We start from the raw sequence: 57,080 nt of genomic DNA, 5'->3' as shown, positions 1-57,080 counted from the left end.
GCTGGTAGCTGTAACCAGGCTGCAGGAAATACGGCGCCTGTCCGGCAGTGTCTTCAAACATCCGAATGAGTAGGTGACCGGGCACCTCGATGTGAGGCTTCGCCGGTCCAGTCAAGAAGTTGTAAATTTTACCCCAAAAATGACGCGACCGCGCCCAGGTTTCCCTGGCTGAGGCAGTTGCCCGAAACAGGAAAACGTAAACTTCGCTGGCGGTCATGCCTGCAAAGGCCAGCCGCTCAATCCAGGCGCCCCGCTCCGCTCGATCGCTTCCCTTGACAAGGTGCCGGTCCACAGAAGCCACGGAGCCGAGCTTGGGCGCCAGCGCACCAAAAGCTTCAAAAGCTTCCGGGCTTTGTACGGACAGATCGGTTCCATCCAATCCGCAGATAGCGGGATATTGGGAAAAATCCGGGTGCACTCTCAGTCATCCACCACCGCAAACAGGCTGGGCACAGCCGGGCATGGGGCCAGATCGTTCTTGATCACATCCGACAGGCGGGTCTGGTGCAGAAACACATATACATGCGCGCTCAGACCTTCCCACAGGCGGTTGGTCAGCGATTGCGCGCGGCTGCCGGACAAGGCGCCGGAAGCCCCTGCCCCCTTGTGCATGGCATCGACAGTTTCGTCGACCGCCGACAGCACATCCACCACCCGCACCTCGGACGGAGGCATGGCAAGGCGGTAGCCGCCGCCAGGCCCACGCACCGACTCGACCAGCCCCGCGCGGCGCAGCTTGACAAACAGCTGCTCCAGATAGGGCAGCGAGATATCCTGGCGCTTGGAAATGTCGCCCAGCGGCACCAGATCGCCCTGCGGCTGCAGCGCGATATCCGCCAGCGCAACCATCGCATAGCGCCCTTTGGTGGAAAGCTTCATAATTTATCCCTCGAAACCAGGGCGCGAGTGCGAAAACATTGACCTTCCCTCCGACTGTGCGTATCTCAGCCTGACGGTGTATGGCGAGGCCAGAGCCCGTGATTAGAACTGTTCTAAGATGCCTGACCGAACCCGTCAAGTATTCTGCCGGCAGACCCGACAACGAGAGTAGGATTTTAACCGCCCATGCCCGAGGTCATCTTTCCTGGACCCGAAGGCCGCCTCGAAGGCCGCTATCACCCGCAAAAAGAAAAAGACGCCCCGATCGCCATCGTGCTGCACCCGCATCCGCAGTTCGGCGGCACCATGAACAACAAGGTGGTCTACAACCTCCACTACGCGTTCTACAACATGGGCTTCACGGTTCTGCGGTTCAATTTCCGCGGCGTCGGCCGCAGCCAGGGCGAATACGACCAGGGCGTCGGCGAGCTGTCCGATGCCGCCTCGGCGCTGGATTACCTGCAGTCGATGAACTCCAACTCCAAGCATTGCTGGGTTGCGGGCTTCTCCTTCGGCGCCTGGATCGGCATGCAGCTCTTGATGCGCCGCCCGGAGATCACCGGTTTCATCTCGGTTGCGCCGCCGGCCAACATGTATGATTTCTCCTTCCTGGCGCCCTGCCCGTCCTCGGGCTTGATCATCAACGGCACCGCCGACCGCGTAGCGCCGCCCGCGGACACCGCCAGCCTGGTCAGCAAGCTGCATGAGCAGAAGGGCATCACCATCACCCACACCGAGGTGGAGGGGGCTGACCACTTCTTCCAGGAACCGCATATGGACACGATGATCAGCACCGTGACCGATTATGTGAAACGCCGCCTGACGGAGAACACCCGCTGATGAGCGGGACCATCGAAACGCTGGCCCAAAAACTGGCGGTCGATACTCTCAAGGTGCAGGACGCCTGCGGTGAAGAGCGGTTCTATGTGGAGGTCGGCCAGGTGCTTGGCGCGGCCTCCCAGTCGCTTGAAGAGGCGTTTCTGACAGAAATCCGCGTGCGCCTGGCCGAACGCAAGGCGCGCGAGTTTCTCAACAAGAAAGTGGCCGAACTGCAGGCGCAGCTCGGCGCCAAAGGTGAGGCGTGAGCGCCCGTCTGGAGGCGCAGTTCGCCTTTCTGCTGGAAGCCGACAAACTCCGCCGGGTTGAACGCCAGAACCTGATCCTCGATTGCAGCCGCTGCGAAAATTCGGCCGAGCACAGCTGGCACCTGGCGCTTTATGCGCTGGTTCTGGCCCCCTTCGCCGCGCCTGGCGTGGATGTGTTCCGCGCCATCCGGATGCTGCTGCTGCACGATCTGGTCGAGATCGACGCAGGCGACCATCCAATTACCGGTGAAGTCGACTGGGACGCGGTGGCACAGGCGGAACAGGCTGCTGCCCAGCGGCTGTTCGGGCTGCTGCCAGCGGATCAAGGCACCGAGTTCCTGTCCTTGTGGCACGAGTTCGAAGCCGCCGAGAGCCCCGAAGCGCAGTTTGCCAAGCGGGTGGACCACTGCCAGCCGATCTTTCAGACGCTATATGGGGCCCGGCCGCTGGACTGGCATATCGATGTGGTCCGGCAGAACCTGTTCGGCGGCCGTGCAGCTGCGCTGGAACAGCACCTGCCGGAAGCCTTCCACCACGCGCTGTCGCTGCTGGGCGAGGACACCGGCTATGACTGCAGCCGCCTGACCGCCCGCCTGCCCTTCCTCAATGAGGCCGACAAGCTGAAGCTGGTCACCCGCGCCTCCAAGCTCGGCGACGGCTCGCGGCATGAAAACTCGGCCGAGCACAGCTGGCATATCATGCTTTATGCCTGGGTGCTGTCAGAACACAGCGCCGGGACAGTCGAGGTCGACCGCGTTCTGCAAATGCTGCTGCTGCATGACCTGGTGGAGATCGACGCTGGCGATGCACCGATCCACGGGGTGGTTGACCCCGCAGCCCTTGCCGCCCTGGCTGCCGAGGAACTTGCTGCCGCCGACCGCCTTTTCGGCTTGCTGCCTTCGGATCACGGCACGCCCATGCGGACAATCTGGGAAGAGTTCGAGGCCGCGGAAAGCCCGGACGCCGTATTTGCCAAGTCCATCGACCGTGTGCAGCCGGTGCTGTTGAACCTGCTGAACGGCGGCGGCAGCTGGGTCGATTATGACGTGAGCCTGCCGCAGCTCGACGCCCGCGTCGGCGGCAAGGTCAGCCGCGGCGCGCCAGAGGTATGGACCTATGTCCGGGCGCAGGTCGAAACCTGGTTCCGCGAGGCCGGGCGCCTGTAAAGGCCAGTGCAGCCCCGCCGGCGGGGTTGCATATCACTCCAGAAACGGTTGAAACGGCTGGGTTTCCGCGCCTTCGGGCGTCAGCATCAGAAACTCGCCGGGTTTCAGCTCGCACCATGCTTCTCCAGTGTCCTCAAGCGGCTCTGATACCACCGCCCAGCCCTTCATGCTCCGGCTCCAGCGGTAGTAGACGGACGGCGCAATGCTGTCTGAAGAATAGCGCGCCGCATAGAGCGTCCTGCCATCCGACATCGCCACCGACAGCCGCATGTGCGGCGTGGTTCCCCGCGATCGCGACAAGCCCTCCATCCGCGTCACCGCACGTTCCAGCGCCCCTTTGGGGTCCGCGTCCAGATCCTCCCGCAGCGCCAGCAGAAACAGCACCTCGCTGTCGGTGGCACCTCTGCGGTGCTCATACAGCTCGTCCGGGATGCACATGTCCGCGTGGCGGCGGAACTTCTCGAACCCGCCGACCTGGCCGTTGTGCATGAAGCTCCACTTGCCGGCGGTAAAGGGGTGGCAGTTGTTGCGGCTGGTGGCGGAACCGGTGGAGGCCCGCACATGGGCCAGGAACAGCCGGGATTGCACCTGATGCACCAGCGCCCGCAGGTTGCAGTCCGACCAGGCCGGATAAACATCGCGGTAAAGCCCCGGCTCAGGCCGCTGGCCGTACCAGGCAATGCCGAACCCGTCGCCATTAGTGGCGGTCTTGCATTCCACTGCCTTCTGGCTTTGCGCAATCAGCGAATGCGCCGGAGTTGATATGATGTCTTCCAGGAAGACGTCGGCACCCGTGTAGGCAGCCCAGCGGCACATGTGGCAGTCCCCATCCAGCATTCGGGAATCAGATCAGCGTTTCCGCCAGACCCAGATTATCGGGACAGGTTCCTAAGAATTCCTGCACCTTCAGTCCAGCGTATCCGCGCAAAGTGGCCTGTTCATTCCCGCATCCAGGCGAAATGCGGCAGGCGGTGACGCATCAGGACTTCCGCCGCCGCACCGGATGCGGTACCGGGGAAGCAGGCAAAGGCCCGCGAGGCCGGACAAAACGTGCGAACGGAGGCAGCGATGCCGGTACATTACGTCTACCTGATCATTGCGGTGGCAGCGGAAACCATCGGCACCACGGCCTTGCAGGCCAGCCAGCAGTTTTCCCGGCTTGGGCCGTCGCTGATTGTGCTGGTCGCCTATGCCTTCTCCTTCTACATGATGGGGCTCACGCTCAAATTCATGCCGGTGGGCATTGTCTACGCCATCTGGTCCGGCCTCGGCATTCTGCTGATCGCTGTGATCGCCTTTATCGTCTTTGGTCAAAAGCTGGACCTGCCTGCCGTCATCGGCATGGTTTTAATCATGTCTGGCATTGTCATCATTCACCTGTTCTCCAAGTCTTCGGGCCACTGATCCGTATTTGCAGGGCTCTCCAGCGGTTTTTCTCTGGCCTTTGTTCGGGGTTCGGGCTATGCGCGGCCCAACTTCCTTACAAAGGCGAACGTCATGGATATGCGCAACATTGCGATCATTGCTCACGTTGACCACGGCAAGACCACCCTGGTTGACGAGCTGCTGAAACAGTCCGGCGCCTTCCGCGAAAACCAGGCTGTGGCGGAACGCGCCATGGACAGCAACGATCTGGAGCGCGAGCGCGGCATCACTATTTTTGCCAAACCGACCTCGGTGGAATGGCACGGCACCCGCATCAACATCGTCGACACCCCCGGCCACGCCGATTTCGGCGGCGAGGTGGAGCGGATCCTGTCGATGGTCGACGGCGTGGTGCTGCTGGTGGACGCGGCCGAAGGCCCGATGCCGCAGACCAAGTTCGTGACCTCCAAGGCGCTGGCCCTGGGCCTGCGCCCGATCGTGGTTCTGAACAAGGTCGACAAGCCGGACGCCGAACCCGACCGCGCGCTGGACGAATGCTTTGACCTCTTTGCCTCGCTCGACGCCACTGAGGACCAGCTGGACTTCCCGCATCTTTACGCTTCCGGCCGCTCCGGCTGGGCCGATGCCGATCTGGACGGCCCGCGCAAGGATCTGCACGCGCTGTTCAACCTGATCGTGAACCACGTTCCGGAACCCAAGCAGATCAAGCAGCAGGACGACGATTTCCGGATGCTGGCAACCACGCTGGGCAGCGACCCGTTTGTCGGCCGCATCCTGACCGGGCGCGTCGAATCCGGCAAGCTCAAGGTTGGCGCCACCGTGCAGGCGATCTCCCGCATCGGCCAGAAAATCGAGCAGTTCCGCGTCACCAAGATCCAGGCGTTCCGCGGCCTGGCCCAGCAGGACATCGAAGAAGCCCAGGCAGGCGACATCGTCTCCATCGCCGGCATGTCCAAGGCAACCGTGGCCGACACCATCTGCGCGCTGGCCGTGGATGAGCCGCTGGACGCGCAGCCGATCGACCCGCCGACCATCACCGTGACCTTCGGCATCAACGACAGCCCTCTCGCGGGGCGCGACGGCAAGAAGGTGCAATCCCGCGTCATCCGCGACCGCCTGATGAAAGAGGCCGAAAGCAACGTCGCCATCAAGATCCAGGACACCCCCGGCGGCGAAGCGTTCGAGGTTTCCGGCCGCGGCGAACTGCAGATGGGCGTTCTGATCGAGAACATGCGCCGCGAAGGCTTCGAGCTGTCGATCTCCCGCCCGCAGGTGATCATGAAGGAAGTCGACGGCGTCCGCATGGAGCCGATCGAAGAAGCCACCATCGACGTCGATGACGAATACTCCGGCGCGGTGATCGAGAAGCTGACCGGCGCCCGCAAGGGTGAGCTGGTCGAGATGAAGCCCGCAGGCGCAGGCAAGACCCGCATCATTGCCCACGTCCCCTCTCGCGGGCTGATCGGCTATCACGGCGAGTTCCTGACCGACACACGCGGCACCGGCGTGCTGAACCGCGTGTTCCACGGCTGGGCGCCGCACAAGGGCGCAATCCCGGGCCGCCGCGCCGGCGTGCTGATCTCGATGGAGAACGGCCAGTCGGTTGCTTACGCGCTGTGGAACCTCGAAGAGCGCGGCAAGATGATGATCGGCGCCCAGGCCGACGTCTACACCGGCATGATCATCGGCGAGCATTCGCGCGACAACGACCTGGAAGTGAACCCGCTGAAGGGCAAGAAGCTCACCAACGTGCGCGCCTCCGGCACAGATGACGCGGTGCGGCTGACCACCCCGATGTCGCTGTCGCTGGAAGAGGCGATTGCCTATATCAACGACGACGAGCTGGTTGAAGTGACGCCGAACAACGTGCGCCTGCGCAAGCGCTACCTGGACCCGCATGAGCGCAAGCGGATGTCCAAGGCCGCAAGCTGATCCAGATCCCAAAGGCCGCCGCTTTGGCGGCCTTTTCCGTTTCCGCCGCCGCGTGTTAGCCTGCCCGAAACGCGGAGGGCTCAAATGCGGAAACTTCAAGTTCAGGGCGTGCACCACATCACGCTGACTGGCGCCGGCAGGCAGACGTCGATTGACTTTTGGGAGGGGGTGCTGGGCATGCCCTTCATCTTCGACCAGCCCAATCTCGACAACCCGGACGAAGGCCACCTGTATTTCGACCCCGGCGACGGGCGCCTGATCACAGTCTTTACAGATGAAACCCGCACGGCAGACCCCGGCCGCACCCCCACAGAGCCCGGCTGCGTGCACCACCTTGCGTTCAATGTCAGCAAGGCGGCATTTTCACAGGCGGTGACGCGCCTGGACGAACGCGGCATCAGCCATTCCGGCCCCAAGGACCGCGGCTTCATGGATTCGATCTATTTCAAGGATCCGATGGGCCTTCTGATCGAGCTTGCCTGCTACCGGTTCGAACCGCCCGCTTTTTGCAGCCATGCCGACGTCATGATCGAGGCGCACAGGATCCGCGTCGACCGCGGCGACTACAACATTCAGGAGGAACACCTGGCCGACGCCATCGAAGCCCTGGTGGCACGCCGCCAGTCCAGCCTGTCGGAAGACCGTTCCGCCAAAGACCCCTACTGAAAAGGGCGCAGCAGCGCCGCGCCCCTTTCATCTTTCCGTCAAATACTCAAACGGCGGACCGCTTGCCCGGCGCGCAGGCCCCTACTCGCTGGTCTCGACCACCATCAGCTCGCGCTCGGAAGCGCCGCGCGCGTGGTCCAGCGCTTCCTGGTATTCCGGGCTGTGATAGCAATCCACCGCCGCTTCAACGCTCGGGAACCTGGCCACAACATTGCGCGGCCGCTCCTTGCCTTCCAGCTGCACGAACCGGCCGCCGCGGGCAATGAACTCCCCGCCATGCTTGGCAATGGCCGGGCCTGCCAGTTCGGCATATTTGCCATAGGCGTCGGCGTCAGTAACGGTCACATGTGCAATCCAAAGTGCGGGCATCGGAGCCTCCCAGTTTCATGATCTTTCCAGCAGCTTAGGCAGATTGCCGGAAAGACCAAGTGTTTTTGACCAAATAGTCAGCCAGCCAGCAGTGCCTCCGCGGCCTTGATGGCCTCCTCGGCGCCGGTGAAGTCCTTGCCGCCGCCCTGGGCCATGTCCGGACGGCCGCCGCCGCCCTTGCCGCCCACGGCCGGAACCGCGGCCTTCAGCACATCGACAGCTGAGATGTCGCCGGTCAGATCGTCGGTGACACCGGCCGCCACGGCCACCTTGCCGTCTTCCTCGGCGATCAGCAGGATCACACCGGAGCCTATGTTCTGCTTGTGCTTGTCGATCAGCCCGCGCAGGTCCTTGCCGGACACGCCCTGCAGCGCCTGGGCTAGGAACTTCTTGCCATTGACGTCCTTAGCCTCGGCTCCGCCGCCGGAACCGCCGCCCATGGCGACCTGCTGCTTGAGGTTGGAAATCTCGTTCTGCAGCGCCTTGCGCTCGTCCATCATCGCCTTGAGACGCTCCAGGACATCCGCAGGCTTCGCTTTCAAAGCCGCTGCGACCTCAGCCATGCGGCCTGCTTCACGCTCCAGATGCTCAACCGCCGCCGCACCGGTCAGCGCCTCGATCCGGCGCACGCCGGCAGAGGACGCGCTGTCGCCCAGGATGACGAAGGTGCCGATGTCGCCGGTCTGCTTCACATGGGTGCCGCCGCACAGCTCGATCGAGTAGGTGTCACCATCGTGGCCCTTGCCGGTCGGCGCACGGCCCATGGAGACAACCCGAACCTCTTCGCCGTATTTCTCGCCGAACAGCGCCTGGGCACCCAGTTCGCGCGCGTCATCGGGGGTCATGATCCGGGTGGAGACCGGCGTGTTCTGGCGGATGAAATCATTCACTTCGGCGCCGACGCTGGCCAGTTCATCCGCACTCATCGCCTTGTTGTGGCTGAAGTCGAAACGCAGGCGGTCCGCAGCATTGAGCGAGCCCTTCTGCGCCACATGTTCCCCCAGCGCGTTGCGCAGCGCCTCGTGCAGCAGGTGGGTGGCCGAGTGGTTGGCGCGGATCTTGCTGCGGCGTGCGTGATCCACTTCCATCGCAGCGCCCTTGCCAACGGCAATCTCGCCCTCGGTCACTTCGGCGATGTGCAGGAACAGGCCCTCCACCTTCTTGGTATCGGTGATGCGGGCCGCGCCGCCCTCAACAGTCAGCACACCGGTGTCGCCAACCTGGCCGCCGCTTTCGCCGTAGAACGGCGTCTGGTTCAGGATGACCTGCACCGTGTCGCCCTTGGCCGCGGACTGCAGCTGTGCACCGTCCTTGACGATGGCCACGATCTGCCCCTCGGCCTTTTCGGTCTCATAGCCCAGGAAATCAGTGGTGCCGGCAGCGTCCACGATGTCGAAGTAGACTTTCACATCCGCCGCTTCGCCCAGGCCAATACCGCCCGCGCGGGATTTCTCTTTCTGCTCCTTCATCGCAGCGTCGAAACCGTCGGTGTCGACCTCGATCTCCTTGGCGCGCAGGGCGTCCTGGGTCAGGTCGAGCGGGAAGCCGTAGGTGTCATACAGCTTGAACGCGGTTTCACCCGGCAGCACGTCGCCCTTGCCCAAATCGGAAGAGGCTTCGTCCAGCAGCTTCAGGCCGCGGTCCAGGGTCTTGAGGAAGCGGGTTTCTTCCTGTTCAAAGGTTTCTTCGATCAATGCCTGGCCCTGGCCGAGCTCCGGATAAGCCGCGCCCATTTTCTGGACCAGCGACGGCACCAGCTTGTGCATCACCGGATCGGTGGCACCCAGCAGGGAGGCGTGGCGCATCGCGCGGCGCATGATCCGGCGCAGCACGTAGCCGCGGCCTTCGTTCGAAGGCAGAACGCCTTCTGCGATCAGGAAGGAGCAGGAGCGCAGGTGATCGGCGATCACCCGGTGATGCACGTTCTGGTCGCCGAACGGATCGGTGTTCGTGGCATTCGCCGAGGCTTCGATCAGCGACTTGAATAGGTCGGTTTCATAGTTGTCGTGGGTGCCCTGCAGCAGCGCCGCAATCCGCTCCAGCCCCATGCCGGTGTCGATGGACTGCATGTCCAAGTCAACCATGGTGCCGTCCGCGAACTTCTCGTTCTGCATGAAAACGAGGTTCCAGATTTCGATGAACCGGTCACCGTCTTCTTCCGGCGAGCCCGGAGGGCCGCCCCAGATGTGGTCGCCGTGGTCATAGAAGATCTCGGTGCAGGGGCCGCAGGGGCCGGTGTCGCCCATCTGCCAGAAGTTGTCGGAGGTCGCGATACGGATGATCCGCTCCTCCGGCACGCCCATCTTCTTCCAGATGTCAAAGGCTTCGTCATCGGTGTGATAGACCGTGGTGTACAGCCGGTCCTTCGGAATGTCGAATTCCTTGGTGATCAGCTCCCAGGCAAAGGGGATCGCCTCTTCCTTGAAGTAGTCGCCAAAGGAGAAGTTGCCGAGCATCTCGAAGAAAGTGTGGTGGCGCGCGGTGTAACCGACGTTGTCGAGGTCGTTGTGCTTGCCGCCGGCGCGGACGCATTTCTGCGAGGTGGTCGCGCGCTTGTAGTCGCGGGTTTCCACCCCGGTGAAGCAGTTCTTGAACTGAACCATCCCGGAGTTGGTGAACATCAGGGTCGGGTCGTTGCGCGGCACCAGCGGGCTGGAATCGACGACTTCATGCCCCTGTTTGGCAAAGTAGTTCAGAAAGGTTGAGCGGATATCGTTGAGCGTCGGCATGTGCGGGATCTCTTGCGGGCTTAAAACAAGCGTTCCGGGCAGGTTTACCCCCCTGCCTGCGCGCTGTCCACAGCGGGAAGCGGCGCGGCCCCACGAAAAAGGGCGCAGCCAGCGCTGCGCCCCCGCATAATCAGGTTTTGATCAGATTTTCCAGCGCTTACGCCTCAAGGATGTCATCCGCATCGTCCAGATCCGGGCGCTCGAACTCGAGCCCGTGCGACGCGCGGATCTTGTCCTCGATGTCAAAGGCGATGGCCGGGTTTTCCTTCAGGAAGGTCTTGGCGTTCTCCCGCCCCTGCCCGATCCGCTCATCCCCGTAGGAGAACCAGGCGCCGGACTTGTTGACGACACCGGCCGCCACGCCCAGGTCCAGCAGTTCGCCCATCTTGGAGATGCCTTCGCCGTACATGATGTCGAATTCCACCTGCTTGAACGGCGGCGCCACCTTGTTCTTCACCACCTTGACGCGGGTTGCGTTGCCGACCACCTCGTCCCGGTCCTTGATCGAGCCGATGCGGCGGATGTCCAGCCGGACAGAGGAGTAGAATTTCAGCGCGTTGCCGCCGGTGGTGGTTTCGGGGGAGCCGAACATCACGCCGATCTTCATGCGGATCTGGTTGATGAAGATCACCATGCATTTGGAGCGGCTGATCGAGCCGGTCAGCTTGCGCATTGCCTGGCTCATCAGGCGGGCCTGCACGCCGACGTTGCTGTCGCCCATGTCGCCCTCAAGCTCCGACTTCGGGGTCAGTGCCGCCACCGAGTCGACGATCACCATGTTGACCGCGCCGGAGCGCACCAGCGTGTCGGTGATTTCCAGCGCCTGTTCGCCGGTGTCGGGCTGCGAGATCAGCAGCTCATCCAGGTCGACGCCCAGCTTGGCCGCATACTGCGGGTCCAGCGCATGTTCCGCGTCGACAAAGGCGCAGACGCCGCCCTTTTTCTGCTGTTCTGCAATGCAGTGCAGGGTCAGCGTGGTCTTGCCCGAGCTTTCCGGGCCGTAGATTTCGATGATCCGGCCCATCGGCAGGCCGCCGATCCCCAGCGCGATGTCCAGGCCAAGAGAGCCGGTCGAGCTCGCCTCGATCTCCTGCATGGCATTGCCATCGCCGAGCTTCATGATCGAGCCCTTGCCGAACTGCCGCTCAATCTGGGCAAGCGCGCTGTCCAGCGCCTTTTGCTTGTCACCGCTTACTTTATTTTTCATGGTCAAAAGATCCGCCATAGTCCCTTGTCCTTTTCTATGTGTCACACACCGGGGCGCGCGGCAATCACTGCTTTGTTCACCTCTTGTTCCTTATGAGATCAAAAAGAGAACATTGCAACAAAATTCTGGTGTACCCACTTCGGGACCTGGGTGTTAAAGATTGGTTTATGGTAAATCGGCAGCAAGATTTTTTACCGGGCAGTTAACGGAATGATGATATTTTTCAAGGAACGGCTGGCGCTTCTCTCCGTTCCCAAAACCGGCACCACCGCGTTTCAGGCAGCCTTGCGCAACCACGCCGATCTGGTGATTTCCGACCCGCCGGAACTGAAGCACGCGCCGCTCTACCGCTACAACCGCTGGATCCGGCCGATGTTTGAAAAGGTTTGCGGCGCGGAATTGGAGGTCGCAGCCGTGATGCGCGAACCCATCAGCTGGCTGGGCAGCTGGTACCGGTACCGTCAGCGTCCCGCACTGGACGGCAAGCCCAACTCCACCAAGGACGTCAGCTTCGACGATTTCCTGCACGCCTATTGCAAGGGCAAACCGCCCGCCTTCGCCAATGTCGGCAGCCAGGCAAAATTCCTGGAAGCGCAGCCCAATGGCTGCAAGGTGAGCCATCTGTTCCGCTATGAGGATCAGCAGGCGCTGAAGCAATTCCTGGAACGGCGCCTCGAGACAGAGATCCGCCTGGAACTCAAGAACGTCAGCCCCCAGGCGGATCTGTCGCTGAGCCCCGGGGCGGAGGCCCATGTCCGGCGCAAGCGCGCGGCAGAATTCGAGCTCTACAACTCGATCCCTATCCGCTGAACCACAAAAGCCGCCGGGCCCGGCGGCTTTCTTTTTCAACGTCCTCAGCAGGCGCTAGTGCAACTGCGCATGCACCGTCTCGGTCAACTGGTTGAGCGAGAACGGTTTCGGCAGGAACACCGAGTTCGGCACATCCGGGTCAGCCTCTCCAAAGGCGCCTTCGGCATATCCGGAGACAAAGACCACGCGGGTGTCCGGGCGCTCCTTCAGCGCTTCACGCACCCAGCTGGGCCCGTCCATGCCCGGCATCACCACGTCGGTCACGAAGACGTCCACCGTCAGCCCCGGATCCTCCAGCGTGCGCAGCGCATCTTCGGCGGATTCGGCCTCCAGCACGGTATAGCCGCGCATCCTGAGCGCGCGGGAGGCAAAGGCGCGCACCGGCGCCTCGTCCTCAACCAGCAGCACGACGCCTTCGCCATGCTGCGCGGCGACCGCCTTTTCCACGGCCTCTGCCGGCTTTTCAGCGGCAAGCTGATCCGCCTGCTGCTTGTGAACCGGGAAAAACAGGGTGAACTGGGTGCCATGCCCCTGCACGGAATCAACAAAGATATAGCCGCCGGTCTGCTTGATGATGCCATAGGCGGTGGACAGGCCCAGGCCGGTCCCCTCGCCTGTGCGCTTGGTGGTGTAAAAGGGTTCGAACACCTTCTGCAGCTTGTCCGGCGCAATGCCGACACCCTCATCCGAAACCTTCACGGTCACCCAGTCGCCTGCAGGCACCGTCGCGCGGTTCCGCTCCAACGGCTTGTCGAGCGAGATAACCTCGGTCTCGACCCGGATCTCACCGCCCTGCGGCATCGCATCGCGCGCGTTCACCACCAGGTTCATCAGCACCTGCTCCAGCTGCCGCTTGTCGGCGCGGATCGACTTCATCACCGGATCGTGGCTGAGGGTCAGGGTGACCTTTTCGCCAACCAGGCGGTTCAGCAGATGGGTCAGGTCCGACAGCGTGTCCCGCACATCCAGGGTTTCCGGCTGCAGTGTCTGCTTGCGGGAAAACGCCAGCAGCTGGCTCACGAGGGACGCCGCCCGGTTGGCGTTTTCATGGATCTGGATCAGATCGCCATAATCCTGATCGCCCTGGTCATGGCGCAGGAGCAGCAGGTCGCAATGGCCCGAAATCGCTGTCAGCAGGTTGTTGAAGTCATGCGCGACGCCGCCTGCCAGCTGACCGATTGCCTGCATCTTCTGGCTTTGCACGAACTGCGCTTCCAATGTCTTCAGCTCTGTCGCGTCGTTCAGCACCGCGATCAGCACCGGCGTGCCTTCTTCGACAACGCGCGTCAGGGTAACCTGGACAAAGACCTCCTTGTCGGCCCTCGACAGCCGCAGGAATTCGGATTTGTTGGGTGCCAGCCCGTCCGCGGTGTCGCGCAACCAGTCCGACATCGGGCGGCCAAGGCCCTCCATCAGCTGGCCGAGCTTCAGGCTGGCGCAGCTTTTGACCCCGAGCAGACGCAGGGCCATGCGGTTGCTGCTCAGGATCTCCCCGGTCGGGGCGACCTTGAGGAACGGCACAGGCAGCGCTTCGAACCCGGCCTGGGATGACGCAAAGCCTGCCTCATCCACCTCCATCAGGAAAAGCTCGCTGCGGCCCTGGGTGCGGTTCTTCTCGCTGACCAGGACCTGCACCGGCCCCTTCTTGGTGCTGAGCGTGTTGATCTGCCCGGGCACCACCGGCAGCGCCGGGAACAGCCTGTCGGTGGACTTTACCCGCTCGCCGATCAGGCTGCGGGCGGCCTCGTTCATGAACAGGACGGCACCGGTGCGGCCCACGGTGATCATCGGAACCGGCAGCGCATCCGCGCCCCGGCCATTGCCGCCCCGGTCCAGAATGTCCTCCACCCGCCACAGGAAGCTGCCGCCGCTCATCTGATGCACCGCCAGCCGCACATGGCCGCGGCGGGTTACGATGTCCTCACGCGCTGCTCCGTCCACCCGGGCACGGCTTTGCAGCCGGAAGAGCACCGCCGACGGATTGGCCAGAATGGACCGCAGCGTGCTTGCCAGGGTGTCGCGGCTGGCATCCTGGAAACGCTTCACAGCGGCGCCGTTGCAGGCGTGGATCATGCCGTCATCATCGGTGACAAAGCTCGGCGTCGCGTCTTTTTCGATAAAACCAGTCAGCAGATCGGCGGCCATCGCGCGCGCATTCAGACGCATCCGGGCCTGCACCACCATCAGCACCGCAACCGCGGTCAGCGTCAGCCCGACCAGTATGAAGCCGCGGCCCATCCAGTCCGGCAGCGGCAGCAGCCACGGGCCGGACATCAGCGCCAACGACAGCAGCAGGGTTGCCGCAAGCTTGGTGTGTTCGGGTGCATAAACGCGCAGTTCCGGGACGGAAGTGTCTTGGCGACCGGACATTACGGCTCCATGGTCTGTACTGATTGCCGCCATAACGCGGCGGTTTAGGTTAAAACCACGTTAAGAAACAAAGGTCTTTCAGCGGAAACCCTATCAACGGGTATTTGCGCGCGTCAACACGGCAACAAAGAACCCATCGGTGCCATCCTGCACCTGCCAGCCCCTCTGCTCGGCCAGCGTCCAGTCCGGGTTCTCGCTGATAAACCTTTGAACCTGCCCGCTGTTCTCGCCATCGAGCATTGAGCAGGTTGCATAGGCCAGCACGCCATCAGCAGCGGTCAGCGCCGCGGCCTTGCGCAGAATTTCCGCCTGAATCCGTTGCAAATCGGCCAGCCCATCAGGTGTAAGGCGCCATTTACCTTCCGGCGCGCGCCGCCAGGAGCCGGACCCGGAACAAGGCACATCGCACAGAACCAGATCGAACGGCCCCTTACGGGCCAGATCCGGCGTGGATAGCAGTGTGGCATCCGCCCCTGCCCGCGCCGCACGTTCCGGCAAGTCCTTCATCCGCTTGGGATCGGCGTCATGGGCAAAACATTGGATCTTGGCCCGGGCCGCCATGGCAAGCGTCTTGCCGCCGCCGCCTGCGCAATAATCCAGAACCGTCATGCCGTCCTGCAGCGGCAGCCGCTCCGTCACCGCCTGGCTTGCCGCGTCCTGAAGCTCCACCAGACCGTCCTGATAGGCCCGCGCATTGCGCAGCTTCCGCGCGCCGTCTGTCACCTCCAGTGCGGTGGACGCAGCCGGATGCGGCCGGGCGGCAATGCCCTCGGCGGCCAGTGCTTCCTGTGCCTTTTCAACAGTTACCCGCGCGGTGTTCACCCGCAGATGCACCGGCGCCCGGCTGCGCAGGGCCAGCGCCGCTGCCTCAGCCTGGTCTCCCAGGCTGGCGCTGAACTCCGGCCAAAGCCAATCGGGAATATCCAGCGCTTCCGGCCCTGAGGGCGCGGGCGGCGGCACCCGTTCAGCATCAATCAGCGGTGCAGGCGCATGGCCTTGGCCTGTAAAGACCTCATCGGGGTCCTGCCCCGCCTCGCGCAGCGCGCCCAGAATCAGGCCGCGGCCGCTGCGGCTGCCGCCAAGCGCGGCGTGCGAGCGCAGGCAGCGCACCGCGTCGAACACATGGTCGCGCACTGCCGCGCGGTCCTTGGACCCGGCAAAGCGGCTGCGGCGCCCCCAGGAGGTCAGTGCCTTTTCCGCGGGTTCCCCCGCCAGCACCTGATCCAGGATTTCGATGGCCGCCTGCAGGCGGGCGGCGGGGGTCATGCCCCTGCCCCGGTGTCACAAGCGGCCATCATGGTCTCAGCCCACCCGGTAGTTCGGCGCTTCGCGGGTGATCTGCACGTCGTGGACGTGGCTTTCCTTCAACCCGGCGCCGGTGATGCGGACAAAGTTGCAGTTCTTGCGCATCTCATCAACGGTCGCACAGCCGGTATAGCCCATCGCCGCGCGCAGGCCGCCCACCAGCTGGTGGATCACCGCAGAGGCACCGCCCTTGTAGGGCACCTGGCCCTCGATCCCTTCCGGCACCAGCTTGTCGCTGGCGGCATCTTTCTGGAAGTAGCGGTCGGCAGAGCCGCGCGCCATCGCGCCCATGGAGCCCATGCCGCGGTAGGATTTGAAGGAGCGGCCCTGATAGAGGATCACCTCGCCCGGGCTTTCGTCGGTGCCGGCAATCATCGAGCCGACCATGGCGCAGGACGCGCCTGCCGCGATCGCCTTGGCGAAATCGCCGGAGAACTTGATGCCGCCATCGGCAATCACCGGAATGTCGCCTGCAGCGCCGGCACAATCCATGATCGCGGTCAGCTGCGGCACGCCCACGCCCGCCACCATCCGGGTGGTGCAGATCGAGCCCGGGCCGATGCCAACCTTGACCGCATCCGCGCCGGCGTCGATCAGCGCCAGCGTGGCTTCGGCGGTTGCCACGTTGCCGGCAATCACCTGCACTTTGCTGGACAGCGCCTTGACCCGTTTCACCGCGTCGATCACGCCTGCGGAATGGCCGTGCGCAGTGTCCACCACCACGATGTCCACACCCGCATCGATCAGCGCTTCGGAGCGCTCAAAGCCGCTGTCGCCCACCGAGCTGGCAGCCGCAACGCGCAGGCGCCCCAGCTCGTCCTTACAGGCGGTGGGGTTCAGAACCGCCTGTTCGGTGTCCTTGAGGGTCAGCAGGCCGGTCAGCTTGCCGTTCTTGTCGGACACCAGCAGCTTCTCGATCCGGCGCGCCTTCATCAGCGACTTGGCCTCTTCCAGATCGGCAGGCTCCTGCAGCATCGCCAGATTGTCCGAGGTCATCATCACCGAAACCGGGGTGCTGGCATCGGTGGCAAAGCGCATGTCGCGGTTGGTGACGATGCCAACAACGCGGCCAGAGCCATCAACCACCGGGAAGCCGGTGACGCGGTAGCGTTCCTGCAGCGCCTGGGCGTCCGCCAGGGTCTGGTCCGGGGTCAGGGTGATGGGGTTGTACACGATGCCGGAGACGAAACGCTTGACCCGGCGCACTTCGCGGGCCTGCTCTTCGACATTCAGGTTCTTGTGGATCACACCCATGCCGCCGGCCTGCGCCATCGCGATCGCCATCCGCGACTCGGTCACCGTATCCATCGCCGAGCTCAGCAGCGGGATATTGAGGGCGATCGATTTGGTCACCCGTGTGCGCGTATCCGCGGTGTTGGGCAGAACGCTCGACGCGCCTGGCACCAGAAGAACATCATCAAAGGTGAGAGCCTCACGAATCTGCATTGGTCGTCCTCATGCATAACCCCGTTTGGCGGTGACCCTATGGCACAGAACCTTGCGGGTGGAAAGAGGCCCGGGGCAAGAATTCCTGCAGCGCAGCAATTCTTTGGCGGGCGGCTGATCTGGGTCAATGCGCGCGGCGCTGCCGCGGCTATCAGTAAAGCTGCAGAAATGATTCAGGATTTTGCCATGCCCGGCCCCTTGGAAAACATCACCATCCTGGACCTGACCCATGTTCTGGCAGGCCCCTATTGCTCGATGATCCTGTCAGACCTCGGCGCCAGGGTGATCAAGGTGGAACGGCCCGGGACCGGCGACGACACCCGCGCCTTCCCGCCCTTCAAGAACGGCAGCAGCGCCTATTTTGCGACCATCAACCACGGCAAGCAAAGCATTGCGCTGGATCTGAAGGCGCCGGAGGACCGCGAAATCTTCGAACGCCTTCTGGGCCAGGCAGACGTGCTCCTGGAAAACTACCGGCCCGGCGTGATGCAGCGGCTTGGCTACGGCTGGGAAGACCTGCACGCCCGGTTCCCGCGGCTGATCTACGGCGCGGTCTCGGGCTTTGGCCACACCGGCCCCGACGCCCTGAAACCGGCCTATGACATGGTGGTTCAGGCCCGCGGCGGCGTCATGTCGATCACCGGCGAAAAGAACCGCGAACCGGTGCGGGTCGGCGCCTCCATCGGCGACATCGTTGCGGGCATGTTCCTTGGCCACGGCATTCTCACCGCGCTTCTGGAGGTGCAGAAAACCGGCCAGGGGCGCTTCATCGACGTTGCCATGCTGGACAGCCAGCTGGCCCTGCTCGAACACGCCATCGCCATCACGTCTGTCACCGGCGAAGCGCCGCAGCCCTCCGGCGCGCGGCACCCGTCGATCACCCCGTTTGAGACCTTCCATGCTTCGGACGGGCTGTTCGTGATCGCGGCCGGCAACGACGCGCTGTTTGCCCGGCTCTGCGATGCCCTGCAGCTGCCGCTCGCCGCGGACCCGCGCTTTGCCACCAATCCTGCGCGCTGCGAAAACGCGCGTCTATTGAAGCGGCTGATCGAAGCTGTGACACTGGATCAGCCCAAGGCCCACTGGATCGCCTTGCTGAGCGAGGCCGGCGTTCCCACCGGCCCGATCCAGACCGTGGATCAGGTGCTGCGCGACCCGCAGATCCTGGCCCGCAACATGGTGGTCGATGTGCTGGACAAGGACGGCCGCCCGGAAAACCTGTCCGCCGGCAACCCGATCAAGATGAGCGGCCTGCCTGACCCGGACACCCGCCGCCCTGCCCCGCAGCTCGACGGCAACCGGGCGGAGATTCTGGCGTGGCTTGAGGAAGTTGAGGCGAAGGCCGGCCACTGACTGCAGGCGCGGCAAAAAACAGCATTCCAAAGTCATCAAATTTCAGAAAATGGCGCCGGCAGACGGGAAAATGCCGCCCATTGCCTTTCGCTTGCCGCAAAAGCCCATATGCTCCGCCTAAATTGCGGAATGAGAAGGCCACAGGCATGACTGACGAACCCCTCGTTGTGTTTACCCCCTCCGGCAAGCGCGGGCGTTTCCCCGTGGGCACGCCGATCCTGACCGCCGCCCGGCAGCTCGGGGTCGACCTCGACTCGGTCTGCGGCGGCCGCGGCATCTGCTCCAAGTGCCAGATCACACCCTCTTACGGCGAATTCCCCAAACACGGCGTGACCGTGGCCGAGGGTGCGCTGAGCGAGTGGAACAAGGTTGAGCAGCGCTACAAGGACAAGCGCGGTCTGATCGACGGCCGCCGCCTGGGCTGCCAGGCCACCGTGCAGGGCGACATCGTGATCGACGTGCCGCCGGAAAGCCAGGTCCACCGCCAGGTGGTGCGCAAGCGCGCCGAGGCCCGCGACATCACCATGAACCCCTCCACCCGGCTGTTCTATATCGAGGTGGAAGAGCCCGACATGCACAAGCCCACCGGCGACATGGAGCGGCTGATCGAAGCGCTGGACCAGCAGTGGAACCTGAAGGGCGTCAAGACCGACCTGCATATCCTGCATATGCTGCAGCCTGCGCTGCGCAAGGGCGGCTGGAAAATCACCGCCGCCGTGCACTTGGGCGATGCGAACCACCCGCCCAAGATCATGCACATCTGGCCCGGCTATTATGAAGGCTCGGTCTACGGCCTTGCGGTCGACCTCGGCTCCACCACCATTGCTGCGCATCTTTGCGATCTGCAAACCGGCGAAGTTGTTGCCTCCTCCGGCATCATGAACCCTCAGATCCGGTTTGGCGAAGACCTGATGAGCCGGGTGTCCTATTCGATGATGAACAAGGGCGGCGACCAGGAGATGACCCGCGCGGTGCGCGAAGGCATGAACGCGCTGTTCACCCAGATCGCGGCTGAGGCGGAAATCGACAAGGCGCTGATCGTGGATGCGGTCTTTGTCTGCAACCCGGTGATGCACCACCTTTTCCTGGGCATCGATCCCTTTGAACTGGGCCAGGCCCCGTTTGCGCTGGCGACCTCCAACGCGCTGGCGCTGCGCGCGGTGGAACTGGACCTGAACATCCACCCGGCTGCCCGCGTCTACCTGCTGCCCTGCATCGCCGGCCACGTCGGCGCCGATGCCGCCGCAGTGGCGTTGTCGGAAGCCCCTGACAAGTCCGAAGACCTGGTGCTGGTTGTCGACGTTGGCACCAACGCCGAGATCCTGCTGGGCAACAAAGAGAAGGTGCTGGCCTGCTCCTCCCCCACCGGCCCGGCCTTCGAGGGCGCCCAGATCTCCAGCGGCCAGCGCGCCGCGCCCGGCGCCATCGAACGCGTCGAGATCGACCCGGAAACCAAGGAACCGCGCTTCCGGGTGATCGGTTCCGACGTCTGGTCGAACGAGGACGGATTTTCCGAATCCATCGCCACCACCGGCATCACCGGCATCTGCGGCTCCGGCATCATCGAGGCGATTGCCGAAATGCGCCTGGCAGGTGTGCTGGACGCTTCGGGCCTGATCGGATCCGCCGAGCAGACGGGCTCCGCGCGCTGCATCGCGGACGGGCGCACCAACGCCTATATGCTGTGGGACGGATCCGCCGAGGGCGGCCCGACCATCACCGTCACCAATCCGGACATCCGCGCCATCCAGATGGCCAAGGCCGCGCTCTATTCCGGTGCGCGCCTGCTGATGGACAAGTTCGGCGTGGAGAAGGTCGACCGCGTGGTGCTGGCCGGCGCCTTCGGCGCGCATATCTCGGCCAAACACGCGATGGTGCTGGGCATGATCCCCGACTGCGTGCTGGACAAAGTTACCTCTGCCGGCAACGCCGCAGGCACCGGCGCCCGCATTGCGCTCCTGAACACCGAGGCGCGCGGCGAGATCGAGGAAACCGTCCGCCGGATCGAGAAGATCGAAACCGCCGTGGAGCCCCGCTTCCAGGAGCATTTCGTCAATGCCTCGGCGATCCCGAACTCAGCCGAGCCCTTCCCGATCCTGGAAACCGTGGTGACCCTGCCGCAGGTGAACTTCAACACCGGCGGCGGTGACGGCGAAGGCGCTGGCGGCGGCCGCCGCCGCCGCCGCCGCGGCTGATCCGGGAACGGCAAGAATTTCGCGGCGGCACCCTTGACCTTGGCGCCGCCGCGGCATAATCCTGCCCTCACAAGCGGGTATGGTGAAATGGTATCATGCGAGCTTCCCAAGCTTAAGGCGCGGGTTCGATTCCCGCTACCCGCTCCAACCTCCCATATTTTCAAGCACTTGCTGCGCACTTTCATGGCCTCGCCGCCTCGACGCTGTGGCCGCGCGCCTGCTTCCTGTTTGTGGTAGACTGACCCGGCAGGCCCGCATCTTAAGGGCTGCCAGTTTGGGAGGGTACCAGTATGACACGTCACTATTTTGCCGCCGCAATCCTATGCGCTTTCAGCGCCGGAACCGCGACTGCAGGCACAACCTGGGAACAGGGCGGCACCGGAACCGGCGTCGCAAGCAATTCAGCCACGGAAATCGCCGACGGCCACATGGTGATTCAAACCAGCAGCTCCTACGAGAATGTTGAGATGGAAGACGCGGAGCACCCGATGAACGGCGCCGCGGGGCCATGTTTTGGCGCCGTTGAGGCCGCGCCCGGCGGAGTGAACGGCGGCGGTATCTGCGCCTTCACCGACAAAGCGGGAGAGAGGGTGGTGCTGCACTGGCACGCCGAAGGCATGGATGCCTCCGGCGCCCTGACCGGCAGCTGGAAACTGTCCGGCGGAACAGGCCCCTGGTCGGGCGCCGAGGGGGGCGGAACCTTCTCCTCCCTGACCGATCCAGAAACCGGAAAATTCGTCAATACCATCACCAGCAGCGTAACACTGCCCTGATGCGCGCCGCGGGGCGGTCACGCCCCGCCGCTTCTTCCGGCTCCGTCAGTCCTTGGTTGCGCGAACGAATTCCACCAAAGCGCGGGTGGAGCCGTCCTTGCCCGCAGCATTTTTCTCCCCGGACAGCAGCGGCCCCAGCGTGTTCGCCAGCTCCTTGCCAAGCTCCACGCCCCATTGATCGAAGGAATTGATGCCCAGGATCACGCCCTCGACAAACACCCGGTGCTCATACAGAGCAATGATCTGCCCCAGCACGTAGGGAGTAAGCTTCGGGTAGATCAGCGTTGTGGAGGGCCGGTTGCCGGAAAACACACGGTGCCGCGCCTGCCGCTCAAGTTCCGCCCCTTCATAGCCCTTGGCCCGCATCAGCGCGCAGGCTTCCTCCAGGCTGCGGCCGCGCATCAGCGCCTCGGACTGGGCCAGGCAATTGGCCACCAGCAGCCTGTGATGATGCGCCAGCTCAGGCTCATGACCCTTGGCCGCCACCAGAAACTCGGCCGGAATGACCGATGTTCCCTGATGAAGCAGCTGATAGAACGCATGCTGGCCATTGGTCCCGGGCTCGCCCCAGACCACCGGGCCGGACGGATACGTCAAAGGCGATCCGTCCATAGCCACCGACTTTCCGTTCGACTCCATCTCCAACTGCTGCAGATAGGCCGGCAGCCGCCGAAGCCGCTGGTCATAGGGCAGCACCGCGCGGGTCGGATAGCCGCAAACCTGATTGTGCCAGATGCCGGTCAGCGCCAGCATCGCCGGCATGTTCTGCTGCCAGGGGGCGCTGCGGAAATGCTCATCCATCGACTTGCCGCCCGTCAGGAAAGCACGGAAGTTCTCGGGCCCCACGGCCAGCATCACGCTGAGCCCGATCGGCCCCCAGACCGAATAGCGGCCGCCGACCCAGTCCTCAAAGCCAAACACGTGCTTTCGCGGAATTCCGAATGCCGCGGTCTCTTTCTCCGAGGTGGACAGCGCCAGGAACTGCCGGGCCGGATCACCGCCGCCGTCCTCCACCCAGCGCCGCGCGGTCTCGGCGTTGGTCATGGTCTCGACCGTGGTGAAGGTCTTGGAGGCCACAATCACCAAAGTTGTCTTGGGATCAATCCGTTGCAGGATGTCATGAATGTGGGCGCCATCCACGTTGGAGACAAAATGGCAGCGCGGACCGTCATGATAGGGCGCCAGCGCCAGCGTGGCCATCACCGGACCCAGGTCGGACCCGCCAATGCCGATGTTGACCACATCGGTAAAACGGCCCCCCGGCCCCTGCATCGCGCCGGAGCGGACACGGGCGGCGAATTTCTCCATCCGTTCCAGTGTCTTGCGCAGCGGTGCGCGGATGTCCCCGCCATCGACCAGCAGTTCCGGCCCGTCCGGGTCGCGCAGGGCTGTGTGCAGCACCGCGCGCTGCTCAGTTTCATTAATGGGCTTGCCCTGGAACATCGCCGCCCGCTTGCCGGCCGCATCCCGCGCCTCGCACAGATCAGTCAGCGCCGCGCGCACCCCGGCCGTGATCCGGGTCTTGGAATAATCAAACAGAAGCGTTTCGAACCGTACGCTGAAATCTTCAGCGCGGTCCGGGTCATTCTGAAACAGATCAACAATGTCATCGCTGCAAATTTCAGAATGCAGCGTCCTCAATGCAGTGAACATTTCTACCTTTCCAGAATTCAAGGCGCCCAATGGACAGACACTTCGGACAGAACGGCCTGTACCGGGGCGTCTTCAGGCGGCAGCGACATCGCTTTTTCCAGCGCCTTGCGCTTGGCATCGCCGAATATCACCAGATGCTTGGCAATCGCAGCGTCCAGCACCCGCGCCGTCAGGCTGATCCGCGCCTCGGGCTGGCTGTCCGGCCGCATCACCGCCAGCGGCGGCGCATCCGGCGCCAGCGCCGCCTCGATCCCGTCCGCGCCGGGGAACAGCGAGGCCGTGTGCATGTCTTCCCCCATGCCCAGCAGCAGCACCGACAGCGGCAGTTCCGGAACCACCAGGCTTTCCAACTCAGCCAGCACCTCCTCCGGCTCCCGCTCCGGCACATGAAACGGCAAGAACTGCGCAGACGCCGCCCGGTTCTGCAACAGCCGGCTGCGGATCATCGCCGCGTTGGAGCGGGCGTGCTCCTGCGGCACCCAGCGCTCATCCGTCGCCATGACATGCACCCGGTCCCATTCGATATCAGCGGCGCACAGGTCATCGAAAACCAGCCCCGGCGTTGTCCCGCCTGCGACCGCAAACGACACCGTTTCCTGATGCAGCAGATTGGTCTTCAGATCCCCGGCGATCTCATTCGCGACTTCGATCGCCAGCATGTCCTGATCAGGGTACTCATTGAATTTCATGGGTTGATCCCCCTCCATTCCCGCCCGTCGCGGCGCATCAGCAAATCGGCATCCTCCGGACCGGCGGTACCGCTAACATAGGGTTTAGGCACATCGCCGCGGGATTTCCACCCCTCAATCAAAGGATCGGTCCAGGCCCAGGCGGCCTCCACCTCGTCGCCTCGCATAAACAACGTCTGGTTGCCGCGCACAACATCCATGATCAGCCGTTCGTATGCGTCCGGCGGATCACCGCCCTCCGGCCCCAGCGCCTCAGCAAAGCTCATGTCCAAGGGCACGTCGATCAGCCGCATCCCGCCCTGCCCCGGCTCCTTGATGGTCACGCTTAGGGTAATGCCCTCATTGGGTTGCAGGCGGATCTTCAGGTGGTTGGCATGGCGCCCGGCCTCGGCCCCGAAAATCGAATGCGGCGCGTCCTTGAACATCACGTTGATCACTGAGGACCGGTTCACCAGCCGCTTGCCGGTGCGCAGGTAGAACGGCGTGCCCGCCCACCGCCAGTTGCTGATATGCGCCTTCAGCGCCACATAGCTTTCAGTGGTGCTGCGCGGGTTGCCGACCAGTCCGCGGTAGGACGGATGCGGCGCGTCCGGGTCCAGGTTGGCCTGGTACTGGCCGCGCACGATGTGATGCGGCTCCACCGGATCCAGCGCGCGGATCACCTTCAGCTTCTCGTCGCGCACCGCATCCGGGTCGAACTTGGCCGGCGGCTCCATCGCAATCAGGCACAGCAGCTGCATCAGGTGGTTCTGCATCATGTCGCGCATCGCACCGGCGCGCTCGTAATACTCCTCGCGCCCCTCCACACCGACGGTTTCTGCCACGGTGATCTGGATGTGATCGACATACTGGCTGTTCCACAACGGCTCAAACAGCATGTTGCCGAACCGGACCGCCATCAGGTTCTGCACCGTCTCCTTGCCCAGGTAATGATCGATGCGGTAGATCTGGCCTTCGTCAAAATGGCTTGCCAGGGTCCGGTTCAGCTCCCGCGCGGACGCCAGATCGCGGCCAAAGGGTTTTTCCACCACGATCCGCGCATCCGCATTGGCCAGCCCGTGCCGGTGCAGCCGCTCTGCCAGCGGCCCGAACAGGCCGGGACCGACTGAAAGGTAGAACATGCGGATCGGAACATCCTCCGCGGGGCGCAGCTGGCGGCTCAGCTCCGGCCAGCCATCCTCGCCCAGGGCATCCAGCGCAACATAGCTCACCCGCTCCAGAAACGCCTCCAGCGCACCGCCGCCGCAGGCCTTGGGTCCCGCATGCGCGCGCAGGGCCTCCGCCACGACAGTGCGGTAATCGTCGCTGGTCAGGCTGGTGCGCGCGGCGCCGATGATCCGCTCTTCTCCGGTCAGCTGGCCGGCGCAATGACGGCGGAACAGCGCAGGCAGAATCTTGCGCTGCGCCAGATCGCCCGTGCCGCCGAAAATCACCAGGTCAAACGGGTCGACCGGTATCACACGCGAAACCATTCTTGTTCTTCCTGTCTTCGCCGGTGCAGGCGCGGCACACTGCCGCTCACATCCCTGTCATGTGCCCGCCCGGCTGCTTTCATTTCCTGCCCAGTATAAGGTAGCTTCCGGCGAAAGGCACTGCCCCAAAGGACATCTGCATGAAAGACCTGCAAAAATCTGCCGCGAACCTAGGCAAGTTTCAAGACGCCTTTGTGACGGCAGACGGTCAGCAGCGCGCCTCGGTGCCGCTCAGCCGACCGGAGACCCTTTGGTTCAATACCGGCACCCTGTGCAATATTGAATGCAGCAATTGCTACATTCTGAGTTCCCCCACCAATGACGCGCTGGTCTATCTGAGCGAAGGTGAAGTGAAGGACTACTTGGCCCAGATTGCAAAACGCAACTGGCCGGTCCGGGAAATCGGCTTCACCGGCGGCGAGCCCTTTATGAACCCGGAGATGATCCCTATGGCCCGCGCCGCGCTGGAGCGGGGGTTTGAGGTGCTGATCCTGACCAACGCCATGCGCCCGATGATGCGCAAGTCGGTCAAGGCGGGTCTGCTGTCCTTGCGGCAGGAATTCGGGGACAAGCTGACCCTGCGGATCTCGGTCGACCATCACAGCGCTGCTCTGCACGACAAGGAGCGCGGCGAGGGCAGCTTTGCCAAGACCATCGAAGGCATGGAATGGCTGCGCGGCAACGGCTTCCGCATGGCCGTCGCAGGCCGCACCGTCTGGGGCGAGAGCGAAGCCCAGGCCCGCGCGGGGTATGCTGCACTGTTCGACAAACATAGTTTTGCCATCGACGCGCAGAACCCGGGCCAGACCGTGCTGTTCCCGGAAATGGACGAAAGTGTGGAAGTACCTGAGATAACAACCGCTTGCTGGGGCATCCTGAACAAATCCCCGGACAGCGTGATGTGCGCGTCCTCCCGCATGGTTGTGAAACGAAAAGGCGCAGCCACCCCCGCCGTGCTGGCCTGCACCCTGCTGCCCTATGCGCCCGAGTTCGAAATGGGCGCAACCCTGGCCGACGCGGAGCGCCCGGTGCAGCTGAACCACCCCCATTGCGCCAAATTCTGCGTTCTGGGCGGCGCCAGCTGTTCGGCATAAGCGTTGACCCGGAACCAAAGCGGCTTTGACCTGATCCCGGCAGAATGGCACCATGGGACATATTCTCTGTCCGGTGTTGTCCAATGCGTTTCCTGTTTGCTTTGCTTCTCTGCTTCCTTCCCCTCTCCGCCGCCGCGCAGAACCGGATGGCGCTGGTCATCGGCAACAACAGCTATTCCGACGTCCCCGTTTTGGCCAAAGCCCGCGCGGATGCGCAATCCATTGGCACAAAACTGAATGAGCTGGGCTTCGCCGTCACCACAGCGCTTGATCAGGACCGCCGCGGCCTGAACCGGAAAATCTCCGAATTCACCGCCCGGCTGGAACCCGGCGACGCGGCTTTTGTCTTCTTTGCCGGGCACGGGGTGGAAATCGACGGCGAGAACTACCTGCTGCCCACCGACATCGCCGCCCCCAGTGCCGGCGGCAGCGATTTTGTGAAGTCCGAGTCGATCGCTTTGTCGGATCTTCTGGACCGTGTCCGCAAAACAGGCGCGCGTTCCGCCGTGGTGATCATCGACGCCTGCCGCAACAACCCGTTTAAGCTGGTCGAAGGCCGCAGCATCGGCACCACCCGCGGCCTTGGACGGATCGCTGCCCCGCAGGGAACCTTCGTGATTTTCTCCGCCGGCGCAGGCCAGTTGGCACTGGACCGGCTGAACGAGGACGACACCGCAGAGAACTCCGTCTTCACCCGCGCGCTGCTGCCGCTGCTGTCCGAACCGGGGCTGGAGCTGCGCACGCTGGTTGCCGGACTGCGGCGCGAGGTGCGTGATCTGGCCCTGACTGTGCAGCACAGCCAAGTGCCTGCATATTATGATGAAATGCTGGGCGAGTTCTATTTCACCCAAGCCCCCGTGCCGGCAGCGCCTGCAAAACCAGCCGCCGCCGCAATGCAGTCAGACTTTGAGATTGCCCGCTCCATCGGAACCCCTCAGGCCCTCGACAGCTTTCTGGCACGCTACTCCGGACGGCAGGATGAATACACCTACACGGTGGCGCTGCAGCTGAGGCAAGGCCTGGGAACGCCCCAAGCTCAGCCGGAGGCGCCTGCCCAGCAAGCGCCGGAAGCCCCTGAGGTTCCGGTCATTCCGGACTCAAGGCAGGTCATGCGCGAAACACAGGCGGCGCTGAACGATATCGGCTGCCAGGCTGGCCGCCCGGACGGGATTGCCGGGCCACGCACCCGCAGCGCCTTTGCGGCTTACCTTGCGGCGGCGGACAGCACCCTCGGCGCCGATGATCTGGGCACCGCCCACGCGCTGGAGGAACTGCGCCAAAAATCCGGAAAAGTCTGCAAGACTGCTCCCAAACCCGTCTCCGCCCCGGCTCCGGCGGCCTCAGCGGAAGCGGCACCTGTTTCACTAGCGGGCGCCTGGAAGTTCAAGGCAACCTGCGCCCTGGTCGTGAAGGTCACTGGGAACGTCCACTATACCCATGCAGGCGGCAACAAATACCACGGGCGGCTCAACGATTCACTGGGCCAGAATGCCAATACCGAGGTTTACCTGAACGGCCAGCAGCTCAGCGGCACGGATTATTTTCCAGGCATCACCGTCACCTGGCGCGGCCGCCTGGCCGCAGACGGGCGCAGCTTCACCGCCAGCGGCTCCACCGGCTGCGCGGTCTATGCCTGGCGCTGATCCCGCTCAGTGGATCTGGAACTCTCCGACCACGTTGCGCCACTCGCCGGGGCCGATCATCTTGCGGTGATTGAACCGCACCGAATGCAGCGGCCCCTCGATCTCGCGCTGCCAGAATTCAATGAACTCGAACAGCCGCGGATGGTCCGGCGCCAGGTCGTACTGCTGCCAGACGAACGTATTCAAAACATGGATATGATCCGGCATGTGATAGGTGAATTCCGCCGTGGTCAGCCCGTATCCCCTGAGCATCAGCTCGGTTTCGCTGATCTCCATCTCTAGCCTCCAATTCTTACCCCCTCCTCTTGATGCTAGGGTGCAATTGGTTAATTTCCTCAAAAACAGTGCGTTACCGATGCGTGAACGGCTGGTTTCCGGCATTTGGGGGCTGTGTGCTTGCGCCCCATATACGGTCTCTGATAGGGTGCGAACACAATATATAGACCCAGAAGAAAGAGCGGGCAGCCAACGTGAGCGATACGCCGGAAACTCCTGAAAACATGGACGAAAACCTGCCGGAACGCCCGGCCTATGACGGGCCGACCGTTTCCATCGAAACCGAGATGCGCAACTCGTATCTCGACTATGCGATGTCGGTCATCGTCAGCCGTGCAATTCCGGACCTGCGGGACGGTCTGAAACCGGTTCACCGCCGCATTCTCTATGCGATGCACGAATCCGGCAACACCCATGACAAGGCCTACCGCAAGTCGGCCCGCCCGGTCGGCGACGTGATGGGTAAATACCACCCGCATGGCGACTCCGCGATTTATGACGCGCTGGTGCGGATGGCGCAGGACTTCTCGATGTCGCTGCCGCTCTTGGACGGCCAGGGCAACTTCGGCTCGATGGACGGCGACAACCCGGCGGCCATGCGCTACACCGAGGTCCGCATGGACAAGCCCGCCGCGGCGATCCTGGCGGATATCGAGAAAGAGACCGTCGATTTCCAGGACAACTACGACGGCAAGGACCGCGAGCCGACCGTGCTCCCGGCCCGCTTCCCGAATATGCTGGTCAACGGTGCAGGCGGTATTGCGGTCGGCATGGCCACCAACATCCCGCCGCACAACCTGGGCGAAGTCGTCGATGCGACGCTGGCGCTGATCGAGGACCCGGACCTGACCAGCGAGCAACTGATCGACTACATCCCCGGCCCCGACTTCCCGACCGGCGGCGTGATGCTGGGCCGCTCCGGCGCCCGCAAGGCCTATCTCGAGGGCCGCGGCAGCGTGATCATCCGCTCGAAAACCCGCGTCGAGGAGATCCGCAAGGACCGCTATGCCATTGTCGTGGATGAGATTCCCTATCAGGTGAACAAGGCCGCGATGATCGAGAAGATCGCCGAGCAGGTCCGCGAAAAGCGGATCGAGGGCGTCGCCCACGTGCAGGACGAATCCGACCGCAACGGCGTGCGGGTGGTGGTCGAGCTGAAACGCGACGCCACCCCCGAGGTGGTGCTGAACCAGCTGTTCCGCTTCACCCCGATGCAGACCTCCTTCGGCTGCAACATGCTGGCGCTGAACGGCGGCCGGCCTGAGCAGCTGACGCTGCGCAAGTTCCTGACCTCATTCATCGACTTCCGCGAAGACGTGGTCGCCCGCCGCACAGCTTACGAGCTGCGCAAGGCCCGCGAGCGCAGCCACATCCTGTGCGGTCTGGCCGTTGCTGTCTCCAACGTCGATGAAATCGTCGCCACCATCCGCTCATCTGCCGACGCAGCTGAGGCGCGCGAGAAGCTGATGACCCGCCGCTGGCCGGCCGCCGACATCGCGGACTACATCCGCCTGATCGACGACCCGACCCACACCATGAACGACGACGGGACCTATAACCTGTCGGAGACGCAGGCCCGCGCCATCCTGGAGCTGCGCCTGCAGCGCCTGACCCAGATCGGCGTGAAAGAGGTCACCGACGAGCTGGAAGAACTGGCCCGCAAGATCAAGGAATACCTGGAAATCCTGTCCTCGCGCGAGCGCATCATGGGCATCATCAGCGATGAGCTGCGCGAAGTGCGCGACAACTTCGCCGTGCCGCGCCGCACCGAGATCGTCGATTGGTCCGGAGACATGGAGGACGAGGACCTGATCGAGCGCGAGGACATGGTGGTGACCGTGACCTCCGGCGGCTACATCAAGCGCACGCCGCTGGCCGACTTCCGCGCCCAGAAGCGCGGCGGCAAGGGCGTTTCGGGCATGCAGACCAAGGAAGAGGATGTGATCACCACCCTCTTCGTGGCCAACACCCATACGCAGCTGTTGTTCTTCACCACCGACGGCATGGTCTACAAGCTCAAGACCTGGCGCCTGCCACAGGGCGGCCGCACCTCCAAGGGCAAGGCAATCGTCAATATTCTGCCGATCCCCACAGGCGTTTCCATCGCCGCCATCATGCCGGTCGATGTGCCCGACGAGGAATGGGAGAACCTGCAGGTGGTCTTTGCGACCTCCGGTGGCGACGTGCGCCGCAACCGTCTGTCGGACTTCACCAACGTCCGCCGCAACGGCAAGATCGCGATGAAACTGCCGGAGGACGGCTCCGTCAAGCTGGTGAATGTGCGCATCTGCTCGGAAGACGACGACGTGATGCTGTTCACCAACTCCGGCCGCGCCATCCGCTTCCGCTCCACCGACGTTCGCGTGTTCAACTCGCGCGAATCCACCGGTGTCCGCGGCATCAAGCTGACCGGCGAGGACAGCGTCGTCTCGATGTCGGTGATCCGCCACTCCAAGTACACGCCGGAGCAGCGCACCGCCTACCTCAAGATGCGCCGCGCGATGGCCGGTCTGACCGACGATTCTGAGACCTCGGACGAGGATGCGCCCGAGGATCCGAACTTCTCCACCGAGCTCTATGCGGAGATGTCGGCCGCCGAGAACCTGATCCTGACCATCACCACCGGCGGTTCGGGCAAGCTGTCGTCCTCGCACGATTATCCGGTGCGCGGCCGCGGCGGCATGGGTGTCACCGCGATGGACAAGGCGATGCGCGGCGGTGAGATCGTGGCCTCCTTCCCGGTTGAGCTGGACGACCAGATCATGCTGGCGACCTCCAAGGGCCAGTCGATCCGGGTGCCGGTTGACGGCATCTCTTTCCGCTCGCGCTCGGCCGGCGGCGTTCGGGTGTTCAACACCGGCAAGGGAGAGGAAGTGGTCTCCGTCGCCTGGATTGCCGAGAACGGCGAGGACGAGGACGGCGGCGAGGAATAAGCCCCATCCCGTTGGAAACATTGAACGCCGTCCCGTTGCCGGGGCGGCGTTCGCTTTGTTAACGGCCCCCTAACGGATGTTAGGTAATCTTACTGCAAGTTCTGATTTCTCATGAAGGGAATACCCCAATGAACTTGTACCACTGCTCCATCGATCTGCATCACGAGGCCAAGGCGCTGACCTTTGCCAGCGCGGTCGATCAATGGATGGGTTATTTGCACGAACGCGGCGTGGTCCAGGGCTGGCGCCTGCTGCGGCGCAAGCTGGACATGGCCAGCGACACCTGCCGCGACTTCCTGCTGGAAATCGAATTCAGGGACATGACCCAGCTGGATCAGGCTTTCCGCGTCCTCGGCGAACACGACGAGGAGGTCGAAAAGCTCTACACCCATGTCACGGCACTGATCGCCAAGGCCGACATCGGCCTCTACCGACCCTTCCCGGACCCCGAACGGGCCGAGAGGATGGCGCTGATTTGACGGGCTGGCGCCTCAGATCAGGGTGGGTCCCAGCACAAAGCTGGCAAAGATGAGGTAGGCTACGGCTGTATGCATCAGATTACTCTCTTAACTCCCCCCCAGGAGCTTCAGAGAATACGCTTAAATTAGGGCATTTCCGGGGCAGCGGATTTTCCGCTGCCGCCAGAGGGTGTTAGCCGTGGCCCGGTGCCGACTCAGAGGTCGTAGAGCAGGCTGAACTTCTCTTCGAGATAGGCCAGCAGCGGTGCGTGGCCGGGCTCCATGCCGGACGCATGCACGATGGTATCGCGCGGGCTGCGCAAGCCGCCGTGCTGCTGCAGGTTATCCTTCAGCCAGGCGGTTGCGCCGCTGGTGTCGCCCTGTGCCAATTCTGCATCCAGCCCCGGAACATCCCGGCGCAGCGCCTGATAAAGGCAGCCGGCATAGACATTGCCCAGGGAGTAGGTCGGGAAATAGCCGAACAGGCCCACCGACCAATGCACATCCTGCAGGCAGCCGTTGGACGGCTTGTCCACGGCATAGCCGAAGTCCGCTTCGAACCGGTCGTTCCAGGCCGCTTCCAGATCCTTCACCGCCAGATCGCCGCTCATCAGCGCGCGCTCCAGGCCGAACCGCATCATGATATGGAGGTTGTATTGCAGCTCATCCGCTTCCGTCCGGATATAGCCCTTATGCACCGTGTTTACTGCAGCATAGAACGCATCCGCATCGGCAACACCGAAATCGCCAAAGGTGGTCTTCATCTCCTCAAACAGCCAGCCGGTAAAGGCGCGGCTGCGGCCGATCTGGTTCTCATAGATCCGGCTCTGGCTTTCATGCACGCCCATCGACACGCCGCTGCCCAGCGGGGTCAGCAGGTAATCGCGGCTAATGTTCTGCTCGTAAGCGGCGTGGCCGACCTCGTGAATGGTAGAGTAGAAGCAGTTGAACGGGTCGCTCTCGCTGGTCCGGGTGGTGATCCGCACGTCCAGGCCAGCGCCGGAGCAGAACGGATGCACCGCCTTGTCCACCCGGCCGTGCCCCATGTCATAGCCGAACTGATTGGCGAGCTTGCGGGTGAGCTGCATTTGCGCGGCTTCGTCAAATGTGCCTTCCAGCCCCTTCGGCGCGGGTTTTTCCAGGACCTTCGCCCGCAGCTCCACCAGGCCGGGGCGCATGGCATCGAAGATTTCCGCGATCCCTGCCCCGGTCATGCCGTGCTCGTAATCCTCGACCATGGCGTCATAGACGTCACCGCCCACGGCCAGCGCCTGGCCTTCCTGGCGCTTCAGGGACACAACTTCCTCCAGCACCGGCAGGAAGGCCGCCACATCCTCATCCGCCCGCGCGGCGGCCCATTTGCCCTGCGCCTCGGATGTCACCTGGGCAATCTTCTTTGCCAAATCAGCGGGCACCTTGACAGTACGCTCATAGCTGCGGCGGATTTCACGCAGCTGGGCTTCACCCGCCTCATCCTGCGCCTCGGCCTGCTCCAGCCACTCCGCCACCCGCGGGTCGCAGCGGCGGGCGTGCAGCACCGCCTCGATCGCGGCCATTTCCTCACCCCGCTGCGGCGCGGCCCCGCGCGGCATCATGGTTTCCTGATCCCAGCCCAGACGGCCCGCAATCTGCCCCAGCGCCTGGGTTTCGCGCTGGAAGGCCATCAGTTCGTCAAATGCGCTCATGGGTCAGTGATCCTTGATCGAGGTTGCAATGGGATAGGCCGCCAGGAACCGGGCGCGCAGGATCAGCACCCAGACACCAATCGCCACCAGCTGGTGAGTGATCGCAGCGTGGAGCGGCGCGGCGTAAACCACGGTGATGATCCCCAGCAGCACCTGCACGGAGAGCGCCGCAAAAACGGCGTTAAAGGCAAAGCGGGTGCGCGCATGGGCAGAGCTGCGCCCGCGCAGCCAGGCCACCACGCCGAAGGCGAACAGCAGGTAACCCGCAACCCGGTGGATGAACTGCACCAGCCCCGGGTTTTCAAAGAAGTTCTTCCAGACCGGCTCGAGCATGAAGGGGTTGGGCGGGATCACCTGCCCGCCCATCAGCGGCCAGTCGGTGTAGGAGCGGCCCGCATCAATACCTGCAACCAGCGCGCCAAGCAGGATCTGCAGAAAGGCAAAATGCATCAGGCCGGTGGACAGGCTGAACAGCTTCGCCTCCTTGGCCCGGCGCGCCTGCATCAGCTCGCGCTCCTCGCGGCCCAGCATAAGCACATACCAGGCAATCAGGCCGAGGATCACAAACGCCAGACCGAGATGCACCGCCAGGCGGTAGGAGGCGACAGCGGTTATGCCTTCGCCCTGGGTGACACCGGACGCCACCATCCACCAGCCGATGGCGCCTTGCACGCCGCCCAGAATGCCAGGCAGGGCCAGACGGCCAGTCCAGCCGACGGGGACCTTGCGTGCCACGAGGAAGACCAGGAAGCCAAACGCCCAGATCAGGCCGATGGCACGGCCCAGCTGTCGGTGGCCCCATTCCCACCAGTAGATTTCTTTGAAATCAGACAGCTCCATCCACTGGTTCTGGATCCGCCACTGGTCGATCTGCTTGTATTTGTCGAACTCTGCCTGCCATTCAGTCTCGGACATCGGCGGGATCGCCCCGGTCACGGGGCGCCATTCTGTGATCGACAAGCCGGAGTCCGTGAGGCGGGTCAGCCCCCCCACAACGATCATCGCAACCACCAGCGCAAACAGAACCATCAGCCAGGCGCGGATCGCCTTGCGGGCGCCGCCGCGGCCGCGGTCGATCAAACCCGGCTGCACCGCGGGCGCGTCCTTCTTCTCGCCTTCGACCTCTTCGAAAATGCTGCGCTTGCTCATGCTTGCCTCTTTGTCTGTGCTGCCAAGCTAGGGGCGGTTTCGGAATTGGTCCAGAGCGGCTTATTCGCCGCCCCGCTCTTTCCAGCGGACCATCTGCCGCATGATCCCGTGCAGCATCTGCACGTCGGAGCGGGTCATCCGCATCCGGGACCAGAGGTTGCGCAAGTTGGTCTTCATGCCGTCGGCCTTTTCCGGCGGGTAGAAGAAACCGGCCTCGTCCAGCCGCTCCTCGTAGTGCTCCACCAGCTTCTCCACCTCGACGCCGGTTGCCCAGTCGCCCTTGCGGCCCAGATCGGTGGTTTCATGCACCACTTCGCCGGACTGGCGCATCCACTCATAGCCAGTCAGCAGCACGCACTGGCCAAGGTTCAGCGATGCGTAAAGCGGGTTCACCGGCACCGAGATGATCGCGTTTGCCTTGGCAATATCCTCGTTTTCCAGCCCGGCGCGCTCAGGCCCGAACATCACTGCGACCTTCTCACCCGCCGCGATCTTCTCTGCCGCGATCTGCATCGCGCGCTCGGGGCTGTAGACCGGCTTGGTGAGGCCGCGCTGGCGGGCGGTGGTGGCGAACACATAGGTGCAGTCGCCCAGCGCCTCCGGAACGTCTGCGCACAGCTGCGCTTCGTCCAGCAGCCGTCCGGCGCCCGAGGACATCGCCACCGCCTTGGGGTTCGGCCAGCCGTCACGCGGCGCCACGATGCGCATCCGGTCCAGGCCGAAGTTCCACATCGCCCGCGCCGCGGCGCCGATATTCTCGCCCATCTGCGGGCGGACAAGGACAAAGGCGGGCTGGGGCGTATCGGTGGGCATCGTGTTCTCCGGCAAAATCGGCACTGCTGTACTGCCCGCGCGGCTGCGGGGCAAGGTCCAGCGCGGGTTTGGGCTGCAAATACCGGGGCTTCACCGCCGCAAATCCTTGCGTCCTGCCGGAAATCGGCTAAACACCGTCAAACCGCCTGAACAATGGAGCACCGCCATGGGAAGCCCTGCTGACGCACCCGAGCAGCCGCAGATCTACCTGATCTCCCCGCCGAGTTTCGAGCTGGGCAAATTCCCCGGTCAGCTGGCGCGGGTGCTGGATGAGGTGGACGTTGCCTGCGTGCGTCTGGACCTTGCAAGCCGCGATCAGGATACCCTGAGCCGCGCGGGCGATGCGCTGCGCGAAGTGACGATGGCGCGCGACGTGGCTCTGGTGATCTCTGACCATCAGATCCTGGCGGAGCGGCTGGGCCTGGACGGCGTGCATCTGACCGATGCGTCGAAATCCATCCGCACCGCGCGCAAGGCGCTGGGGCCGGACGCGATTGTCGGCTGTTTCTGCGGCGCCTCGCAGCATGACGGCATGGTGGCCGGCGAAGCAGGCGCGGACTACGTGAGCTTTGGTCCGGTAGGCACCTCCGGCCTGGGCGACGGCGCGCAAGCGGAGGCGGACCTGTTCGAATGGTGGTCGAAGATGATCGAGGTGCCGGTGGTGGCCGAAGGCGGCCTCACTGAGGATCTGGTACGCGGCATCGCGCCCTATACCGACTTCTTTGGCATCGGCGATGAGATCTGGCACACCGAAGACCCGCTGGCCAGCCTCAAGGTGCTGATGCGGGCAATGCACTGACCCGCTGGGGCGTTTACAGAAACACCCGCTCCACAAACCAGTAGCCGCCGATCATCGCGATGGTGACAGAGGCCGGGATCGCCACCCGGCCGCGGTATTTCGGATGCCGCCCGAACCACAGGCGCACGCCAAGGTAAGCAGCGGCAATCACCGCCAGCTGGCCCAGTTCCACCCCCACGTTGAAGCCAATGAGCGCTGGCAGGAACTGGCTGGCCGGCAATCCGAACTCCCCCAGCACCGTCGCAAAGCCCAGACCGTGCAGCAGGCCGAAACCGAAGATGACAAACGTCCGCCAGCTGTGCAGTTTGCGGGCAAAGATGTTCTCGACCGCGACAAAGACAATCGACAGGGCGATCATCGGCTCGACGATGGCGGGGTTCACATTGACCATGCCCAGCGCGCCCAGCGCGAGGGTGATGGTATGGGCCACCGTAAACACGCTCACCTGCAACAGCAGCGGTTTTACCCGCGGGCTGAGAAAGAACAGCCCCAGCACAAACAGGATGTGATCCAGCCCCTTTGGCAGGATATGGGTGAACCCGACGGGGAGGTACTCCATGAAGGCCTCGACCGGCATCTTGGCTGCGCCGCCCTGGAGCGGGATGGGGGGTGAGGTCTCGCCGCCTTGCAGATAGCCGGTATAGGGCTCCTCCACTCCGTTCTGCCGCAGCACCACGCCGCCGGAGCCCGCAGGCCAGATGATGCGCAAGCTCCCGGTTCCGGGCGGGATCTCACCTGTGAGTTCAAGGAAGGAGGCCCGCGGCAGGCTTGCATCCCCCACTTCGGGAATGGTGATCCGCGTGACGCTCAGCGGGACCGGGCCTGCGGCCTGCACCGCAAACGTCTCCAGCCATTCCTCCGCAAAAAGCCGCACCATCGGCTCCAGCTCGTCTGCGCCCAGCGCGCGCAGCTCATCATAATCCGCCGCCTGCGCGGTCTGGTTGGTGTCCGACAGCCCGTCCAGATTGATCCCGGCAACAAAGGCTTCGATGTTCAGGCGCAGTTCGACGGTGATCTGCCGGTCTGTGATGGTGAAATCGGCGATGGCCGGAGTGACCTCATGCGCGCGGGCTGGCGCGGCCGCTATTGCAACCATGCTGAACAGCAGCGCAAATAGTGTCCGCAGCCAAGTCATACCACGCCTGACAGCCAAGGACCCGTTCATGCAATACCGCCTGTTCTGCTCAATACTCTGTGCCGGGCTGACCAGTGGGGCCGCGCCGGTGTTATCCCACGAGTTTTGGATTGAGCCGGAGAAATATCAAGTGGATTCCGGGGAAACTGTGGTGGCGAAGCTGCGCAACGGGCAGGAGTTCAAGGGGGCTGAGCAGCCCTATCTGGATCACCGCATCGCGCGTTTTGAAGTCATGCAAGGACAAACGGCTTCTCCCTACCTCGGGCGGATGGGGGATATGCCGGCCTTTAGCGGCGGTATAATGCAGGACGGGCTGGCCGTGCTGATCCACCAGACCCAGCCGCAGACCCTGACCTATGACAGCTGGGAAGAGTTTCAGGCCTTCATTGATCACAAGGCGTTTGGCGATATCCGCACGCAGCACCGGGCGCGCGGCTTGCCGGATGCAGGCTTTGTCGAGCAGTACACCCGCTATGCCAAGGCGCTGGTGGCAATCGGCGATGGCAAGGGGGCCGATCTCGCCGCCGGGCTGGAGACCGAGATTGTCGCCCTCGCCAATCCCTATACGGATGACCTGACAGCAGGGCTTCCAGTCCGGGTGCTGTACCAGGGCAAAGCCCGGCCAGAGGCCCAGGTCGAAATCTTTGACAAGTCCCCGGATGGCGCAGTTACCATCAGCACCCGCCTGACGGACGCGCAGGGTGAGGCCGTTGTTCCCCTAGCCCCCGGGCACAGCTACCTGCTGGACACCGTGGTTCTGCGCCCTGCCCCGGATGGCAAGGATTACGTGTGGGAAAGCCTTTGGGCCGCCCTGACATTCGCGGTGCCTTCCCGGTGAAGCCGCTTGCAGAGGCCTGACAAAGGCGGCAATAGGTCAATATGACACAAGCCCCTAACTCTCAGACACCCGCCATCCTGTGCATCGGGTCGGTCCTGTGGGACATTATCGGCCGCTGCACCAATGAAATGCAGCGCGGATCGGACATGCCCGGGCGCATCACCCGCCTGCCCGGCGGTGTGGCCATGAACATCGCCATGACCTTGTCGCGCTTTGGCGTGAAGCCCGCACTGCTGACTTCTGTAGGCCGCGACCCCGAAGGCGACGAGCTGATCCATGCCTGCGGACACTTCGGCCTGATCACCGATCACATCTACCGCTCCGAGGACTTGCCCACCGACCGCTACATGGCTGTGGAAGGCGCTAACGGGCTGATTGCCGCCATTGCCGACGCGCATTCGCTGGAGGCCGCGGGAGACAAGATCCTGCGGCCGCTGTCCGATGGCTCGCTGGGCACCGAGGCCGCGCCATATGAGGGCCAGGTGGCGCTGGACGGCAACCTGACGCTGTCGCTGCTGGACGACATTGTTGCCAGCCCGGCCTTTGCCAAGGCCGACCTGCGCGTCGCCCCCGCGTCGCCGGGCAAGGCGGAACGGCTGCGCCCGTTCCTGACCCGCACCCGCGGCACGCTTTATGTGAACCTGGAAGAGGCCGGCATCCTGTGCCAGGCGGAGTTCACCGACAGCGAAACCGCCGCCACGGCGATGCTGGACCGGGGCGCTGCCCGGGTGCTGGTCACTGACGGCGGCGCCTCTGCCACTGTGGCGGATGCCGAGGGCGCCATCACCCTGCATCCGCCCCGTGTTACCGTCGCCCGGGTGACCGGTGCAGGCGATACCTTCATGGCCGCCCATATCGTTGCCGAGGCACGGGGCGAAGACCGCAAAACCGCTTTGGCCTCAGCCCTCAAGGCTGCGGCAACCTACGTTTCAGGAGAACCCCCGCTTTGATCGACATTCAGTATTCGTCCGAAGTTCAGGCCGCCAAGGCCGCCGGACAGGCCATCGTTGCGCTGGAAAGCACCATCATCACCCACGGCATGCCTTACCCTCAGAATGTCGAGGTTGCTGCACAGGTGGAGCAGGACATCCGCGACTCTGGCGCCGTGCCCGCCACCATGGCGGTCATAGAAGGCGTGCTGCATGTGGGTCTTGAGCCCGACCAGTTGCAGGCGCTGGGTCAAGCCAAGGGCGTTGCCAAGATCTCCCGCGCTGACATGCCCGCCTGCATCGCCACCGGCGGCACCGGCGCGACCACCGTTGCGGCGACCATGATTGCGGCGCGGCTGGCGGGCATTTCCGTCTTTGCCACCGGCGGCATCGGCGGTGTCCATAAGGGCGCTGAGACCTCTTTCGACATTTCCGCCGACCTGATGGAGCTCGCGCAAACCCCGGTGACCGTTGTGGCCGCGGGCGCCAAGGCGATCCTCGACCTGCCGAAGACGCTGGAAGTGCTGGAAACCCAGGGCGTGCCGGTGATTGCCTACCGGCAGGACAGCTTCCCCGCCTTCTGGTCGGCCCAGTCGGAGCTGAAGGCGCCGCTGCGCATGGACGCGCCCGCTGAGATCGCCCGCGCCCACGCCACGCGCCAGGCCATGGGCGTGCCCGGAGGCCAGCTGGTTGCGAACCCGATCCCGGCAGAATACCAGATCGCAGCAGAGGATCTGGCCCCGGTGATCGCCCAGGCCCAGTCCGAAGCCGATGCCCAGGGTGTTGCAGGCAAAGATGTTACCCCTTTCCTGTTGAGCCGCATCTTCGAGCTGACCGAAGGCCGCTCGCTCACCGCGAACATCGCCCTGGTGCGCAACAATGCCCGGCTGGCGGCAAAGATCGCACAGGAACTCAACAATCTCGCACAATGAGTTGATTTTTGGGGCGGAAACCATTGCTCCGCCCCAAAACAGTGCCTAGGTTCCAGCGGAATTCCTGGATAACCGATCTATGACCACGCCATTCGACGAAGAACCCCACCGCCGCCGCGGCCTGTTCGCCAGCCTGCGCGCCTCTTTCTTTACCGGCATCGTGGTGATTGCCCCGGTGGGGCTGACCATCTGGCTGTTGTGGTCGGTGATGGGCTGGATCGACAGCGTGGTGCTGCCGCTGGTGCCGCACACCTTCCGGCCTGAGCAGTACATCGGCATCAACCTGCGCGGCGTCGGACTGATCATCTTCCTGCTGTTCACCATCGTCGTGGGCTGGATCGCCAAGGGCCTTATCGGCCGCTCGCTGATCAATTTCGCCGAAAGCCTAGTGGACCGGATGCCAGTGGTGCGCACGGTCTATTCCGGCATTAAGCAGATTTCCGAGACCGTCTTTGCCCAGTCCGAGCGCAGTTTTGAGAAGGCCTGCCTGGTGCAATACCCGCGCAAGGGCATCTGGGCCATCGGCTTCATCTCCACCAATGCCAAGGGCGAGATCGCCAAGCGGGCGGAAACCAGCGGCGGGCTGGTCAGCGTCTTTCTTCCGACCACACCGAACCCCACGTCCGGCTTCCTGCTGTTCGTGCCGGAGGAGGACGTGATCGAGCTGGATATGACGGTGGAGGACTCGGCCAAGCTGGTGATCTCCGCGGGCCTCGTCTACCCGAACCCCAAGGACCCCACCAAGCCGGTGGAAAACGGCAAGAAGCCGAAAGTCCTGGAAAAAGAAGACGCCTAACCGAACATCGCCGGCAGATCGGCGGAGGAGCGCACACCCAGGTTTTCCCGGTCCCGCGCCAGAAAGCCTTCTGCCGCATCGCGTCCCGCCTGCTTCAGCCGCGCCAGGATCTGCGGCACCGGAAACAGCTTGGTGGTGACCGAAAGCTGCGTCATCAGATCGTCATCGGCAATCATGTGAACCCGCACCTGTTTCATCCGGCCCTTCCGGATAGTGCCATCGGCAAGCAGCCGTTGCACGAAGTTGATTGCCCGCAGCTCCCGCAGCAGCGACGAGTTGAAGCTGATCTCGTTCACCCGGTTGCGGATCTGCTGCGGCGTCTTCGGGATCTCGTCGCGCTCCAGCGGGTTGATGTTGACGATCACCACATCCCCCGGCAGCGCGTCGCGGAACAGCGGGAACAGCGCTGGGTTGCCGGTATAGCCGCCGTCCCAATAGGCCTCAATCCGGCCGGTTTCCGGGTCCTCGATCTCAACAGCCTGAAACAGGTCCGGCAGGCAGGCGGAGGCAAGAATCGCGTCTGTGCTAATCTCCTCCCCCTCGAAGATGCGGATCTTGCCGCTGCGCACGCAGGTCGCGCAGATGAACAGCTCCGGCCCTTCGCCGGCACAGACTTCTGCAAAGTTGAACTGTTCCACCACCTTGCGCAGCGGATTTTCGTAAAACGGCCCGTAGTGATAGGGAGAGATCACCTGGCTCAGGCTTTCCAGCGGCGAAAACGGCATCGCCGCTTCCAGCGTCCCGGCCCAGGCCACTGCGTCAAACCGCGTCAGCCAATGGGCAAAGCGCATGTCGCCCACGGCCCCCATCCGCTGCCACAGCCGGTCCAGCGCCGCCTTGGCGCCTGCACGCCCGTCCTGCACCATTCCGGCCTTGACCGCGGCGCCATTCAGCGCCCCGGCCGAAGTCCCGGTGATGCCCGCGACCTCGATCCCGTCCTCCTCCAGCAGCCGGTCGAGCACCCCCCAGGTAAAGGCCCCATGCGCGCCGCCGCCCTGCAGGGCCAGATTAATCCGTGTCACCAAACGCCACCTGCCTATTTCACCTTTGTGAAAATACTCCGGGGGTGAATTGCCCCTTCAAGGGGCAAGAGGGGGCCGGCCCCCTCCTGCCGTCTCTCCGAAAGCCTACAGCGCCGTCCAGCCGCCGTCGACGCTGATGGTGGTGCCGGTGATCTGCGCCGCCGCGTCCGAACACAGGAACACGGCGGTGCCGCCCAGCTGCTCCACCGTGGCGAACTCGCGGCTCGGCTGGCGCTCCAGCATGACCTTCTTGATCACCTCTTCCCGGCCCATGTTGTATTTCTCCATGGTATCGGGAATCTGCGCCTCGACCAGCGGCGTCAGCACATAGCCCGGGCAGATCGCATTGCAGGTGATCGGCTCCTCCGCGGTTTCCAGCGCTACCGTCTTGGTCATGCCCACCACGCCGTGCTTGGCGGCCACATAAGCGGCCTTGTAGGGTGAGGCGGTCAGCCCGTGCGCTGACGCAATGTTTACGATCCGGCCCCAGCCTGCGGCGCGCATCTTGGGCAGTGCTGCCGCCATGGTGTGGAAGTTCGAGTTCATGTTGATGGCGATGATCGCATCCCATTTTTCCTGCGGAAACTCGTCGATCGGCGACACATGCTGAATGCCCGCGTTGTTCACCAGGATGTCGCAGGCCCCGGCCTTTTCGATCAGCGCGCGGCAGTCCGCGCCCTTGGACATATCGGCCTGGACGTACTGGGCCTTGACGCTGAACTCACGGGCGAGTTCAGCTGCCAGCGCGTGATCCTCCTCCCGGTCGGTGAAGGAGTTCAGCACCACATTGGCCCCTGCCCGCGCCAGTTCGCGAGCAACCCCCAGGCCAATGCCAGAATTCGATCCGGTGATAACGGCGGTCTTGCCTTGCAATGTCATCGCTTCCTACCCCATGGCTGATTGAAACTGCCGCCACTGTGCCATGCTGCAGATGCAAAGGAAACGCGTAAGACTACGGATGCCGGGGCGGCCATTGCCGCCATTTCCATCGTTCAAAAAAGCAGAGAAACGGGCAGAAAAAAACGCCCGCACGAGGCGGGCGTTAGTTATTGAGGCAGGTTTCATACAGGCAAGAAACCTATCGAGCAGTGACCCCTTTATAAGCAATTTCCGGCTTTCGTCCAAGCTAAAAGTTTGAAAAGACGAAAAAGCGCACGTAGCGTGCGGAGGCAAGAAAATAAGGGCAGAGCGGGATTGTTGTGAAACTGCAAAAAGAAAATTTCCGGACTCTTGGCGCGGCGCTGGCAGGAATCACCCTGGCCTTTGCCGCGAATTTCGCGCAGGCAGAATCAGCCCATGGCATAGCTATGTACGGGGACCCCGCGCTGCCACCGGATTTTGTGTCTTTACCCTATGCAAACCCGGACGCACCCAAAGGCGGCAAGGTTGTTTTCGGCAATACCGGTGGTTTTGACAGCCTCAACCCGTTCACCCTTAAGGGGACCACTCCGTGGCAGCTGAGGTTCTGGGGATACGAGAGTCTGATGGGCCGCTCCTGGGATGAACCGTTCACGCTTTACGGGCTTCTGGCCGAATCGGTTGAGGTGCCCGAGGACCGTTCCTGGGTCGAATTCACCCTGCGCGAGGGGGCCCGATTCTCTGACGGCAGCCCGGTGACCGCCGACGACGTGATCTGGTCCTACGAGACATTGGGCACCAAGGGCCACCCGCGCTACCGCGGGTTCTGGACCAAGGTGGCGAAAATCGAACAGACCGGCCCGCGCAGCCTGCGGCTGACCTTCAACACCGAGGACCGGGAGTTGGCGCTGATCGCCGGGCTGCGCCCGATCCTCAAGAAGGCGCAATGGGAGGGCAAGGAGTTCGGCAGCGACGAGATCGACGGCGCCCCCATCGGCACCGGCGCCTATGTGGTGAGCAGTTTTGAACCCGGCCGCTTTGTTAGTCTGTCCCGCAACCCGGATTACTGGGGCGCAGATCTGCCGCTGCGCCGCGGCACCCAGAATTTCGACACCCTGCGCATCGACTTCTTCGGTGATGAAACCGTTTTGTTCGAGGCGTTCAAAGCCGGCGAGCTGAGCGCGGTGCGCGAGTTCAACGCCGACAAATGGGACAGCATCTACAGATTCCCGGCCATCACCCGCGGCGATGTGGTCAAAAGCGAGATCCCGCATCAGCGCCCCTCCGGCATGACGGGGCTGGTGATGAACACGCGGCGCGCACCGCTGGATGACTGGCGGGTGCGCGAGGCGCTGCTCCTGGCCTTTAACTTCGAGTACATCAACGGCACCGTGACCGGCGGCACCCAACAGCGGATCAGCTCCTATTTCTCCGGCTCGGTACTGGGGATGCGGCCCGGCGCGGCGGAGGACAAGGTCCGCACGCTGCTGGCCCCCTTTGCGGACAGCCTGCTGCCCGGCACGCTGGAAGGTTACACCCTTCCCCAGGGTGACGGCAGCAAGCGCAACCGCGGAAACCTGCGCAAAGCAATGAAACTGCTGGAAGAATCCGGCTGGACTGTTACGGACGGGGTCCTGCGCAATGCAGAAGGCACGCCGCTGACGCTCAGCGTGCTGATCCGCCAGGGCGACGGCGAGATGAAGACCGTCACCGAGATCTACGCCCGCGCGCTGGAACGGCTGGGCATCACGCTGACGCCTGAGACCGTGGACAATGCGCAATATGCAGAACGCGAGAACGCCTATGACTTCGACCTCACCCGGTTCCGCCGGGAACTGTCGCTGAGCCCCGGCAACGAGCAGCGCTATTACTGGGGCAGCGACGGCGTGGATCAGCCCGGCAGCCGCAACCTGATGGGCATGGACAGCCCGGCGGCAGAGGCAATGATCGACGCGATGCTGACCGCAACGGAGCCGGAGGATTTCACCGCCGCGGTGCGCGCGCTGGACCGGGTGCTGACCGCCGGGCGCTATGTCATTCCATTCTGGAGCTTTGACACCGGCCGTATCGCCCACATTAAGGAAATGCGCTTCCCGGACAGATTGCCGATCTATGGCGACCGCACCGAGTTCATGCCCGACGTCTGGTGGTATCAGGCAGACTGACCTTACCGGGCAGCGTTTTGCCCCGCGCACTGTCCTGTTGACAGCCACCATCTATTTCATTATTTCGCGAATTATGGAAATAGAACTTTCAGATAAGCTCAGCGCCCTTGCGCATCCGAACCGGCTGGCGCTGTTCCGGCTGCTGATGCGGCGTTATCCGGATGGCGTTCCCGCCGGCGAGATCGCACAGGCGCTGGAGTTCAAGGCAAACACCGCCTCGGCTTATTTATCGGCGTTGAAACAGGCCGGATTGATCACTCAGCAGCGCACCGGCACCTCGCTGATGTATGCCGCGAACCTGCCGGGGCTGCGCGGCATGTTTGATGCGCTCTTGTCCGGCTGCTGCCGGAACCGCCCCGATATCTGCACGCCGGCCTTGAGCGGCGAAACAATCGCGCCGGATGCTGAACGGCCTTTGAACGTCCTGTTCGTCTGCACCGGAAACTCGGCCCGGTCTCTGCTGGCCGAGGCGATCCTGAACCACGAGGGCGGCGGCAAGTTCCGCGCCTACTCCGCAGGCACCCGGCCATCCCCCGCACCGCGCCCCGAAGTGATGTCCCTGCTGCAGGCCAAGGAGATTGACACCAGCGGCCTGCACTCCAAGGATCTGAGCGCCTTTACCGGCCCGGACGCGCCGCAGATGGATTTCATCTTCACCGTCTGCGATCACGCCGCAAACGAAGAATGCCCGGCCTGGCCCGGCCAGCCGATGAGCGCCCATTGGGGCCTGGCAGACCCGGCAAAGGCCACAGGCACCGACGCCGAGCGCCGGCTGGCCTTTCAGCAGGCCTACGGGCTTTTGCGCAACCGGATCAAAGCCTTTGCTGCGCTGCCCTTCGAAACCCTCGACCGCATGTCGCTCCAGCACCAGGTCGACAGCATCGCCGGCATGAACTCAACCGACTAATCCAACAGAACGGCCAACACAGATGAACATTCTCGTCCTTTGCACGGGCAACTCCGCGCGCTCCATCCTGCTGGAGTCGATTTTCAACACCCATGGCGCAGGCCGCGTCCGGGCCTATTCGGCTGGCTCCAATCCTACCGGTAAAGTACATCCCCAGTCTTTGGCGCTGCTGGCGGAACTGGGCCATGACACCTCCGGCGCGCGGTCCAAGAGCTGGGATGAGTTTGCCGGCGCCGAGGCACCGGAGATGAATATCGTGATCACCGTCTGCGCCTCTGCCGCCGGTGAAACCTGCCCGGTCTGGCCCGGTGCGCCGGTGCGCGCCCATTGGGGCGTCGAAGATCCGGCGGCAGCGGAGCAGCCGGACTGGGACGCGGCCTTCCGCACCGCCTATGCCACCCTGGAAAAGCGCGCAAAGGCGCTGCTAGCGCTGCCGTTCGAAACCATGGCCCCGGCTGAACTCTCGCAGCAGCTCAAGCGGATCGGAGACATCGTATGACCGCGCAGAAACTTCTGGCCGAGGGGCTGGGCACCGCAATGCTGCTGATCGGGGTGGTCGGTTCCGGCATCATGGCCGAGACGCTGGCGGATGGAAACGTGGCCCTGGCGCTGCTGGCCAATGCGATTGCCACCGGCTGTATGCTCTATGCCATTATCACCACCCTTGGCCCCATTTCCGGCGCCCATTTCAACCCGGCGGTGACGCTGGCCTTTGCCCTGCGGGGCGAGCATTCCTGGAGCGCGGCAGCGCCTTACATCCTGGTTCAGATCGGCGGCGGCATCCTTGGGGTCTGGGCCTGCCACGTGATGTTCGACCTTGCAGTTCTGCAAAGCTCCGCCACCATGCACCGCACCGGAACCGCGCAGTGGTTTTCTGAGATCCTGGCCACTTTCGGACTGCTGTTTGTGATTTTCGGCGGCCTCCGCTCACGGCCCGAAGCGGTGCCTGCGCTGGTTGGCCTCTACATCACCGGCGCCTACTGGTTCACCTCCTCAACCAGCTTTGCCAACCCGGCAGTCACCATCGCCCGCGGCTTCAGCGACACCTTCGCCGGCATCTACCCGGGCCACATCCCGATGTTCATCCTGATGCAGCTGATCGCGGTCGGCATCGGCCATCTGGTGCTGCCGCGGCTGTTTGCCGCCCGCTGACAGGCGGCAAATTTCCGCCTAGCCAGGCCGCCCGGGGGAACCCCCCGGGGGGCACCGTTACAAAAATTCACGAAAAGTGTTACCATGGGCGTCCAACAACCATAAACCGTTTGTCAGGGAGTGCCCCCCATGCCTGTACAAGCAGCAGCTGCCAGCTGGATTGACAGGATGCCCCGCATCAAACAGCGCTTTCCTCATCTGAAAGCAAGCAACGCGCCGTCGATACTGGATGACCGGGACAAATTCGTCGCCTATCTGGCACGGACCCACCATCTTACCCTGAATGAAGCCAAGGAAGAGGTAGAGGATTTTCTGTACATAGAAAGCCTGCTGCGGGAGCTTGACAGCCGCCCGCACTGACCCCCTGCGTCAGGCCAGAGACGTCACCCAGAGGATCGTCGCGTCCTCGGGGCTGACGGAAATCACGTTATGGCCCATCGCTGCGTCGTAATAGGCGCTGTCGCCGCGGCGCATCTCCACCGGCTCGTAGAACTCCGTGTAAAGCTTGACCACGCCGGTCAGCACATAAAGGAATTCTTCGCCGTCGTGGCGCACCCAGCCATCGAATTCATCCATCGACCGCGCCCGCACCCGCGCGCGGTACGGCAGCATCTGCTTGCGGGTCAGCCCGTCGGCCAGCAGCTCGTGCTCATATGTCGCGGTGGCGTGCGCCGAGCCGTCGCCGGACTTGGTCACCGTCATCCGCCCGTTCACCTGGTCCCGCTGCGGCGGCGTGAACAGCTGCGGGATGGAAATCTGCAGCCCTTCTGCCAGCTTCTTCAACGCCTCGTAAGTCGGTGACATCTGGCCGTTTTCGATTTTCGACAGGGTCGAGCGCGCCAGCCCCGCCTGATTGGCCGCATGTTCCAGCGTCCAATCGCGCGCTTTCCGCAGCTCGCGGACGCGGGCGCCCAGGTCCAGGGGTTCTGCTTGATCGTCGCCGCCGTTGGCGCGGGCGATGGTGATCAGGGATTTCGGATCGCGGCTTTTCATGAGAACTCTATAAGCCGCACCTGCACGCCTTGCAACGCAGGACAGCGCGGGCTAGCCATTTGCCATGCTGTCGGTTTTTGATCAGGGGCCGTTTGCGCCCTGCCCTTCGCCCTTCAATCTTGCGGCCCATGTGCTGCGCCATGCCGCGCGGCTGGCGGACAAGACTGCGCTGTCGGTGCTTGACGGCGATGCCAGCGAGGACTGGAGCTATGCCCGGCTGGAAGCCGCCGTGCGCGGCACCGGAACCGGGCTGCTGCAGGCCGGGCTGAAACCCGGGGACATCGTGCTGATGCGGCTCGGGAACACGGTGGAGTTTCCGGTTGCCTATCTCGGCGCTATAGCCGCCGGGCTGGTGCCGGTGCCGACCTCGGCCCAGCTGACGGAGGTGGAAACCGCCCGGATGATTGCGGATCTGGCACCGGCCGCGGTGCTGCGTGATCCGGCGGTGGCCTGTGCGAGTCACCCGCGGCAGATCACCACTGCGGATCTTCTGCCGATGCATGATTTGCCGCCCTGCGACTTCGCTTATGGCGATCCTGGCAGACTGGCCTATGTGGTCTACACCTCCGGCACCAGCGGAAATCCGCGCGCCGTGGCGCATGCCCACCAGGCGGTCTGGGCGCGGCAGATGATGGTGGATGGCTGGTACGGCCTGACGGAGGATGACCGGCTGCTGCATGCCGGTGCCTTCAACTGGACCTACACCCTGGGCACCGGGCTAATGGACCCCTGGGCGGCAGGCGCCACGGCACTCATTCCCGCCCCCGGCACGCCGCCGGAGGACCTGCCCGCCCTGCTGCGCCACCACCGCGCCACGATCTTTGCCGCGGCCCCCGGGGTCTACCGCAAGTTCCTGCGCGGGGGGGCCTTGGACCTGCCGGACCTGCGGCACGGGCTTTGCGCAGGTGAAAAACTGTCCCGTCATGTGCATGAAGCATGGGAGACTGCCACAGGCTGCGGGCTTTACGAGGCTTTCGGGATGTCCGAGTGCTCAACCTTCATTTCCTCCTCACCGTCGCACCCGGCGCGGGACGGCGCCCTGGGCCAGCCGCAGCCGGGCCGCAGGGTTGCAATCGTCGGCGCGGACGGGCCGGTGCCGATGGGCGAGGAAGGCACCATCGCCATCCACCGTTCCGACCCGGGGCTGATGCTGGGCTACCTGAACGCGCCAGAGGAAACCGCGGCCCGCTACCAGGGCGACTGGTTTCTGACCGGCGATCAGGGGGCGATGTCGGCGGACGGCCAGATCCGCTACCTGGGGCGCGGCGACGATATGATGAATGCGGGCGGCTACCGGGTGTCGCCGATTGAAGTCGAAACCGCACTGGCGGCCCATCCCGGCATCACCCAGGCCGGCGCCGCCGCGGTTGAGGTGAAGGAGGACACCTATATCATCGCCGCCTTCTACACCGGTCCCGAAGAGTTGAAGACGGAAGAGCTGCAGGCCTTTGCATCCCGGCGCCTGGCCCGCTACAAGCAGCCCCGCGCATACGTCCATCTGGACGCGCTGCCCACCGGCGCCAACGGGAAACTGCTGCGCCGCGCCCTGCCTGCCCTGTTCAAAGGATGACCCAAATGGCCACCGTCAAGCTCGACATCCTGTCGGACCCGATCTGCCCCTGGTGCTATATCGGCAAGACCCATCTGGACAAGGCGCTGGCGGAGGTGCCGGACCACCCGTTTGTCATCGAGTGGCACCCGTTCCAGCTGAACCCCGACATGCCGCGCGAGGGCATGGACCGGCGCGAGTACCTGGAGCGCAAGTTCGGCGGCAAGGATGGCGCGGTCAAAGCCTATGCGCCAGTGGTGGAGCACGCGGAAAAGGCCGGGCTGACGATCAATTTCGAGGCCATGAAACGCACCCCCAACACGCTGGACGCGCACCGGCTGATCCATTGGGCCGGGATCGAGGGCAAGCAGGCAGAGGTCGTGGACGCCCTGTTCAAGGCCTATTTCGTGGACGCCAAGGATATCGGCGACCATGCGGTTCTGGCGGAAATCGCTCAGGACGCAGGAATGGAGGCGGATGTCACCGCACGGCTTCTGGAGGGCGACAGCGATGTGCAGGAGATCCGCGACCGCGACGCCCATTCCCGCAAGATGGGGGTGAATTCCGTCCCGACCTTCATCGTTGCCAACCAGCACGCGGTGCCCGGTGCGCAGCCGCCGGAACTGTGGAAGCAGGTGATCGAAGATATCCTGCAGCAGCTGAAAGCAGCAGACGCCGGCTGAACCGCCGCGAAATTGCTTAGCATCGCAACCATGCACAGAGGCCTGTGCAGCCGGGCGCTGGCACGGCTGGCGGGTTTATGGTAGCGGAAGCGGACGGCTCCCAGACCGGCCTCATTCCCCGGATCCATCTGAAGAGCTGTTAGAGGTTTCAGATGTCACAGTCCCCCGCCCATGGCATGGCCAAGGCAGAATTCATCGCGCTGATTGCGATGATGTTTGCCACCATTGCGCTGTCGATCGACGCCATGCTGCCCGCTTTGCCGGAGATCGGCCAGACGCTCAGCCCGGACAACATCAACCGGGCGCAGCTGGTGCTGACCTCCTTTGTGCTGGGCATGGGTCTCGGCACCTTCTTTACCGGCCCGCTGTCGGATGCCTTTGGCCGCAAGCCGGTCGTGGCTGCGGGCTGCGCCCTTTACGTCCTGGCCGCGCTGACCGCCTGGCTGTCGCCCTCGCTGGAGGTATTGCTGATCTCCCGCGTTCTGATGGGAATTGGTGCTGCCGGCCCGCGCATTGTGGGCGTTGCCGTTGTCCGCGACCTTTACTCTGGCCGCGAAATGGCCCGCCTGATGTCGATTGCCATGATGATCTTCATGATTGTTCCGGCCATTGCTCCCTTGATGGGCGCAGGCATCATCGCGCTGTCCGGCTGGCGCGCCATTTTCCTGCTGTTCGCTCTGTTTGCCACTGTCATTGTCCTGTGGACCAGTGTCCGCCTGCCGGAGACGCTGGCACATGAAGACCGCCGTGCCTTTCGCGCGCCGCTGCTTATGGCCGCTGTCAAGGAGATGCTCACCCACCCCACAGTCCGCCTGTCGATCATGGTTCAGACGCTCTGCCTGGGCATGCTGTTCACCATGCTGACCATGGTGCAGCCGGTTTATGACATCATCTTTGGCCGTGCGGACAGCTTTCCCTTCTGGTTCGGGTTGGTTGCAGTGATTTCCGGCACCGCCAGCCTGCTGAACGCGGCTATCGTGGTCCGCATTGGCATGCGCCGCATTGTCACCGTTTCGCTGGCCGCCCAAATCCTGATCACCGGCGCGATACTGCTGATCAGCGGCTGGAGCCTGCCGGATCCGTGGATGTTCGGCCTGTTTGTGGCCTGGCAGGCCAGCGTTTTCTTCATGGTGGGCACCACTGTCGGCAACCTCAATGCCATGGCGATGGAGCCGATGGGTCATATCGCCGGTATGGCGGCCTCGGTGATCGGGGCGATCTCGACCGTTCTGGCCGCCGCCGTCGCCGCCCCTGTCGGGCTGCTGTTCGACGGCTCGCTGGTGCCGCTGGCAGCGGGGCTTTTGATCATGGCCTGCATCGCCTTCCTGCTGATGCTGCAAATGGCCAAGGCCGAAGCGCGCTTGCCCGCGGAATAAGCGCCTTGCCCGCAACCTGGCCGCTCCCTAACCTTTCCATGTGAATGGGGAGGTTTTTTCATGGGCTATGATTACGATCTCGGCAGTTATTCCTGCCCGGTGACAACAGCTTCGCCTGAGGCGCAGCTTTGGTTCGACCGGGGACTGGTCTGGACCTACGGCTACAATCACGAGGAGGCCGTCGTCTGCTTCCGCCGCGCGCTGGAACACGATCCGGACTGCGCCATGGCCCATTGGGGCGTGGCCTATGCGGCCGGGCCGAACTACAACCTGCCCTGGGACCTGCGCGATGATAAGGGCCGCGCCAAGGCGCTGGTGGAAGCTTACGACGCTGCCCAGGCCGCGCTGAGCGCTATCGAAGGCTGCTCAGAGGTGGAGCAGCAGCTGATCCGCGCCATCCAGGCCCGTTACCCCCAGCGCGAAACGGTCGAAGACATGCACGCCTGGGACTACGATTTCGCCGGGGCGATGCGCGCAGCCTTTGCCGCCTGCCCCGATCATCTGGACCTGCGCACGGTCTATGCCGAAAGCCTGCTGAACCTGACGCCCTGGCAGATGTGGGATCTGAAGTCCGGCCTGCCCGCCGACGGTGCCGCCACGCTCGAGGCGCAGGAGGTGCTGGAACGGGCGATGGACAGTGAACCGGGCGCAATGCAGCATCCCGGCCTGCTGCATCTCTACGTGCATCTGATGGAAATGTCGCCGACGCCCGAAAAAGCGCTGAAGGCCGCGGATGTGCTGCGCACGCTGGTGCCGGATGCGGGCCACCTGGTGCATATGCCCACCCATATCGACGTGCTTTGCGGCGATTACCACAGCGTTGTGCACTGGAACCAAAAGGCGATCGAGGCGGACCTGAAGTTCTACGAGCGCGAAGGCGCCTTCAACATCTATACCGGCTATCGCCAGCATGATTACCACTTCGTCATCTTCGGGGCGATGTTCCTGGGCCAGATCGAACCCGCGCTGGCGGCCAATCAGGGCATTCTGGACACCACGCCGGAAGACATGCTGCGCATCGAAAGCCCGCCGATGGCGGACTATTTCGAAAGCTACATGGCGATGCACCCGCATATCCTGGTCCGCTTTGGCCGCTGGGAGGAGGCGATGGCGCTGGAGCTGCCGGAGGATCAGAAGCTTTACTGCACCCTGACCGCAAACACCCATTACGCCCGCGCCATTGCCTATGCCGCCACCGGCCGCGTGGCAGAGGCCGAGGCGGAGGAGCAGCTTTTCCTGGCCGCCAAGGCCCGGGTGCCCGACACCCGTCTGCTGCACAACAACCGCGTCGTAGACCTGCTTGAAATCGCAACGGAAATGCTGCGCGGCGAGATTGAGTACCGCAAGGAGAACTTTGACGCGGCCTTTGCCCATTTGCGCCGCTCGGCAGAGCTGGACGACAACCTGCCCTATGACGAGCCCTGGGGCTGGATGCAGCCTACCCGCCACGCGCTGGGGGCGCTGCTGTTCGAGCAGGGTCGCATCGAGGAAGCCGAGGCCGTCTACCGCGCCGACCTCGGGCTGGACAGCACCCTGTCGCGCGCCTCTGTGCATCCGGGCAACATCTGGAGCCTGAAGGGGCTGCACGACTGCCTGAAGGCCCGCCGCGAGACCGTTGAAATCCGGCACATTAAACAGCAGCTGGATCTGGCGCTGGCGCGGGCGGACCAGGCCGTGGGCGCGTCCTGTTTCTGTGCCCAGGCAGCGATGGCACCCAGCCCCTGCTGCGGCTGAGCAAGTTTCCTGCGAAGAAATTTGCCAAGAAAATTCGACTTTCCTTGGCACCCGGGATCAGGCCTTGGCCTTCTTCTTCTCGGCCACGACCTTTTCCGCCAGGTCGCGGGCAATGGCAAAGGCGCCCTTGATCTTGTCGGCGTCTTTCTTCCAATCGCGGCGCACGACGATCTTGTTGTCCTTTACCTTGGCCAGACCGTTCTGGCCCTGGATGAACTCCACCAGCCCCTGCGGCGAGGCGAATTTGTCGTTGTGGAACTGGATCGTCGCGCCCTTCGGGCCGCCGTCCATCTTGGCGATGCCTGCGCGTTTGCACATCGCCTTGATGCGCACCACCAGCATCAGCGTGTTCACTTCCTTAGGCAGCTTGCCGAAGCGGTCGATCAGCTCAGCCGCAAAGCCTTCCAGCTCCACCTTGGTCGACAGCGACGACAGGCGGCGGTAGAGGCCCAGGCGCACGTCCAGATCCGGCACGTAGTCCTCCGGGATCAGCACCGGAACGCCCAGGTTGATCTGCGGCGCCCATTGATCGTCGGCGTCCGACAGGCCCTCCATCTCGCCCGCCTTGATCTTGGCAATCGCCTCCTCCAGCATCGACTGGTACAGCTCATAGCCGACATCGCGCATCTGGCCTGACTGCTCCTCTCCCAGAAGGTTGCCGGCACCCCGGATATCAAGGTCTTGCGAGGCAAGGGTAAAGCCCGCGCCCAGCGTGTCGAGGGAGCCAAGCACCCGCAGGCGCTTCTCTGCGGCCGGGGTCAGCCGCTGGCGCGGCTTGGTGGTAAGGTAGGCATAGGCGCGGGTCTTGGAGCGGCCGACGCGGCCGCGGATCTGATAGAGCTGGGACAGGCCGAACATGTCGGCGCGGTGCACGACCATGGTGTTGGCGGTCGGGATGTCCAGCCCGCTTTCGACGATCGTGGTGGCCAGCAGCACATCGTATTTACCGTCATAGAAGGCGTTCATCCGGTCGTCGAGTTCCCCCGCCGCCATCTGCCCGTGTGCCACCACGTAACTAAGTTCCGGCAGCTGCGCCTTCAGGAACTCTTCCACGTCCGGCAGATCGGTGATCCGCGGCACCACATAAAAGCTCTGGCCGCCGCGGTAATGCTCGCGCAACAGCGCCTCGCGGATGGTGACGCTGTCGAATTCGCTGACATAGGTTCGGATTGCCAGCCGGTCCACGGGGGGCGTGCCGATGATCGACAGATCGCGCACACCGGTCAGACTGAGCTGCAAGGTCCGCGGGATCGGCGTGGCCGTCAGGGTCAGCACATGGATGTCGCTGCGCAGCTGCTTCAGCCGCTCCTTGTGGGCGACGCCGAAGTGCTGCTCCTCGTCGATGATCAAGAGGCCGAGGTTCTGGAACTTGATATTCTTGGCCAGAACCGCGTGGGTGCCGATCACGATGTCGACAGTGCCTTTGGCCAGTCCTTCGCGGGTCTGGCTTGCTTCCTTGGCGCTAACAAAGCGCGACAACTGCCTGACCTGCAGGGGAAATCCGCGGAACCGTTCGGCGAAGGACGCGGCATGCTGGCGGGCCAGCAGCGTGGTTGGCGCAACCACCGCCACCTGCAGGCCCGACATCGCGGCGACAAAGGCCGCGCGCATCGCCACCTCGGTCTTGCCAAAGCCCACGTCGCCGCAAATCAGCCGGTCCATCGGCTGGCCGGAGTGCAAATCCTCCATCACGTCTTCAATGGCGCGCAGCTGGTCATCGGTCTCCTGATAGGGGAAACGGGCCGAGAACTCCTCCCAGGCGTGCGGCGGCGGATCCATCACCGGCGCCTTGCGCAGGGCGCGTTCGGCGGCAATGCGGATCAGCTTGTCCGCCATCTCGCGGATGCGTTCCTTGAGCTTGGCCTTCTTGGCCTGCCAGGCGCCGCCGCCAAGCCGGTCCAGAAGCCCTTCCTCGTGGCCATATTTGGACAAGAGTTCGATATTTTCGACCGGCAGGTAGAGCTTTGCCTGTTCGGCGTATTCCAGCAGGATGCATTCATGCGCCGCGCCCGCCGCAGTCACCACTTCCAGCCCCTTGTAGCGGCCGATGCCGTGGTCCACGTGCACCACCAGATCGCCGGGGGTGAGCGATTGGGTTTCGGTCAGGAAATTCTCTGCCTTGCGGCGTTTCTTCGGCGCCCGGATCAACCGGTCGCCCAGCACGTCTTGCTCCGAGATCACCGTCATGTCCGGCGCCTCAAACCCGTGCTCCAGCGCCCAGACCGCCAGATGCAGGCCGGACTTGCCAATGCGGGTGCCGTCCATCACCGGGATCGCTTCGGCCAGGCCCTCATCCTCGATCAGTCCGGTTAACCGTTCCCGCGCACCTTCGGAGTAAGAGGCGATGAGAACCGGGCCCTCTTGCATCCGCGCCCTAATGTGCACGGCCAAGGCGCCGAAAAGGCTGATGTTTTCCTGCTGGCGCTCCGGTGCAAAGTTGCGCCCGATGCGGCCGCCCGCATCCGCTACGCCGGGGCCGGAGGCCTGCGGCAGCGGATGGAACTGCACCACCCGCATATCCGCAACAGCCGCCTCCCAGGCCGTATCGTCCAGATACAGCAAACCCGGCGGCGTCGGTTTGTAGACGGTGTCGATCCGCCCCTTCTGCTCCAGCGCGTGCTTGCGGGTGCCGTACTGGTCCTCGATGCTGTCCCAGCGCGCCAGCCGTGCGGGCGTCATCTGATCGTCCATCGTGACGGTCGCCTGCGGCAGGTAGTCGAACAGCGTCTCCAGCTTCTCATGGAAGAACGGCAGCCAATGCTCGATCCCCTGGTGCTTGCGGCCTGCGCTGACCGCCTCATAGAGCGGGTCGTCGGTTCCGGCGGCACCGAACTCGATCCGGTAGTTCTGGCGGAACCGGGTGATCGCCGCCTCGTCCAGGATCACCTCGGAGACCGGCGCCAGTTCCACCACTTCCAGTTTCTCGGTGGTGCGCTGGGTCGCCGGATCAAAGCGGCGGGCGCCGTCCAGCACATCGCCAAAGAGGTCCAGCCGCACCGGGCCGCTTTCGCCCGGAGGAAAGATGTCGATGATGCCGCCGCGAATGGCATAGTCGCCCGGCTCCATCACGGTCGGGCTTTGGGAAAACCCCATTCGGACCAGGAAATTGCGCAGCGCGTCTTCATCCACCTGGTGATCGACGCGGGCGGTAAAAGCCGCCTCCCGCAGCACCTCCCGCGCAGGCACCCGCTGGCTGGCGGCATTGAGCGTGGTCAGCAGCACGAACTGCTTGGGCATCTGGTGCACCAGCGCCGCCAGCGTGGCCATCCGCGCCGCGGAGATATCCGCATTCGGCGACACCCGGTCATACGGCAGGCAGTCCCAGCCCGGAAACACAAACACCGGCATGTCCGGCGCAAAGAAGGCAAGCGCGGCCCGCATCGCCTCCATCCGCTTGTCATCGCGGGCGACATGCATCACCGGCGCGCCGGATTTCTGCACTTCCTTCAGGATCAGCCGGGCATCGAACCCTTCGGGCGCGCCGCCCATGGTGATTGCACGCTGTGCCATGCGTTGTCCTTTCCGGAACGCCGTTGGGTCCTGCCGCGGATCACAACGCCCCGATCGTCAGGTTCTGGTACATCCCCCAGAACGCCGTAACCAGAATTGAGACCGTGCCGACAAACTGGATGTACAGCCGGCAGAAGGACAGCCGCTTGCGCAGATCCTCGCCGGA

General features: G+C 63.7%; 50 protein-coding genes and 1 tRNA gene (2 of these 51 only partly in view). 29 read left to right on the top strand and 22 right to left on the bottom strand.

Annotated elements, in window-relative coordinates:
- Positions 1-379, bottom strand: partial view of a hypothetical protein gene (locus tag KUW17_RS02460; RefSeq protein WP_222475657.1) — the 5' portion only. 86 nt of this gene lie to the left of the window's left edge; 379 of the gene's 465 nt are visible here — the first part of the coding sequence; its start codon is at positions 377-379; its stop codon lies beyond the left edge, outside the window.
- Between the two features lie 41 nt (positions 380-420).
- Complete coding sequence (locus KUW17_RS02455; protein ID WP_019296280.1) at positions 421-879, bottom strand: Rrf2 family transcriptional regulator; 459 nt, start codon at positions 877-879, stop codon at positions 421-423.
- Positions 880-1,065: 186 nt separating this feature from the next.
- On the opposite strand from KUW17_RS02455, the gene KUW17_RS02450 reads away from it, so the two are divergent.
- Genes KUW17_RS02450 through KUW17_RS02440 form a run of 3 tightly spaced genes read left to right on the top strand, consistent with a single transcriptional unit; the run spans position 1,066 to position 3,130 of the window.
- Positions 1,066-1,719, top strand: coding sequence for an alpha/beta hydrolase (locus KUW17_RS02450; RefSeq protein ID WP_222475654.1), 654 nt, complete (start codon positions 1,066-1,068; stop codon positions 1,717-1,719).
- Positions 1,719-1,964: a hypothetical protein gene (locus tag KUW17_RS02445; RefSeq protein ID WP_222475652.1), complete on the top strand. Its 246-nt coding sequence runs from the start codon at positions 1,719-1,721 to the stop codon at positions 1,962-1,964. The genes KUW17_RS02450 and KUW17_RS02445 overlap by 1 nt, the downstream gene beginning before the upstream one ends.
- The gene (locus KUW17_RS02440) at positions 1,961-3,130 is read left to right on the top strand and encodes an HD domain-containing protein (RefSeq protein WP_222475650.1); all 1,170 of its coding nucleotides are present in this window, start codon (positions 1,961-1,963) and stop codon (positions 3,128-3,130) included. The genes KUW17_RS02445 and KUW17_RS02440 overlap by 4 nt, the downstream gene beginning before the upstream one ends.
- Before the next feature lie 33 nt (positions 3,131-3,163).
- Here KUW17_RS02440 and KUW17_RS02435 read toward each other — a convergent pair whose 3' ends face one another.
- Positions 3,164-3,946: a class II glutamine amidotransferase gene (locus tag KUW17_RS02435; protein ID WP_222476283.1), complete on the bottom strand. Its 783-nt coding sequence runs from the start codon at positions 3,944-3,946 to the stop codon at positions 3,164-3,166.
- Positions 3,947-4,198: 252 nt separating this feature from the next.
- Here KUW17_RS02435 and KUW17_RS02430 point away from each other — a divergent pair, with 252 nt between their 5' ends.
- The 3 genes from KUW17_RS02430 to KUW17_RS02420 all read left to right on the top strand — a co-directional run bounded on the left by KUW17_RS02430 (position 4,199) and on the right by KUW17_RS02420 (position 7,114).
- The gene (locus KUW17_RS02430) at positions 4,199-4,534 is read left to right on the top strand and encodes a DMT family transporter (protein WP_039183194.1); all 336 of its coding nucleotides are present in this window, start codon (positions 4,199-4,201) and stop codon (positions 4,532-4,534) included.
- 93 nt (positions 4,535-4,627) lie between these two features.
- Positions 4,628-6,448, top strand: coding sequence for a translational GTPase TypA (gene typA, locus KUW17_RS02425; protein ID WP_222475649.1), 1,821 nt, complete (start codon positions 4,628-4,630; stop codon positions 6,446-6,448).
- Between the two features lie 84 nt (positions 6,449-6,532).
- Positions 6,533-7,114, top strand: coding sequence for a VOC family protein (locus KUW17_RS02420; RefSeq protein ID WP_222475648.1), 582 nt, complete (start codon positions 6,533-6,535; stop codon positions 7,112-7,114).
- An 81-nt stretch (positions 7,115-7,195) separates the two neighbouring features.
- On the opposite strand, the gene KUW17_RS02415 is transcribed toward KUW17_RS02420, so the two are convergent.
- The 3 genes from KUW17_RS02415 to recA form a co-directional block, all read right to left on the bottom strand.
- Positions 7,196-7,483, bottom strand: a complete 288-nt coding sequence (locus tag KUW17_RS02415; RefSeq protein ID WP_174147010.1) for a DUF1330 domain-containing protein — start codon at positions 7,481-7,483, stop codon at positions 7,196-7,198.
- Positions 7,484-7,560: 77 nt separating this feature from the next.
- Entirely contained in the window at positions 7,561-10,212 is a 2,652-nt protein-coding gene (gene alaS, locus KUW17_RS02410) for an alanine--tRNA ligase (protein WP_222475647.1), read from the bottom strand.
- Between the two features lie 157 nt (positions 10,213-10,369).
- Complete coding sequence (recA, locus tag KUW17_RS02405; RefSeq protein WP_222475646.1) at positions 10,370-11,437, bottom strand: recombinase RecA; 1,068 nt, start codon at positions 11,435-11,437, stop codon at positions 10,370-10,372.
- Between the two features lie 192 nt (positions 11,438-11,629).
- Between recA and KUW17_RS02400 the strand changes: the two genes are divergently transcribed.
- Positions 11,630-12,229 (top strand): gamma-glutamyl kinase, encoded by a 600-nt coding sequence (locus KUW17_RS02400; RefSeq protein ID WP_222475645.1) that lies wholly within the window; start codon positions 11,630-11,632, stop codon positions 12,227-12,229.
- A gap of 54 nt (positions 12,230-12,283) precedes the next feature.
- Here KUW17_RS02400 and KUW17_RS02395 read toward each other — a convergent pair whose 3' ends face one another.
- The 3 genes from KUW17_RS02395 to guaB all read right to left on the bottom strand — a co-directional run bounded on the left by KUW17_RS02395 (position 12,284) and on the right by guaB (position 17,350).
- On the bottom strand, positions 12,284-14,599 hold the full coding sequence (locus KUW17_RS02395) for an ATP-binding protein (protein WP_222475643.1): 2,316 nt from the start codon (positions 14,597-14,599) through the stop codon (positions 12,284-12,286).
- A gap of 93 nt (positions 14,600-14,692) precedes the next feature.
- Positions 14,693-15,865: an RsmB/NOP family class I SAM-dependent RNA methyltransferase gene (locus tag KUW17_RS02390; RefSeq protein ID WP_222475642.1), complete on the bottom strand. Its 1,173-nt coding sequence runs from the start codon at positions 15,863-15,865 to the stop codon at positions 14,693-14,695.
- Between the two features lie 36 nt (positions 15,866-15,901).
- The gene (guaB, locus tag KUW17_RS02385; protein WP_222475641.1) at positions 15,902-17,350 is read right to left on the bottom strand and encodes an IMP dehydrogenase; all 1,449 of its coding nucleotides are present in this window, start codon (positions 17,348-17,350) and stop codon (positions 15,902-15,904) included.
- 186 nt (positions 17,351-17,536) lie between these two features.
- On the opposite strand from guaB, the gene KUW17_RS02380 reads away from it, so the two are divergent.
- The 4 genes from KUW17_RS02380 (at position 17,537) to KUW17_RS02365 (ending at position 21,671) form a co-directional block, all read left to right on the top strand.
- On the top strand, positions 17,537-18,703 hold the full coding sequence (locus tag KUW17_RS02380; RefSeq protein WP_222475640.1) for a CaiB/BaiF CoA transferase family protein: 1,167 nt from the start codon (positions 17,537-17,539) through the stop codon (positions 18,701-18,703).
- A gap of 146 nt (positions 18,704-18,849) precedes the next feature.
- A complete protein-coding gene (locus KUW17_RS02375; protein WP_222475639.1) occupies positions 18,850-20,898 on the top strand; it encodes an ASKHA domain-containing protein in 2,049 nt (682 codons plus the stop codon).
- Between the two features lie 73 nt (positions 20,899-20,971).
- A tRNA-Gly gene (locus tag KUW17_RS02370) sits at positions 20,972-21,045 on the top strand.
- A 143-nt stretch (positions 21,046-21,188) separates the two neighbouring features.
- Positions 21,189-21,671 carry a hypothetical protein gene (locus KUW17_RS02365; RefSeq protein ID WP_222475638.1) on the top strand — a complete coding sequence of 161 codons (483 nt, stop codon included), beginning with the start codon at positions 21,189-21,191 and terminating at the stop codon, positions 21,669-21,671.
- Positions 21,672-21,716: 45 nt separating this feature from the next.
- On the opposite strand, the gene pgi is transcribed toward KUW17_RS02365, so the two are convergent.
- The 3 genes from pgi to zwf are packed head-to-tail and all read right to left on the bottom strand — an operon-like array spanning position 21,717 to position 25,485.
- Complete coding sequence (pgi, locus tag KUW17_RS02360; RefSeq protein ID WP_222475636.1) at positions 21,717-23,324, bottom strand: glucose-6-phosphate isomerase; 1,608 nt, start codon at positions 23,322-23,324, stop codon at positions 21,717-21,719.
- Positions 23,325-23,341: 17 nt separating this feature from the next.
- Complete coding sequence (gene pgl / locus KUW17_RS02355) at positions 23,342-24,013, bottom strand: 6-phosphogluconolactonase (RefSeq protein ID WP_222475634.1); 672 nt, start codon at positions 24,011-24,013, stop codon at positions 23,342-23,344.
- Positions 24,010-25,485 (bottom strand): glucose-6-phosphate dehydrogenase, encoded by a 1,476-nt coding sequence (zwf, locus tag KUW17_RS02350; RefSeq protein WP_222475632.1) that lies wholly within the window; start codon positions 25,483-25,485, stop codon positions 24,010-24,012. The genes pgl and zwf overlap by 4 nt, the downstream gene beginning before the upstream one ends.
- 140 nt (positions 25,486-25,625) lie before the next feature.
- Here zwf and KUW17_RS02345 point away from each other — a divergent pair, with 140 nt between their 5' ends.
- Both KUW17_RS02345 and KUW17_RS02340 read left to right on the top strand, forming a co-directional pair.
- On the top strand, positions 25,626-26,579 hold the full coding sequence (locus KUW17_RS02345; RefSeq protein ID WP_222475630.1) for a radical SAM protein: 954 nt from the start codon (positions 25,626-25,628) through the stop codon (positions 26,577-26,579).
- An 83-nt stretch (positions 26,580-26,662) separates the two neighbouring features.
- The gene (locus KUW17_RS02340) at positions 26,663-28,222 is read left to right on the top strand and encodes a caspase domain-containing protein (RefSeq protein ID WP_222475628.1); all 1,560 of its coding nucleotides are present in this window, start codon (positions 26,663-26,665) and stop codon (positions 28,220-28,222) included.
- Positions 28,223-28,228: 6 nt separating this feature from the next.
- Here KUW17_RS02340 and KUW17_RS02335 read toward each other — a convergent pair whose 3' ends face one another.
- Positions 28,229-28,498 carry an usg protein gene (locus KUW17_RS02335; protein ID WP_222475626.1) on the bottom strand — a complete coding sequence of 90 codons (270 nt, stop codon included), beginning with the start codon at positions 28,496-28,498 and terminating at the stop codon, positions 28,229-28,231.
- A gap of 224 nt (positions 28,499-28,722) precedes the next feature.
- On the opposite strand from KUW17_RS02335, the gene gyrA reads away from it, so the two are divergent.
- Positions 28,723-31,431: a DNA gyrase subunit A gene (gyrA, locus tag KUW17_RS02330; protein ID WP_261396990.1), complete on the top strand. Its 2,709-nt coding sequence runs from the start codon at positions 28,723-28,725 to the stop codon at positions 31,429-31,431.
- A 128-nt stretch (positions 31,432-31,559) separates the two neighbouring features.
- On the top strand, positions 31,560-31,910 hold the full coding sequence (locus KUW17_RS02325) for a DUF6614 family protein (RefSeq protein ID WP_222475622.1): 351 nt from the start codon (positions 31,560-31,562) through the stop codon (positions 31,908-31,910).
- A gap of 194 nt (positions 31,911-32,104) precedes the next feature.
- Here KUW17_RS02325 and KUW17_RS02320 read toward each other — a convergent pair whose 3' ends face one another.
- The 3 genes from KUW17_RS02320 to KUW17_RS02310 are packed head-to-tail and all read right to left on the bottom strand — an operon-like array spanning position 32,105 to position 35,536.
- The gene (locus KUW17_RS02320; protein ID WP_222475621.1) at positions 32,105-33,574 is read right to left on the bottom strand and encodes a carboxypeptidase M32; all 1,470 of its coding nucleotides are present in this window, start codon (positions 33,572-33,574) and stop codon (positions 32,105-32,107) included.
- 3 nt (positions 33,575-33,577) lie between these two features.
- A complete protein-coding gene (ctaA, locus tag KUW17_RS02315) occupies positions 33,578-34,723 on the bottom strand; it encodes a heme A synthase (RefSeq protein ID WP_222475620.1) in 1,146 nt (381 codons plus the stop codon).
- 60 nt (positions 34,724-34,783) lie between these two features.
- Positions 34,784-35,536, bottom strand: coding sequence for an RNA methyltransferase (locus KUW17_RS02310; protein WP_222475619.1), 753 nt, complete (start codon positions 35,534-35,536; stop codon positions 34,784-34,786).
- Positions 35,537-35,702: 166 nt separating this feature from the next.
- On the opposite strand from KUW17_RS02310, the gene KUW17_RS02305 reads away from it, so the two are divergent.
- Entirely contained in the window at positions 35,703-36,335 is a 633-nt protein-coding gene (locus KUW17_RS02305) for a thiamine phosphate synthase (RefSeq protein WP_222475618.1), read from the top strand.
- Between the two features lie 13 nt (positions 36,336-36,348).
- Here the strand turns inward: KUW17_RS02305 and KUW17_RS02300 are convergent, their stop codons facing one another.
- The gene (locus KUW17_RS02300) at positions 36,349-37,500 is read right to left on the bottom strand and encodes a HupE/UreJ family protein (RefSeq protein WP_222475617.1); all 1,152 of its coding nucleotides are present in this window, start codon (positions 37,498-37,500) and stop codon (positions 36,349-36,351) included.
- On the opposite strand from KUW17_RS02300, the gene KUW17_RS02295 reads away from it, so the two are divergent.
- The 4 genes from KUW17_RS02295 (at position 37,499) to KUW17_RS02280 (ending at position 40,965) form a co-directional block, all read left to right on the top strand.
- Positions 37,499-38,308: a DUF4198 domain-containing protein gene (locus tag KUW17_RS02295; RefSeq protein ID WP_222475615.1), complete on the top strand. Its 810-nt coding sequence runs from the start codon at positions 37,499-37,501 to the stop codon at positions 38,306-38,308. The genes KUW17_RS02300 and KUW17_RS02295 overlap by 2 nt on opposite strands.
- Before the next feature lie 41 nt (positions 38,309-38,349).
- Positions 38,350-39,258 carry a PfkB family carbohydrate kinase gene (locus KUW17_RS02290; RefSeq protein ID WP_222475613.1) on the top strand — a complete coding sequence of 303 codons (909 nt, stop codon included), beginning with the start codon at positions 38,350-38,352 and terminating at the stop codon, positions 39,256-39,258.
- Positions 39,255-40,169 (top strand): pseudouridine-5'-phosphate glycosidase, encoded by a 915-nt coding sequence (locus KUW17_RS02285; protein ID WP_222475611.1) that lies wholly within the window; start codon positions 39,255-39,257, stop codon positions 40,167-40,169. Before KUW17_RS02290 ends, KUW17_RS02285 begins: the two co-directional genes overlap by 4 nt.
- 79 nt (positions 40,170-40,248) lie before the next feature.
- On the top strand, positions 40,249-40,965 hold the full coding sequence (locus KUW17_RS02280) for a DUF502 domain-containing protein (RefSeq protein ID WP_222475609.1): 717 nt from the start codon (positions 40,249-40,251) through the stop codon (positions 40,963-40,965).
- Here KUW17_RS02280 and KUW17_RS02275 read toward each other — a convergent pair.
- Together KUW17_RS02275 and KUW17_RS02270 are read right to left on the bottom strand one after the other, a co-directional pair.
- Positions 40,962-41,990: a patatin-like phospholipase family protein gene (locus KUW17_RS02275; RefSeq protein ID WP_222475607.1), complete on the bottom strand. Its 1,029-nt coding sequence runs from the start codon at positions 41,988-41,990 to the stop codon at positions 40,962-40,964. The genes KUW17_RS02280 and KUW17_RS02275 overlap by 4 nt on opposite strands.
- Before the next feature lie 102 nt (positions 41,991-42,092).
- Entirely contained in the window at positions 42,093-42,866 is a 774-nt protein-coding gene (locus KUW17_RS02270; protein ID WP_222475606.1) for a 3-hydroxybutyrate dehydrogenase, read from the bottom strand.
- Positions 42,867-43,294: 428 nt separating this feature from the next.
- Between KUW17_RS02270 and KUW17_RS02265 the strand changes: the two genes are divergently transcribed.
- From KUW17_RS02265 to KUW17_RS02245, 5 genes are all read left to right on the top strand, one after another.
- Positions 43,295-45,010 (top strand): extracellular solute-binding protein, encoded by a 1,716-nt coding sequence (locus KUW17_RS02265; protein WP_261396938.1) that lies wholly within the window; start codon positions 43,295-43,297, stop codon positions 45,008-45,010.
- A 73-nt stretch (positions 45,011-45,083) separates the two neighbouring features.
- A complete protein-coding gene (locus KUW17_RS02260; protein ID WP_222475605.1) occupies positions 45,084-45,917 on the top strand; it encodes a helix-turn-helix domain-containing protein in 834 nt (277 codons plus the stop codon).
- A 22-nt stretch (positions 45,918-45,939) separates the two neighbouring features.
- Positions 45,940-46,416: an arsenate reductase ArsC gene (locus KUW17_RS02255; RefSeq protein WP_222475604.1), complete on the top strand. Its 477-nt coding sequence runs from the start codon at positions 45,940-45,942 to the stop codon at positions 46,414-46,416.
- Positions 46,413-47,069: an aquaporin gene (locus tag KUW17_RS02250; protein WP_222475603.1), complete on the top strand. Its 657-nt coding sequence runs from the start codon at positions 46,413-46,415 to the stop codon at positions 47,067-47,069. Before KUW17_RS02255 ends, KUW17_RS02250 begins: the two co-directional genes overlap by 4 nt.
- Before the next feature lie 129 nt (positions 47,070-47,198).
- Complete coding sequence (locus KUW17_RS02245) at positions 47,199-47,429, top strand: hypothetical protein (protein ID WP_222475602.1); 231 nt, start codon at positions 47,199-47,201, stop codon at positions 47,427-47,429.
- A 9-nt stretch (positions 47,430-47,438) separates the two neighbouring features.
- Here the strand turns inward: KUW17_RS02245 and KUW17_RS02240 are convergent, their stop codons facing one another.
- Positions 47,439-48,062, bottom strand: a complete 624-nt coding sequence (locus KUW17_RS02240) for a helix-turn-helix domain-containing protein (protein WP_222475601.1) — start codon at positions 48,060-48,062, stop codon at positions 47,439-47,441.
- Between the two features lie 64 nt (positions 48,063-48,126).
- Between KUW17_RS02240 and KUW17_RS02235 the strand changes: the two genes are divergently transcribed.
- From KUW17_RS02235 to KUW17_RS02220, 4 genes are all read left to right on the top strand, one after another.
- Positions 48,127-49,632: a class I adenylate-forming enzyme family protein gene (locus KUW17_RS02235; RefSeq protein ID WP_222475600.1), complete on the top strand. Its 1,506-nt coding sequence runs from the start codon at positions 48,127-48,129 to the stop codon at positions 49,630-49,632.
- Positions 49,629-50,294: a DsbA family oxidoreductase gene (locus KUW17_RS02230; protein WP_222475599.1), complete on the top strand. Its 666-nt coding sequence runs from the start codon at positions 49,629-49,631 to the stop codon at positions 50,292-50,294. The genes KUW17_RS02235 and KUW17_RS02230 overlap by 4 nt, the downstream gene beginning before the upstream one ends.
- A 152-nt stretch (positions 50,295-50,446) precedes the next feature.
- Positions 50,447-51,670, top strand: a complete 1,224-nt coding sequence (locus tag KUW17_RS02225; RefSeq protein WP_222475598.1) for a multidrug effflux MFS transporter — start codon at positions 50,447-50,449, stop codon at positions 51,668-51,670.
- Between the two features lie 60 nt (positions 51,671-51,730).
- Entirely contained in the window at positions 51,731-53,404 is a 1,674-nt protein-coding gene (locus tag KUW17_RS02220; protein ID WP_222475596.1) for a tetratricopeptide repeat protein, read from the top strand.
- Positions 53,405-53,461: 57 nt separating this feature from the next.
- Here KUW17_RS02220 and mfd read toward each other — a convergent pair whose 3' ends face one another.
- Both mfd and KUW17_RS02210 read right to left on the bottom strand, forming a co-directional pair.
- Positions 53,462-56,914 carry a transcription-repair coupling factor gene (gene mfd, locus KUW17_RS02215; protein WP_222475595.1) on the bottom strand — a complete coding sequence of 1,151 codons (3,453 nt, stop codon included), beginning with the start codon at positions 56,912-56,914 and terminating at the stop codon, positions 53,462-53,464.
- Positions 56,915-56,954: 40 nt separating this feature from the next.
- Positions 56,955-57,080: the final stretch of a component of SufBCD complex gene (locus KUW17_RS02210; protein ID WP_222475593.1), read on the bottom strand. 396 nt of this gene lie beyond the right edge of the window; 126 of the gene's 522 nt are visible here — the last part of the coding sequence; its start codon lies beyond the right edge, outside the window; its stop codon occupies positions 56,955-56,957.

The sequence above is a fragment of the Leisingera aquaemixtae genome (assembly GCF_019801145.1).
In the GTDB taxonomy this organism is placed as follows: Bacteria; Pseudomonadota; Alphaproteobacteria; order Rhodobacterales; family Rhodobacteraceae; genus Leisingera; species Leisingera aquaemixtae_A.
The sequence above is the reverse complement of the archived record's forward strand: the minus strand, read 5'-3'. Positions and strand labels throughout refer to the sequence as shown.

Coding starts and splice junctions, on each gene's coding strand:
- KUW17_RS02245 (WP_222475602.1), top strand. CDS start 47,199: ATGCCTGTACAAGCAGCAGCTGCCAGCTGGATTGACAGGATGCCCCGC.
- KUW17_RS02450 (WP_222475654.1), top strand. CDS start 1,066: ATGCCCGAGGTCATCTTTCCTGGACCCGAAGGCCGCCTCGAAGGCCGC.
- KUW17_RS02375 (WP_222475639.1), top strand. CDS start 18,850: ATGACTGACGAACCCCTCGTTGTGTTTACCCCCTCCGGCAAGCGCGGG.
- KUW17_RS02230 (WP_222475599.1), top strand. CDS start 49,629: ATGACCCAAATGGCCACCGTCAAGCTCGACATCCTGTCGGACCCGATC.
- KUW17_RS02250 (WP_222475603.1), top strand. CDS start 46,413: ATGACCGCGCAGAAACTTCTGGCCGAGGGGCTGGGCACCGCAATGCTG.
- KUW17_RS02240 (WP_222475601.1), bottom strand. CDS start 48,062: ATGAAAAGCCGCGATCCGAAATCCCTGATCACCATCGCCCGCGCCAAC.
- KUW17_RS02340 (WP_222475628.1), top strand. CDS start 26,663: ATGCGTTTCCTGTTTGCTTTGCTTCTCTGCTTCCTTCCCCTCTCCGCC.
- KUW17_RS02260 (WP_222475605.1), top strand. CDS start 45,084: ATGGAAATAGAACTTTCAGATAAGCTCAGCGCCCTTGCGCATCCGAAC.
- pgi (WP_222475636.1), bottom strand. CDS start 23,324: ATGTTCACTGCATTGAGGACGCTGCATTCTGAAATTTGCAGCGATGAC.
- recA (WP_222475646.1), bottom strand. CDS start 11,437: ATGGCGGATCTTTTGACCATGAAAAATAAAGTAAGCGGTGACAAGCAA.
- gyrA (WP_261396990.1), top strand. CDS start 28,723: ATGGACGAAAACCTGCCGGAACGCCCGGCCTATGACGGGCCGACCGTT.
- KUW17_RS02420 (WP_222475648.1), top strand. CDS start 6,533: ATGCGGAAACTTCAAGTTCAGGGCGTGCACCACATCACGCTGACTGGC.
- KUW17_RS02235 (WP_222475600.1), top strand. CDS start 48,127: ATGCTGTCGGTTTTTGATCAGGGGCCGTTTGCGCCCTGCCCTTCGCCC.
- typA (WP_222475649.1), top strand. CDS start 4,628: ATGGATATGCGCAACATTGCGATCATTGCTCACGTTGACCACGGCAAG.
- KUW17_RS02295 (WP_222475615.1), top strand. CDS start 37,499: ATGCAATACCGCCTGTTCTGCTCAATACTCTGTGCCGGGCTGACCAGT.
- KUW17_RS02270 (WP_222475606.1), bottom strand. CDS start 42,866: ATGACATTGCAAGGCAAGACCGCCGTTATCACCGGATCGAATTCTGGC.
- KUW17_RS02415 (WP_174147010.1), bottom strand. CDS start 7,483: ATGCCCGCACTTTGGATTGCACATGTGACCGTTACTGACGCCGACGCC.
- KUW17_RS02345 (WP_222475630.1), top strand. CDS start 25,626: ATGAAAGACCTGCAAAAATCTGCCGCGAACCTAGGCAAGTTTCAAGAC.
- KUW17_RS02335 (WP_222475626.1), bottom strand. CDS start 28,498: ATGGAGATCAGCGAAACCGAGCTGATGCTCAGGGGATACGGGCTGACC.
- KUW17_RS02310 (WP_222475619.1), bottom strand. CDS start 35,536: ATGCCCACCGATACGCCCCAGCCCGCCTTTGTCCTTGTCCGCCCGCAG.
- pgl (WP_222475634.1), bottom strand. CDS start 24,013: ATGAAATTCAATGAGTACCCTGATCAGGACATGCTGGCGATCGAAGTC.
- KUW17_RS02265 (WP_261396938.1), top strand. CDS start 43,295: ATGTACGGGGACCCCGCGCTGCCACCGGATTTTGTGTCTTTACCCTAT.
- KUW17_RS02320 (WP_222475621.1), bottom strand. CDS start 33,574: ATGAGCGCATTTGACGAACTGATGGCCTTCCAGCGCGAAACCCAGGCG.
- KUW17_RS02445 (WP_222475652.1), top strand. CDS start 1,719: ATGAGCGGGACCATCGAAACGCTGGCCCAAAAACTGGCGGTCGATACT.
- KUW17_RS02365 (WP_222475638.1), top strand. CDS start 21,189: ATGACACGTCACTATTTTGCCGCCGCAATCCTATGCGCTTTCAGCGCC.
- KUW17_RS02435 (WP_222476283.1), bottom strand. CDS start 3,946: ATGTGCCGCTGGGCTGCCTACACGGGTGCCGACGTCTTCCTGGAAGAC.
- KUW17_RS02300 (WP_222475617.1), bottom strand. CDS start 37,500: ATGAACGGGTCCTTGGCTGTCAGGCGTGGTATGACTTGGCTGCGGACA.
- KUW17_RS02430 (WP_039183194.1), top strand. CDS start 4,199: ATGCCGGTACATTACGTCTACCTGATCATTGCGGTGGCAGCGGAAACC.
- KUW17_RS02255 (WP_222475604.1), top strand. CDS start 45,940: ATGAACATTCTCGTCCTTTGCACGGGCAACTCCGCGCGCTCCATCCTG.
- alaS (WP_222475647.1), bottom strand. CDS start 10,212: ATGCCGACGCTCAACGATATCCGCTCAACCTTTCTGAACTACTTTGCC.
- guaB (WP_222475641.1), bottom strand. CDS start 17,350: ATGCAGATTCGTGAGGCTCTCACCTTTGATGATGTTCTTCTGGTGCCA.
- KUW17_RS02400 (WP_222475645.1), top strand. CDS start 11,630: ATGATGATATTTTTCAAGGAACGGCTGGCGCTTCTCTCCGTTCCCAAA.
- KUW17_RS02395 (WP_222475643.1), bottom strand. CDS start 14,599: ATGTCCGGTCGCCAAGACACTTCCGTCCCGGAACTGCGCGTTTATGCA.
- KUW17_RS02380 (WP_222475640.1), top strand. CDS start 17,537: ATGCCCGGCCCCTTGGAAAACATCACCATCCTGGACCTGACCCATGTT.
- KUW17_RS02305 (WP_222475618.1), top strand. CDS start 35,703: ATGGGAAGCCCTGCTGACGCACCCGAGCAGCCGCAGATCTACCTGATC.
- KUW17_RS02280 (WP_222475609.1), top strand. CDS start 40,249: ATGACCACGCCATTCGACGAAGAACCCCACCGCCGCCGCGGCCTGTTC.
- KUW17_RS02325 (WP_222475622.1), top strand. CDS start 31,560: ATGAACTTGTACCACTGCTCCATCGATCTGCATCACGAGGCCAAGGCG.
- KUW17_RS02455 (WP_019296280.1), bottom strand. CDS start 879: ATGAAGCTTTCCACCAAAGGGCGCTATGCGATGGTTGCGCTGGCGGAT.
- mfd (WP_222475595.1), bottom strand. CDS start 56,914: ATGGCACAGCGTGCAATCACCATGGGCGGCGCGCCCGAAGGGTTCGAT.
- KUW17_RS02390 (WP_222475642.1), bottom strand. CDS start 15,865: ATGACCCCCGCCGCCCGCCTGCAGGCGGCCATCGAAATCCTGGATCAG.
- KUW17_RS02220 (WP_222475596.1), top strand. CDS start 51,731: ATGGGCTATGATTACGATCTCGGCAGTTATTCCTGCCCGGTGACAACA.
- KUW17_RS02225 (WP_222475598.1), top strand. CDS start 50,447: ATGTCACAGTCCCCCGCCCATGGCATGGCCAAGGCAGAATTCATCGCG.
- zwf (WP_222475632.1), bottom strand. CDS start 25,485: ATGGTTTCGCGTGTGATACCGGTCGACCCGTTTGACCTGGTGATTTTC.
- KUW17_RS02290 (WP_222475613.1), top strand. CDS start 38,350: ATGACACAAGCCCCTAACTCTCAGACACCCGCCATCCTGTGCATCGGG.
- ctaA (WP_222475620.1), bottom strand. CDS start 34,723: ATGAGCAAGCGCAGCATTTTCGAAGAGGTCGAAGGCGAGAAGAAGGAC.